Origin of the sequence: Burkholderia sp. BCC1638 (assembly GCF_902833195.1) — a bacterium.
Classification (GTDB): domain Bacteria; phylum Pseudomonadota; class Gammaproteobacteria; order Burkholderiales; family Burkholderiaceae; genus Burkholderia; species Burkholderia diffusa.
The window spans coordinates 280,213-335,538 of the sequence record NZ_CADFEC010000002.1 but is presented as its reverse complement, the minus strand read 5'-3'; the positions used below and the strand labels follow the sequence as shown (position 1 = coordinate 335,538).

Here is a 55,326-nt window from a genome sequence, read left to right as displayed (position 1 = left end):
ACCGACAGCCGGTGCGCCCAGTAGCCGAAGTTCGGGAACGACACGATGCATTCGCGTCCGACACGCGCGGTTTCGCGGAGGATCGCGGCCGTCTGGTGGATCGTCTGCAGCGTTTGCGACAGGATCGCGAAATCGAAGCTGTGATCCTCGAACAGGCGCAGGCCGTCCTCGAGGTTCTGCTGGATCACGTTGATCCCGTTCTTCGCGCTCGCGAGCACGCCGGCGTCGTTCAGTTCGATCCCGTAGCCGGACACGTCCAGTTCCTCGGACAAAAGCGACAGCAGCGAGCCGTCGCCGCAGCCGAGATCGAGCACGGTCGCGCGCGGTTCGACCCAGCGGGCGATCGCACGGAAGTCCGCGCGTGCGGACAGGGAGTTCAGCGCTTGCTGGTTCATGCACCCACCTCGTTGGCGATTCGTTCGTAATACGCGCGGAGCAGGTTGTGATAGCGCGCGTCGTCGAGCAGGAACGCGTCGTGGCCGTGCGGCGCGTCGATCTCCGCGTAGCTGACCGTGCGCTTGTTGTCGAGCAGCGCCTTCACGATCTCGCGCGACCGCGCGGGCGCGAAGCGCCAGTCGGTCGAGAAGCTCGCGATCAGGTACTTCGCCTGCGTGTGTGCGAGCGCGGCCGTCAGGTTGCCGTCGAACGCCTTCGCCGGGTCGAAGTAGTCGAGCGCGCGCGTGATCAGCAGGTAGGTGTTCGCGTCGAAGTAGTCGGCGAACTTGTCGCCCTGGTAGCGCAGGTACGACTCGACCTCGAATTCGACGTCGAAGCTGAAGTTGTACGCGTCGAGCGCGCCGTCCGCGCGGCGCAGCGCACGGCCGAATTTCTCGGCCATGTCGTCGTCGGAGAGATACGTGATGTGGCCGATCATCCGCGCGACGCGCAGGCCGCGCTTCGGCTTCACGCCGTGCGCGTAGTAGTCGCCGCCGTGGAAATCGGGATCGGACAGGATCGCCGAGCGCGCGACCTCGTTGAACGCGATGTTCTGCGCGGACAGCTTCGGCGTCGATGCGATGTCGATACAGTGGGCGACGCGGTCCGGATACATCAGGCTCCATGCGAGCGCCTGCATCCCGCCGAGGCTGCCGCCCATCACGGCGGCGAAGCGCTCGATGCCGAACGCGTCGGCGACGCGCGCCTGCGCATGCACCCAGTCCTCGACGGTGACGACCGGAAAGCGCGCGCCATACGGCTTGCCGGACGACGGATCGATGCTCATCGGGCCGGTCGAGCCGAAGCACGAGCCGAGGTTGTTCACGCCGATCACGAAGAAGCGGTTGGTGTCGAGCGGCTTGCCCGGGCCGACCATGTTGTCCCACCAGCCGGTGCTGCGCGGGTCGTCCGCATAGATGCCGGCGACGTGGTGCGACGCGTTGAGCGCGTGGCAGACGAGCACCGCGTTCGAGCGCGCGGCGTTGAGCTCACCGTACGTCTCGACGACGAGCTGATAGTTGCCGATCACGCTGCCGCTTTGCAAGCGCAGCGGTTCGGCGAAGTGCATGGTCTGTGGAGCGACGATGCCGATCGATTCCATTCGTTCCGCCTTATGACTGGGCGGCTAAACGGTGTCGGCGATGCGCGGAGGCGAAGGTGCGCGGCTGACGACCTCTTTAGCCGCATTTATAGTGAACCGCCGGGACGAAGACGCATCAAGGCCCTGGTCGGTTCGCGCGCCCGCAATCGAGTCAGCAAATCGGCGCGCTTCCGACCTGCCGCCAAGGAGGCGGCAGGTCGGAGGAGTATAGCGGAATTCCGCGGAGCGCGGATTTCGCGGGCCGGCTGCCCCGGCTACTGCAGGATCAGCCGCAAATGCGCATCGGCCTGTTCGCCGGGCGGCCTCTGGAACCCGCCTTTCGCGAACCGGTGCCACTTGCCGATCACGTAGCTGACGAGCAGGCTCGCGCGCGCGGCCGGATCGTAATCGGCCGGCAGCACGAACGGCGCGGCGCCATCGGGCGCCTGCGCCTCGGTACGCGCGACCCGCAGGCACTGCTTGACGGTCGCCTCGATCCGGTCGAGCAGCTGGTTCACGCGCTCGGTGAGCCGCTCGTCCTCGCCGACCAGCGCCTCGCCCGTCAGCACGCGCGTCATGCCCGGATTCTTCGCGGCGAAATTGAGCATCGTCAGCGCGATCGTGCGCGCCTGCTGCACGCCGTTCGGCTCCTTTGCGACGATCTGGTTGACGAGCCCGAACAGCGCCTGCTCGATGAACTCGATCAGGCCTTCGTACATCTTCGCCTTGCTCGTGAAATGCCGGTACAGCGCGGCTTCCGACACGTCGAGGCGGGCCGCGAGCGCAGCCGTCGTGATCTTTTCGGGCTTCGGCGCCTCGAGCATCGCGGCGAGCGTCTGCAGGATCATCACGCGGCGCTCGCCCGGCTTCGGGCGCGCGCGGGACGGTGTGGCCTGGTCTTCCGTTACGGCTTGGTCCTGCGGGTAAGTCGGCTGCATTTCTGTCGCCCCGATCGTGTGCCCAGTCGGAGCGATTTTAACGAACGAATGCGCTGGTCGACATATTGGGGGCGGCCGATGTTCGGCAGATGGCCCGGCAGGTGCCCGGTGATCCACACCGTGCCGATGCCGAGGCGCTTGTAGCGCTTCAGGTGGCTGCGGGTATCTTCGACGAGGATCGCGTCTTCGAACCGCGCATGCGCGGCGCGCAAAATCCGGCGCAGCATCGTGTGGTCGGGCTTTGCGCGCCATGTGCGACGGTCGCGCATGTGCTCGATCGCGATCACGCGCTCGAACAGCCGCTCGATGCGCAACTCGCGCAGCACCGCGCGCGCGTAGTTCTCGGGCGCGTTGGTCAGCACGAACTTGCGGCCCGGCAGCGCGGCGACGATGCGCGCGAGGCCGCGCTCGGCGCGCAGCATCGCGGGCAGGTCGGAAAACGTGTGGACGACGCGCAGGAAGTCGTGCGGATCGATCGGGTGATGGCGCGCGAGGCCGAGGAGCGCGGCGCCGTAGCGCTGCGTGTAGCCGGTGCGCAGCCGGTCGGCTTCGGCACGCCCGACGTGGAGCGTGTCGACGATGTACTGCGTCATCGCGCGGTTGATCTCCGGAAAGATCGCGTGCGATGCGTGATGGAGCGTGTTGTCGAGATCGAACAGCCAGACGGGCGCGCCGGCGCGCGGCCGGCTGCGGGAGATGCGCCGGCGTCGCAGCGACGCCGGCAGGTCGGGGCCGGTGGTTGTGCGGCGCGCGCTCAATGCGAGCGGATCATCGTGCCGAACGGCTGCTCGGTCAGGATTTCGAGCAGCACCGAGTGCTCGATGCGGCCGTCGACGATGTGCACCGACTTCACGCCGCTCTTCGCGGCGTCGAGCGCCGACGAGATCTTCGGCAGCATGCCGCCCGAGATCGTGCCGTCCGCGAACAGCGCGTCGATCTCGCGCGCCGACAGGTCGGTCAGCAGGTTGCCGTCCTTGTCCATCACGCCGGGGATGTTGGTCATCATCAGCAGCTTCTCGGCGTTCAGCACCGTCGCGAGCTTGCCCGCGACGAGGTCCGCGTTGATGTTGTACGACAGACCGTCCTCGCCGAAACCGATCGGCGAGATCACCGGGATGAACGCGTCGTCCTGCAGCGCCTTCACGACCGCCGGGTTGATCGCCTCGACTTCGCCGACCTGGCCGATGTCGATGTACTGGCCGGGGTTGTCGCGGTCCGGCATCAGCAGCTTGCGTGCGTGGATCAGGCCGCCGTCCTTGCCCGTCAGGCCCACCGCATGGCCGCCGAAGTGATTGATCAGCATCACGATGTCCTGCTGGACTTCGCCGCCCAGCACCCATTCGACGACTTCCATCGTCTCTTCGTCGGTCACGCGCATGCCCTGGATGAAGGTGCCGGCCTTGCCGATCTTCTTCAGCGCGTGATCGATCTGCGGACCGCCGCCGTGGACGATCACCGGATTGATGCCGACCAGTTTCAGCAGGATCACGTCGCGCGCGAAGCCTTGCTTGAGCCGCTCTTCCGTCATCGCGTTGCCGCCGTATTTGATCACCACGGTCTTGCCGTGGTAACGGCGGATGTACGGCAGCGCCTCGGCGAGGATTTCTGCCTTCAGCGTGGGGGCGATCTGCGAGAGGTCGATGGGCTCGGACATGGCGGCGGCTCTGGCTGGGAACGGTTGAAACAGGGCGAATTGTACAGGAGTGGCGCAGCGCAGCATCGGGTTTTTGGGCTGGCCGGACGGCCGATCGCGCGGGCCGGTCGCCACGCGCGGCGGCCCGCCGGCCATGGTGCCGGACCCCGCGCGGGGCCCCCGAGGCGGCGCCGTGGACAGCGCGACTCGACCCGCGTTGGCGGCCCGCATCGGCCGATCGGCCGACGTGCAAAATCCGCCCGCCGCGCTATGCTTGTCGCGTAGGGTGACGTTCATGCCCGCTTCCGCGTTTCCGCTATGACCGATACCGCCGCCGACGCCCGTTCGACTCCGCGCCGTGCGCGCTGCCCGCACTGCGGGCGCGGCTTCGACTGCGGCGCCCGCACGCAGCCGTTCGACTGCTGGTGCGCGTCGATGCCGACCCTGTCCGGCGGCGCGCCGCCGGCGCCCGGTACGCGCTGCCGCTGCCCGGAGTGCCTCGCCGACGAGATCGCCCAGCGTATGGCACGCGCGGCCGGCTGACGGCGCAGGCCCGTGCAATCCGGCTCGACGCCGGCTCGCCCGGTGCTCCGTCCGTCCTCACTGATCCGGCCCCCGGTAGAGGTGCCGGGCGCTAAACGGGTAAACTGCTCGGATGCAACGAATTACCACCACCGGGCGCGTCAACCTCAGTCACCTGTTCTGGCTGCGCAATCTCGCGATCATCGGCCAGCTCGTGACGATCGGCGTCGTGCAGACCTATTTCGGCGTGCATCTGCCGTTGCCGGCGATGCTGATGGTCATCGCGCTCGAAATCGTTTTCAACGCGCTGACCTGGGTGCGCGTGCTGCGCGCGCGGCCCGAGACCAATTTCGAACTGCTCGGCCAGCTGTGGGTCGACCTCGGCGCGTTGTCGGCACTGCTGTTCCTGTCGGGCGGCACGACCAACCCGTTCGTGTCGCTGTACCTGCCGTCGCTTGCGATCGCGGCGGCCGTGCTGCCGTGGCACCTGATGATCTGGCTCGCGGCGTTCGCGGTCGCGTGCTACGCGGCGCTCGGCTTCGATTCGGTGCCGCTCAACATGGACAATCCGGCGAACTTGTTCGACTACTACCGCACGGGGATGTGGGCGAACTTCATGGTCAGCGTCGGCCTGATCGCATGGTTCGTCGCGCGCATGTCGAACGCGTTGCGCCAGCGCGATGCGGCGCTCGGCGAAGCGCAGGCGCACCTGCTGCGCGACGAGCGGGCGGTCGCGCTCGGCGTGCAGGCCGCCACCGTCGCGCACGAGATGGGTACGCCGCTGTCGACGATCGCGATGCTCGCGGAGGAGCTGCGCGACGCGGCCCGCGCCGATCCGGGGCTCGCGCGCTACGAGGCCGACCTGAAGGTGCTGGAAGAACAGATGACGCTCTGCACGTCGGCGCTCGCGCGCCTGCGCAGCCGGGCGAGCGCGCCGGCGAGCCGCCAGCCGGTGGACGACTGGCTCGACACGTTCGTCGAGCACTGGCGCCTGCGGCATCCGCACGTGCAGTTCGAACTGCTCGGCGCGCGCCCGTCGGGCGTCGGGCTCGACGACACCGTCGCGGCCGGCCAGATCCTGACGATCCTGCTCGACAACGCCGCGCGGGCGAGCCCGCACCGCGTGACGCTGGCCGCGAAGCTCGCGCACCACGAGCGGGCTGCGGACCAGATCGAATTCGAGGTATGCGACGACGGCCCCGGTATTCCGGCCGCGTTGCGCGAATCGCTCGGCTCGATGCCGGTCGACAGCACGCAGGGCGGGCACGGGGTCGGCCTGTATCTTGCGTTCAGCGCGGCCGTGCGTCTCGGCGGCGAGATCGAGCTGTCCGATGTCACGCCGCGCGCGACGGGCGGCAACGGGCGCGCCGGTGGCGGCGCGAACGGGCACGCGGCAGCTGCGTCGGGCCAGCGCGCGACCGAACGAGCGGCGACCCCGCCGGACGGCCGCCCGGCCGGCACCCCCGGCCGCGGCACGCGCGCGGTGCTGCGCCTGCCGGTGGCGCGAATCGCGGTGCCGGCCGCCTCAACCAACACGTAGACGGAGAAACCACATGAGCGAGAACAATTTCCTGGTGATCGACGACAACGAGGTGTTCGCGGGCACGCTCGCGCGCGGCCTCGAGCGCCGCGGCTACGCGGTCCAGCAGGCGCACGACAAGGAGGCGGCGCTGCGGCTGGCGGCCGGCGGCAAGTTCCAGTTCATTACCGTCGACCTGCATCTCGGCGACGATTCGGGCCTGAGCCTGATCGCGCCGCTGTGCGACCTGCAGCCCGACGCGCGGATCCTCGTGCTGACCGGCTACGCGAGCATCGCGACCGCCGTGCAGGCGGTGAAGGAAGGTGCCGACAACTATCTGGCGAAGCCGGCGAACATCGAGTCGATCCTGGCCGCGCTGCAGACCAACGCGAGCGAAGTGCAGGCCGACGAGGCGCTCGAGAATCCGGTCGTGCTGTCGGTCGACCGGCTCGAATGGGAGCACATCCAGCGCGTGCTGGCGGAGAACAACAACAACATCTCGGCGACCGCGCGCGCGCTGAACATGCACCGCCGCACGCTGCAGCGCAAGCTCGCGAAGAAGCCGGTGCGGCAGTAAAGGGGCGCGGCGGCATCGGCCGGACGCACCAACGAAAACGGGCGGCCCGCCGGGCCGCCCGTTTCGCATTCGACGCCGCGCGCGTTACAGCACGTAGCGCGACAGGTCTTCGTCCTGCGACACTTCGCCGAGCGCGCGATCGACGTACTTCGCGTCGATCGTCACGCGCTCGCCGGCGTGGTTGCCGGCCGAGAACGACACTTCCTCGAGCAGCTTCTCGATCACCGTGTACAGCCGGCGCGCACCGATGTTCTCGGTCTTCTCGTTGACCGCGTACGCGATCTCGGCGAGGCGGCGGATGCCGTCTTCGGCGAACTCGAGCTGCACGTCTTCGGTGGCGAGCAGCGCCTGGTACTGCTTGACGAGGCTCGCGTCGGTCGCGACGAGGATCGCCTCGAAATCCTTCACCGACAGCGAGTCGAGCTCGACGCGAATCGGAAAGCGGCCCTGCAGTTCGGGAATCAGGTCGCTCGGCTTCGCGAGATGGAACGCGCCGCTCGCGATGAACAGGATGTGATCGGTCTTCACCATCCCGTACTTCGTGTTGACCGTCGTGCCCTCGACGAGCGGCAGCAGGTCGCGCTGCACGCCCTGGCGCGACACTTCGCCGCCGCTGCCTTCGTTGTTGCGCGACGTGATCTTGTCGATCTCGTCGAGGAACACGATGCCGTTCTGCTCGACGTTCTGCACGGCCTTCGTCTTCACTTCCTCGTCGTTGAGCATCTTCGCCGCTTCCTCGTCGGTCAGCAGCTTCAGCGCTTCCTTGATCTTCACCTTGCGGCGCTGCTTTTTGCCGCTGCCGAGGTTCGAGAACATCGAGCGGATCTGCTCGGTCATCTCTTCCATCCCCGGCGGCGCCATGATGTCCATGCCGGCCGACGGCTGCTCGAGGTCGAGCTCGACTTCCTTGTCGTCGAGCTGGCCTTCGCGCAGGCGCTTGCGGAAGGTCTGGCGCGTCGCGTTGTTGTCGTCGTTCGCGTTATCCGCGTTGCCGCCGAAGCCTACGGCGCGCGGTTGCGGCAGCAGGATGTCGAGGATGCGGTCTTCCGCCTGGTCGGTCGCCTTGCTGCGCACCTTCCGCATCTCGGATTCACGCGTCTGCTTGACCGAGATCTCGATCAGGTCGCGCACGATGCTGTCGACGTCGCGGCCGACGTAACCGACTTCGGTGAACTTGGTCGCTTCGATCTTGATGAACGGCGCGTCGGCGAGCTTCGCGAGGCGGCGCGCGATTTCGGTCTTGCCGACGCCCGTCGGCCCGATCATCAAAATGTTCTTCGGCGTGATTTCCTGGCGCAGCGGGTCGGCGACCTGCTGGCGGCGCCAGCGGTTGCGCAGCGCGACGGCCACCGCCTTCTTCGCCTTGTCCTGGCCGATGATGTGCTTGTCGAGTTCCGAGACGATCTCGGCAGGGGTCATGGTGCTCATGGTGCGGTCCTTACTCGATCGTTTCGATGATGCGGTTGTGGTTCGTGTAGATGCACATGTCGCCGGCGATCTCGAGCGATTTCTCGACGATCTCGCGCGGGGACAGCTCGGTGTTCTCCGCGAGCGCGCGGGCTGCGGCCTGCGCATAGGCGCCGCCCGAGCCGATCGCGCAGATGCCGCCTTCCGGGTCGAGCACGTCGCCGTTGCCGGTGATCACGAGCGTGGTGGTCGCATCGGCCGTGATCAGCATCGCCTCGAGGCGGCGCAGCATCCGGTCGGTGCGCCAGTCCTTCGCGAGCTCGACGGCCGCGCGGGTCAGGTTGCCCTGGTGCTTCTCGAGCTTCGCCTCGAAGCGATCGAGCAGCGAGAACGCATCGGCGGTGCCGCCCGCGAATCCGACCAGAACCTGGTTGTTGTAGATCCGCCGCACTTTCCGCGCGCCACCCTTCATGACGATGTTGCCGAGGGTTACCTGGCCGTCGCCGCCGAGCGCGACCTTGTCGCCGCGCCGGACCGAAACGATGGTCGTGCCGTGAAATTGCTCCATCTGCGTTCCTTGAGAAAAACGGGGAAGAGTCGGGCGGCGCGGGGCGCCGCCGCTTGAATCGCAGTGCGCCGGGGAGCGGCCCGGCGCGCGTCCGTTTCATTTTAGGGCGGGCGCCGGGATATCAAGAGGGGGAGGCAAATCGGCCGGTGGGCCGGGAACCGGTGCCGGAAAAACAAAAAGCGCGCGGCAGGCCGCGCGCTTCCGGGAAGCAGCGTGTCGGAGCGGAACGCCGCTCGATCAGTCGCCGAACAGCTTCTGGCGCAGCTCGCGGCGCTCTTGCGCCTCGAGCGACAGCGTGGCCGTCGGGCGCGCGAGCAGGCGCGGGATGCCGATCGGCTCGCCGGTTTCCTCGCACCAGCCGTAATCGCCGGAATCGATGCGGGCGAGCGACTGCTGAACCTTCTTGAGGAGCTTGCGTTCGCGATCGCGCGTGCGCAGCTCGAGCGCGTGCTCTTCCTCGATCGTCGCGCGGTCGGCGGGATCGGGGACGATCACCGTCTCGCGCAGGTTCTCGGTCGTCTGGCCTGCGTTCTTGAGGATGTCCGCCTGCAACTGTTCGAGCCGATTTTTGAAGAAGGCGAGCTGATCCTCATTCATGTAATCCTTGTCGCTCATCTTCAGGATTTCGGCTTCGGTCAAGAGTTTCTTCGTCATCTGCTTGCTTCTTCAATGTGCGGCAAATCAGGAGATAGTGCCTGCACTTTGGGATTACCCGCAACTGCGCTTGCAATCATTTGCGATTTGCCGCCGCGGGGCCGAAAGCCTCTGGAAAACCGGTTCTCAAATACCAGGATAGGCCTGGCGCGGAGTTGCGCGCGCTGCGAACCGGTGTGCTGCGCGGCACATTGCATCGGCCGCGGCCGAGAGGCGGATTGGCGATCCGGCGCGGTTGCGATGCCCGGAAAACTGGTTCAGCAAGAACCGGGCCTGTTTGTTGCCGTACTCCAGCGGGCACGTATTGTAACTGAATCGCAAGCGGGCGCCGTATCGGGTCGATCCCCGTCGGCTGCGCCAATATCTAGAAAATATAACGCGCAAATCGCGAAAAAGCGATGACGGCGAAACCCTGCCCGGAAAAGGCACCGCGCAAGCGCCGCGGCCGCCCCGGAAGGCGGCCGCATGGAAGGCGCGCAACGCCGGCCCGAAGGCTCAGGCGAGGCAGGCGTCGAGGCCGTCGGTGATCAGGTCCTGCGGCAAGTCGACGCCGATGAACACCATCTTGTTGGTCTTCTTCTCGACCGGCAGCCACTTCGCGGCGAGGTCGCTGCCCATCATCTGGTGCACGCCCTGGAACACGACCTTGCGGTCGACGCCCTTCATGTACAGCACGCCCTTGTAGCGCAGCATCCGTTCGCCGTAGATCTGCAGGATGCCGCCGAGGAAGTCTTCCAGCTTGTTCGGGTCGAACGGGCGGTCGTTGCGATACACGAACGACTTGATCTTGTCGTCGTGATGCGCGTGGTGGTGGCCGTGGTCGTGATCGTGCGCGCATTGACCGTGATCGTGGTCGCAATGCGCGTGATCGTGATCATGGTCGTGATCGTGGTGATGGTGCGCGTGGTCGTCCTCGGCGAGGAAGTCCGGGTCGATCTCGAGCTTCGCGTTCAGGTTGAAGCCGCGCAGGTCGAAGATTTCCTTGATGTCGGCATCGCCGAAGTTCACGATCTTGATCGTCGCCTTCGGGTTCATGTGCATCAGGCGGTGCTTGAGCGCCGCGACGGTCTGGTCGTCGACCAGGTCCGACTTCGTGACGAACAGGCGATCGGCGAAGCCGACCTGGCGCTGCACCACTTCGTGTTCGTCGAGTTGCGCGTCCGCATGCTTCGCGTCGACCAGCGTGATGACCGCGTCGAGCAGGAAATCGTCGGCGATCTCGCTGTCGATGAAGAAGGTCTGCGCGACGGGGCCCGGGTTCGCGAGGCCGGTGGTCTCGATCACGATGCGGTCGAAGTCGAGCTTGCCTTCGCGCTTCTTCGCGGCCAGATCGCCGAGCGCGCGCGCGAGGTCGCCGCGGATCGTGCAGCAGATGCAGCCGTTGCTCATCTGGATGATCTGCTCGTTCGTATCCTGGACGAGGATCTCGTTGTCGATGTTCTCTTCGCCGAACTCGTTCTCGATCACGGCGATCTTCATGCCGTGCTGTTCGTTCAGGATGCGCTTGAGCAGCGTCGTCTTGCCGCTGCCGAGGAAGCCGGTGAGGATGGTGACGGGAGTGGCCATGTCGGTCGCCTGTGGTTCGTGAATCGGGGTCAAAACCAGGATGTGTGCGTCGCGCCGTCGACTCGCGAGCCGGGGCGCACAACCATCCATTGAAACATACCTGTCAAGCCCTCGCCCGTCGTCCGGACGACAGGCTCGAGCGCGGAGCCGCCAGCGGGGCGGGCCGGCGGACGCGGGTGTGCGCGTAGATCGGGGCGGTCAGACGATTTGCAACAGCAGGCCCTTCAGATATTCGCCTTCCGGGAACGCGGCGAGCAGCGGATGATCGACGCCCGCGCCGAGCCGCTTCAGGATCCGCGCGTCGACCTTCGCGTCGGCGGCCGCGCCCGCGACGATCTTCTGGAACAGGTCCATGTCGATCGCGCCCGAGCACGAATACGTGAACAGCAGGCCGCCCGGGCGCAGCAGCCTGAAGCCGCTCAGGTTGATGTCCTTGTAGGCGCGTGATGCACGGTCGACGCTGTCGCGGGTCGGCGCGAACTTCGGCGGATCGAGCACGATCAGGTCGAAGCGCTCGCCTTCGTCGACGAGGCGGCGCAGCGTCTTGAACGCGTCCGCGTCGAGCCAGGTCGCGCGCCCGGCATCGAAGCCGTTCGCGACGACGTTCTGCTGCGCGAGCGCGAGCGCGTCTCCCGACGAGTCGATCGACACGACACGGTTCGCGCCGCCCTTGAGCGCCGCGAGCGAGAAGCCGCCCGTGTAGCAGAAGCAGTTGAGCACGTCGCGGCCGGCCGCGTATTGCGCGACGAGCGCGCGGTTGTCGCGCTGGTCGACGTAGAAGCCTGTCTTGTGGCCGTTCGGCACGTCGACGTGATAACGCACGCCGTTTTCGTTCGCGATCAGCGTCGCGGGCGGCGCGTCGCCGGCGAGCACGCCGGTCGTCTGCGCGAGCCCTTCCTTGTCGCGGATCGACACGTCCGAGCGTTCGTACACGTTCGGGCAGCCGGTCGCGCCGCTGAGCGCCGCGACGATCGCGTCCTTCCACGCCTCGACGCCCGCGGCCATGAACTGGCACACGAGCTGGCCGCGCGGCGCGGCGCCCGGCTCGGCCGTGTCCGCGACGTAGTAGTCGACGATCAGCCCCGGCAGCCCGTCGGCTTCGCCGAACACGAGCCGCACCGCGCCCGTGCCCGACACCATCGTCGTGCGGTGCGCGACCGCGCGCTGCACGCGGCGCTTGAAGAACGCGTGATCGATCGGCTCGTTCTCGTCGAAGCTCCACACGCGCACGCGGATCTGCGACTGCGGGCTGTACGCGCCGCGCGCGAGGAAGCGGCCGTCGTGCGCGCGCACGATCACGGTCGCGCCGGGCGCGGGCGTGCCGTCGACGCGGTCGATCGCATTGGCATAGATCCACGGATGCCGGCGCAGCAGCGATTTTTCCTTGGACGGTCTGAGTGTGACGGTTTGCATGATCGGATCGAAATGGGCCGCGGACGGCGCCGGCCGTGGCCGGCCGCCATGCGCGGCGGGGAGGGCGGGGGCGCGCGTCAGTCGCGCTTCTTCGCGCGCGGATGTGCGCTGTCGTAAATTTTCGCGAGATGCTGGAAGTCGAGCGACGTGTAGACCTGCGTCGCGGCGACGCTCGCGTGGCCCAGCAGTTCCTGCACCGCGCGCAGGTCGCCGCTCGACTGCAGCACGTGCGTCGCGAACGAATGGCGCAGCACGTGCGGGTGGACGTTGGCGGGGATGCCCGCTGCCAGCGCCGCGCGCTTCACGCGGTCGCGCACGACGCCCGGCGCCATCCGGTTGCCGCGCACGGACACGAACAGCGGATGCGGATCGTGCTTCACGAATTCGCCGCGCACCGCGAGCCACGCGTTCAGCGCCTCGATCGCCTTGCGGCCGACCGGCACCTTGCGTTCCTTGTTGCCCTTGCCGCGCACGGTGACTTCGGCTTCGGCGAGATCGAGCCAGCCGGCCGAGCGGTAGCCGTCCGCCTGCGTGTACATGACGTCGAGGCCGACCAGTTCGGCGAGGCGCAGCCCGGACGAATAGAACAGCTCGAGGATCGCGTGATCGCGGATGCCTTCGGTCGTGCCGGCGAGCGGCGCGTCCATCAATGCCGATGCGTCGTCGACCGACAGCGCCTTCGGCAGGGTCTTCGGTCGCTTCGGCGCACGCACCGCGGCGACGGGGTTCGCGGGCATCTCGATGCGCTGCGCGAGCCAGCGGTAGAACGCACGCCATGCGGACAGCCGGTGCGCGATCGAGCGCGCGGACAGCCCGCCCGCATGCGCGCGCGCGACCGCGCCGCGCATGTCGGCGGCCGTCAGCGCGTCGAGCGGGCGGCCGGCGGCGAGCTTCTTCAGTTCGTCGAGTTCGTGCGTGTATGCGCGCAGCGTGTGTTCCGACAGCTGCCTGACGTGCTTCAGGTTCGACAGGTAGGCGGCGATCGGATCGTCGGTCATGGGAGCGGGATCAGTGCGGCAGCAGGCGCGTGAGCGCGGCGCTCGCGAGCGTCGCGATCTGCGCGAGGAAGTCGGTCGCCATCCCGTCGTGGAAGCGGCGCGGATCGGGCGAGCCGAGCACCAGCAGGCCGAATGCGGGGGCGTCGGTGCCGCCGAGCGGCGCGCGCAGCGCGAGCAGCGCGACCGACGTGGCCGCGCCGTCGCCGGCCGGCGCGGCTTCAGCGCCTTCCGCCGCATTCACGGCCGGCGCCGCGAGCGCGGGCGCGAGCCACTGGGCGGCTTCGAATCCGGTGTTCGCGCCGCAGTACGGCGTCGACAGCCCGTTCGTGAACAGGCGCACTTCCTCGCCGACCTGGCGCGCGAAATCGGCTTGCGCGTAAGTGTCGGCGACGTCCCACACGCGCAGCGCGGTCTGCGGCACGTCGAACACGTCGGCGATGCCTTCGGCGATCGTGCGCGGCAGCGCGTACGGGTCGCGTTCCGCGATCACGCGCGCGGTCCAGCGGCTGAATTTCGCGGACAGGCTGTCGTTTTCGTGGCCGTAGCGCACGAGCTCGGCGAGCCGGCGCTCGAGATGCTTGTTCTTGTCGCGCAGCATCTCCATCTGCCGCTCCTGCAGCGAGATCGCGGCCTTGCCGTGCGGGTTCGCGAGACGGATCGTCGCGAGCAGTTCCGCGTGTTGCGCGAAGAATTCGGGATTGGCGAGCAGGTAGTCGGCGACTTCGCGATCGTTCATGTGGCTGGAGCGTTCAGTTATCAGGACGTTGAAGGGTCAGACGTTCAGGTCGATCTCGCCTTCGAACACGGTCGCGGCGGGCCCGGCCATCATCAGCGCGGCGGTTTCGTCGCGCGCGCCGTCCCAGCTGATCGTCAGCGTGCCGCCGTGCGTGTGCACGGTCACCGGCGAATCGAGCAGGCCGCGCCGGATGCCGGCCGCCACCGCCGCGCACGCACCGGTGCCGCACGCGAGCGTCTCGCCCGCGCCGCGCTCGTACACGCGCAGCTTCACTTCGTTGCGCGACACGATCTGCATGAAACCGGCATTCACGCGCTGCGGGAAGCGGGCGTGAAGCTCGATCAACGGGCCTTCGTCGAGCACCGGATACGCTTCGGCGTCGTCGACGACCTGCACCGCGTGCGGGTTGCCCATCGACACCGTCGAGATCCAGCGCGTGTGGCCGCCGACGTCGAGCGGCCACAGCGTGTCGTTGCCTTCGGTCCGGCCATCGAGCCCCGAGGCGTCGAACGGCACCTGCGCCGGCGCGAACACGGGCGCGCCCATGTCGACGACGACTTCGCCGTCGTCCTGCATCGTCAGCGTGATCAGGCCCTTCATCACTTGCACGCGCACGCTGCGCTTGTCGGTCAGGCCGCGGTCGCTGACGAACTTCACGAAGCAGCGTGCGCCGTTGCCGCAATGTTCGACTTCGCCACCGTCGCAATTGAAGATCCGGTACTTGAAGTCCGCGCCGTCGACGGTCGGTTTCTCGACGAGCAGCAACTGGTCGGCGCCGATGCCGAAGTGTCGGTTGGCGAGCGCGCGAACCTGCGCCTCGGTGAGCGGCGGCAGCGCGCGCGAATAGCCGTCGAGCACGACGAAGTCGTTACCCGCGCCGTGCATTTTGGTGAACGAGAGTTTCACTGGGTCCGGAATTCCATGGCGAACAGGGCGGTCGGCACGGCGGACGCGGCGTGCCGCCAGGGCGGGCGGCGTCGTTCGTCGTGCTGATCTCAACCGCAAATGATACATGCAGCCGACAGGGGCGTCCTGCGCGGGCGGGGCGTCATTCGGATGGCCGGGCGAGGAAAGCGGCGGGAGGGCGGATCCGTGGCTCGCGCAGCAGTCGGCCCACGATTTTCTGGCAGGCGCGCGCGAAAGGCGCGCCGAAGGCGGCACGGGTGCGGGCGCGCATCTGACGGGGCGCCCGCGGGTTCGGCTCAGTAGAGGCTCGGCTCGCCGGGCGGGCGCGTCTTGAAGCGCTTGTGCACCCAGTAATACTGCTCCGGCATCAGCGGAATCTGCTCCTCGAGGAATTCGTTCATCCGCCGCGCGTCGAGATCGTCGTCGCCGGTCGGGTAGTTGTCCCACGGCTTGAACACCTTCAGCCGGTATCCCTTGTAGTTCGGCAGCACCTCGCCGATGAACGGCACGACCTGCGCGCGGCCCGTCTTCGCGAGCCGGCCCACGGCCGTCAACGTGCACGCCGGCACGCCGAAGAAGGGTACGAACGTCGAATTGCGCAGACCGTAGTCCATGTCGGCGCCGAGCATCACCGGCTTGCGGTCGCGCAGCCAGCGCAGCACGACGCGCGCGCTGTCCGCGCGGCCGACCATCTCGGCGTCGAAACGCCCGCGGGCCTGCTTCGCCTCTTCCTCGAGCACGGCATTCGAGAACGGCTGGTACAGCGACCCGCAGCGGCGCTGCAGCGACCGGTTCAGCCAGATCGAGCCGGCCTCGATGCCGACGAAATGCAGGCCCAGGAACAGCGTCGGGGGCAGATCCGGATCGGTGAGATCGACCGCGCTGTCGACCTGGATCAGCTTCGCGAGCTTGCGCTCGGAGCCGAACCACTGGACGCTGCGCTCGACGTAGCTGCGGATCGCGTGGCGGAAGTGCTGGCCCGCCACTTCCTCGCGCCGTTCGTCGCTCCAGTCGGGGAAGCAGAGTTTCAGATTGGTATGTACGATGCGCTTTCGCCGGCTGGGAATCTGGTACAGCAGCCAGCCGAGGCCGTCGCCGAACCGTGCGGTCAAGCCGTACGGCAGCAGGGCGAGCAGCTTCAGCAAGCCGATGGCGAGGTGCGTGCCGAGGCGGCCTAGCATGCGGAATCTCCGTGGGGCCGGCTGGCCGGCACGTTGCGAACAGGGGGGTAGGACAGCGGACGATGCAGCACGGGTGGCGCTCTGTGACAATTCACGAAAGCCGCTATAATACGGGCTTCGCCGAGTTAACTGACAACTTGCGGGGCGAAGCCGGCTGGCGCGAAGCGCGCTGCCCGGTCCTGGTAATCCGCTAAAGCGTCGCCGCTTCAGGCCCAACGAAGCTGGCTACGTGAAACCAACCGTAACCACACAGGAGCCTGAAAAAGTGGCAAACGATTATCTCTTCACGTCCGAATCCGTCTCCGAAGGCCATCCGGACAAGGTCGCGGACCAAATCTCGGACGCGATTCTCGACGCCATCCTCGAGCAGGACAAATATTCGCGCGTTGCAGCCGAAACGCTGTGCAACACGGGTCTCGTCGTTCTGGCCGGTGAAATCACCACGACGGCCAACATCGACTACATCCAGATCGCGCGCGACACCATCAAGCGCATCGGCTACGACAACACCGACTACGGCATCGACTACAAGGGTTGCGCGGTGCTCGTCGCGTACGACAAGCAGTCGCCGGACATCGCGCAGGGCGTCGACCGTGCGCATGACGACAACCTCGATCAAGGCGCGGGCGACCAGGGCCTGATGTTCGGTTACGCATGCGATGAAACGCCGGAACTGATGCCGCTGCCGATCCACCTGTCGCACCGTCTCGTCGAGCGCCAGGCGAGCCTGCGCCGCGACGGCCGCCTGCAGTGGCTGCGCCCGGACGCGAAGTCGCAGGTGACGATCCGCTACGTCGACGGCAAGCCCGATTCGATCGACACCGTCGTGCTGTCGACGCAGCACGCACCGGACATCGAACTGCCGGCGCTGCGCGAAGCCGTGATCGAGGAAATCATCAAGCCGACGCTGCCGGCCGACCTGATCAAGGGCGACATCAAGTTCCTGGTGAACCCGACCGGCCGGTTCGTGATCGGCGGCCCGCAGGGCGACTGCGGTCTGACGGGCCGCAAGATCATCGTCGATACCTACGGCGGTGCCGCACCGCACGGCGGCGGCGCGTTCTCGGGCAAGGATCCGTCGAAGGTCGACCGTTCGGCAGCGTATGCCGGCCGTTACGTCGCGAAGAACATCGTCGCGGCAGGCCTCGCATCGCGCGCGCTGATCCAGGTGTCGTACGCGATCGGCGTCGCCGAGCCGACCTCGGTGATGGTCAACACGTTCGGCACGGGCCGCGTGTCGGATGCGGTGATCACGAAGCTCGTGCGCGAGCATTTCGACCTGCGTCCGAAGGGCATCATCAAGATGCTCGACCTGCTGCGCCCGATCTACGAGAAGACGGCAGCTTACGGCCACTTCGGCCGCGAAGAGCCGGAATTCTCGTGGGAAGCGACCGACAAGGCGCTCGCACTGGCCGAAGCGGCCGGCGTGGAGCCGACGGCACGCGTCGCGTAAGCGTCGTCCGCCCGAAACGAAAAACCCCGGCATGCCGGGGTTTTTTTATGCGCGTCGATCGCCGGCGGGATGACGGCGTCGCGGCGATCGTGGCGGGCGCTGCCCGCCGGCGCGGCTTCAGCGTGCGCTGAAGCCGAACCAGCCGTTGCTGGCCGCGAGGCGGCGCGGGCGGTTGATGCGGCGCTGCGGGCCCAGCGTGCGGCGCAGCGCGAGCGCGCGCAGCGACGACGGTTTCTGCAGCAGCGAGCGCAGGCCGGCGCGGCGTGCGAACGCCTGCGCGCTCATCATCGAGAAGAACGCGTGGAACCAGGCACGGATGCCGTCCAGCCGGCTGTGCGCGTGCGTGTGCTCGGCGAGCGCCTGCGTGCGTGCGCGATGATGGCGCAGCGGGCGGGCGGGAGCGGACGGCGCGACGCGTTTCGCAGTGCGGTTGAGACGGGAAGTCAGACGGAATGGCATGTGAACGATGCTTCGCTTGTATGAATGGCGCCCTTGAAAAGCGCACTGGTATGAACGGCCTCGGAAGGCGCAACGGATCTTAACGAAAGTCGTTGCGCGCCGCGCCCGCCAGAATTGACAGGCCGCGACAGGCTACAAGGGATTCATGACGTGCAAAAGTCGCGATAAACCCTTGTGCCGCAAGCGTGTGGCTGCATACCGCCTGTCGCTGAGGCTCGCGCCGCGCCGCACAGTTCCCTTGCGCCAGATCAAATCGACGATTGGCATGCCCCTGCGTACGACAATGGCGCTGTTCGCGGCATCCGGCGCCGATTTACAATCGTCACATTCACACGATAAACGTCTGGCATCCCATGTCGTCTCCATTGCAGTCGGAATCGATCCGCGCGCAAGTCGCGGAATTGCGCGAACGCGGTTTCGTCGTCGCGCGCGGCCTCGTCGACGAGGCGCAGTGTGCGGCGCTCAAGCAAATCGCGGTGCGCCAGTTGCAGGAAGCGGCGGAGCCGATCGAGTTCGAGGCGGATTTGCGCTACCCGGGCGCGCCCGAATCGAAGCATGCGCCGGGCGGGCATACGGTGCGGCGGCTGCTGGATGCCTACACGCGCGATCCGGCGTTCGCCGCGCGCGCGATCGCGCCCGAAATCGGCGCGTGGATGCGCGAGTACTTCGGCGAACAGCCGGTGCTGTCGCGCGCGCATCACAACTGCATGATGACGAAGCACCCCGCGTACGGCAGCCTGACGGGCTGGCATCGCGACTTCCGCTATTGGTCGTTCGAACGCGCGGACATGGTGTCGGTGTGGCTCGCGCTCGGTCCGGAAACGAATGAAAACGGTGCGCTCTGGCTGGTGCCGGGTTCGCATACGGCCGAATTCGGGCCGGAAGCGTTCGACGACGCGAAGTTCTTCCGCAGCGATCTGCCGGAAAACCGCAAGATGATCGACGCGGCAACCTGCCCGTCGCTCCAGACGGGCGACGTCGTGTTCTTCCACTGCAACACGCTGCATTCGGCGGGGCAGAACCGCTCCGACCAGGTGAAGTTCTCGCTCGTCTATACGTACCACGGCGTGAGCAACCGGCCGATGCCGGGCACGCGTTCGGCGGCGAAGCCGGAAGTGCAGTTCTAACGGCGGTTCGGGCGGCGGCGCAGCCGCGCCGGTTGTCCGATGCGGCGCTGCGGCCGCGCGGGCGGATGAACAAACGGGCGGCCTGGGCCGCCCGTTGCGTTTCGTGCAGCCCGCTCGTGCGATGCGGGCCGCCGGCGTGCGTCGCGCGGCCGCGCGATCAGCGCTTGTTGCCCGGCATCGCGAGGCCGATCAGGCCGATCAGCGATGCGACGGCGCCGCCGGCGATCAGCAGGATCGTCTTCGTGGCGGGCGAGCCGGTGAAGAAGCGCGACACGTTGTCGTTGATCGAATGGAACGACTGGCCGCCGAAATACAGCAGCACGACGCCGCCGACGAGCAGCGCAACCGAGATGACCCGGGACATACCAACCTCGCTGTAACGGTGATTCGAGACGCCGCAGTGTAGGCGACGCACGCGGTCGCGTCCATGGTCGTGCGCGCTTCGGCCACGTTCGATACCATAACCGTCGTACGTTTCCCTCGCCGCCGGCGCGCGATGTTCGCGCGCGGCGCGCGTCCCATCCCCGACGTCTTCACGGAACCGACTCATGGCCTACGAAGCAGCTTCCGAACGTTATGCCGACATGCAATACCGCACCTGCGGCAAATCCGGGCTCAAACTGCCCGCCCTGTCGCTCGGCCTGTGGCACAACTTTGGCGACTCGACGCCGATCGCGACGCAGCGCGACATCCTGCGCACCGCGTTCGACCTCGGCATCAATCACTTCGACCTCGCGAACAACTACGGGCCGCCGTACGGCAGCGCCGAAACCAACTTCGGCCGGCTGCTGAAGGAAGATTTCCGGCCATACCGTGACGAGCTACTGATCTCGACGAAGGCCGGCTGGGACATGTGGCCGGGGCCGTACGGCAGCGGCGGCGGGTCGCGCAAGTACGTGCTCGCGAGCCTCGACCAGAGCCTGCAGCGGATGGGGCTCGACTACGTCGACATCTTCTATTCGCACCGCTTCGACGCGCACACTCCGCTCGAGGAAACCGCCGGCGCACTCGCATCGGCCGTGCAGCAGGGCAAGGCGCTGTACATCGGCATTTCGTCGTACTCGGCCGCGAAGACGCGCGAGATGGCCGAACTGCTCGCGCAATACAAGGTGCCGCTGCTGATCCACCAGCCGTCATACAACATGCTGAACCGCTGGGTCGAGCAGGATCTGCTTGGCACGCTCGACGACATCGGCACGGGCAGCATCGCGTTCACGCCGCTCGCGCAGGGGCTGCTGACGTCGAAATACCTGAGCGGCGTGCCGGCCGATGCGCGCGTGAACAAGCCGGGCGGCGGCTCGCTGAAGCAGGATCACCTGAGCGCGGACAACCTCGAGCACGTGCGCAAGCTCAACGGCATCGCGGAGCGGCGCGGGCAGAGCCTCGCGCAGATGGCGCTCGCATGGGTGTTGCGCAATGGCCGCGTGACGTCCGCGCTGATCGGCGCGAGCCGTGCGGAGCAGGTGCGTGAAAACGTCGGCGCGCTGAAGAATCTCGAATTCTCGGCCGACGAGCTCGCGGAGATCGATCGCTACGCGACCGAGGGCGGCATCAATCTGTGGGAAAAACCGTCCACCGATCAGGCAATCTGATCGGCATCAAGGAAAGTCGATACGGGATGCGAATCATTGCATGCCGTATCGCTGTGCACGCACACAAGCGGTTACGTCGCCGCGATGCGGCGGCGTGACCGGCGCGCGCCAACGCGTCGCTAGAGCAGCGCGGGCAGGCCTTCGACGAGCAATACCGCCACGCCGACGCCGAGGATGACGCCGAGCACGCGCAGCAGGTTGTGACGGAATTCGGTTGCGCACGGCACCGCGCCGAGAAATAGCGCGCCGGCCAGCGCCATCGGAATCAACAGGATGAAGTCGCCGATCGTGAAGTAGGTCGTCATGCGTGTCTCCATAGCCGGCTGGAACAGGCGCACACGCGTCTTCCAGCCCCATGCCGGGCATTTCTCGTATTGGGCCGACCCCATTGCGAACGGGGCCGGCAGTTCGAGTATAGGCAACCTCGCTGCGTTTTTCGCTATCCGAACCATTAAAAGTATGCGGAAAACCCCGGGGATTCCGCACTTTTCCGGTAAGTCGGACGAATGCCTTGCACCATTCTTTCCCGCTCCTTTCGGTTCGCGCTGAAACGTCGGACATGTTCGATACGGGCCGTCGCACCCGCAGGCGCGGCGGCCCGTCCGTCTACGCGCGATCGGGTCGCGCGCGAACGGCCGGCGTGCGGAACACGAGCGCGAGCCCCGCGACGATCGCGCCCATGCCGGCGAGCGCGAGCGGTTCAGGCCGGTTGCCGAGCCAGACCGCGTCCATCAGCGTGGTGACGACGGGCACGAGATAGAACAGGCTCGTCACGTTGACGAGATCGCCGCGTTGCATCAACCGGTAGAACAGCAACTGCGCGATCACCGAGATCACGATACCGAGCCACAGCAGCGGGACGATGAACGCCCAGCCGACCTCGACCGAGATCGGCCGGAACGGCAGGATCGCCACGCACAGCGCGAGGCCGATCGCGTTCTGCAGCGGCAACACGTCGGCGGGCGCCGCGCGCACGCGCTTTTGCAGCAGCGAGCCGGCGGTCAGCGCGACGAGCGCCGTGAGCGCGCAGGCGACGCTTATGATCGGCAGGCCCGCACCGCCCACGCCGCGGCACACGACGAGCGCGAGACCGGCCAGCGACAGCCCGAGCCCCGCGACGCGCATCGGTTGCCAGCGCCGCTCGACGATCGCGAGCGTGAGGATCGGCTGCACGCCGAGGATCGTCGCCAGCACGCCCGGCGCGATCCCGCGCTCGAGCGCGAGCAGATAGAAGATCGAATAGCCGCCCATCATCAGCAGGCCGGTCAGCGCGGCCATGCGCCGCTCGCCGCGCGGCGGCAGCCAGCGTCCGCGCATGACGGCCGGCACGAGCAGCACGAGTGACGCGAGCGCGAAGCGTGCGGTGAGAAAGGCGAACGCGGATGCGTGACGCAGACCGAGTTCAGCGAAGATCGCGCCGCTGCTCCACAGCAAGACGAAGAGCGACGTTACGCCATGCGCGGCGAGCGCGCGTTTGAACGAAACCATGTGAATCCACCTGTCGAACGGATCGAAACATTCCACGTCGCGCGCGCGGGAACGCGCCGTGCGTCATGGCGCACGAACGGCCGCAAACGGGCGAAGGGAAAACGGAAACCGAAAGCCGGCTGGTCAGCCGACGCGTGCCGCCGGCGGGGGCGGCGCGGCGCCGACGAACGGCGGTGCGACAGGAGGAGGGAGGACCGACGGATGCGCGCACGCCTGCGGCCGCGAGTCGAACTGCGGCCGGGAATTTGCGAGAGCGGACGTGAGCGGTTGCATCGTGTCGAAATGCGCTTGAACGCGAATGAACGTCAAAGGTAACGCAGGGCGGCCGCCTGATGCAACCACGGCCGGCGGGAGGCCGGTGCCGTGCGTGTGGCCGGATTCGGCGGACGGTCACATTCGACAGGGTATGATGGGGGTATCCGCCCGTGCAAGCGCACGCGCGGCGCAGTGGTTGATTGGAGACATTCGACGAATTCGCGGCACTTCGCCTGCTTCTTCTTCTTTTCGCGCTTCGATAAACCGTGAACAATGGGATCACGCGCAACACCCCGACGAGGGCGGCGCGGATCGTGCATTTGCCGGCTCGCCAGCGAGCCGGGTTTCAAGTTTCAAGAGTGGGGAACCATCATGCATGTCGGGTCGATTGTCTGCACTACCCATATCGCGGTGCCCAAGGGCGCGCGCGGCATCGTTCAGCGTGTTCTGGGCGACATGGCCATGGTGACCTGGTACGCGGGCGTGCCGGGCGAGTCGAAGGAACTCAACACCGAGCCGTTCTTTCTCGAGGACCTGATCGACACCGGCGAATCCGTGCTGCCGGCCGGCGCCGCGATCCACTGAGCGCGCGTGCCGCACCGGACGCTCGTGTTTCGGCGCGGCTGACGGCACAATGCGGGGCATGAAAGACGTCACTTCCGCCCCCGCAGCTCCCGCCGGCCCGCCGTTCGCCGGCCTCACGCCCGAGTGCGTGCTCGACGCGCTCGACAGCGTGCTGATGCCGACCGGGCTGCGCACCGACGGGCGCCTGCTCGCCCTCAACAGCTACGAAAACCGCGTCTACCAGGTCGGCATCGAGGACGGCCCGCCCGTCGTCGCGAAGTTCTACCGGCCCGCGCGCTGGTCGGACGAAGCGATCCTGGAAGAGCACGCGTTCGTCGCCGAACTCGCCGCGCGCGAGATTCCGGCGGTGCCCGCGCGCGTTATCGACGGCCGCACGCTGCACGCGTTCGACGGCTTCCGCTTCTCGATCTTCGAGCGGCGCGGCGGCCGCGCGCCCGACCTCGACCGCAGCGACACGCTCGAATGGCTCGGCCGCTTCATCGGCCGGATTCACGCGGTCGGCGCGACGCAGCCGTATGTCGCGCGTCCCGTGCTCGACATCCGCACGTTCGGCTACGAGCCGCGCGACTATCTGCTCGCGCACGATTTCATTCCTGACGACGTACGGCCCGCCTACGAGACGGCGGTGACGCTCGCGCTGGAAGGCGTCGAGGCCGCGTTCGAGCGGGCGGGCGAGATCCGTCTGCTGCGCACGCATGGCGACTGTCATCCGAGCAACGTGCTATGGACCGATGCGGGCCCGCATTTCGTCGACTTCGACGACAGCCGGATGGCGCCCGCGGTCCAGGATCTGTGGCTGCTGCTGCCCGGCGATCGCGAAGGCGCGTCGCGCGCGCTCGCGGATTTGCTCGCCGGTTATGAGGACTTCTGCGAATTCGAGCCGCGTGAACTGCATCTGGTCGAAGCGCTGCGCACGCTGCGCTTGATCCACTACGCGGCATGGCTCGCACGCCGATGGGACGATCCGGCGTTTCCGGCCGCGTTCCCGTGGTTCAACACGCATCGCTATTGGGAAGCACGCGTGCTCGAACTGCGCGAGCAGATCGGCGCGATGCAGGAAGGGCCGCTCTGGCCCGTGTGACGGCGCGCGCGGCAACGTCGCCGCGCGACATGTTCGGGCGGACCGACGCGCAACGCGCGTGGCCCGCGCCGCTCAGAACTTCAACATCATCCGGATCACCGCGGCGAAGCGCTTGCCGTAAGGCGGCGCGATCAGCCCGCGGGTATTCAGGCGCGCCTGCGTGAGCACGGGCTTCATCTTCGAGAACGTCACGAAGCCGTCGTAGCCGTGATACGCGCCCATCCCGCTCGCGCCGACGCCGCCGAACGGCAAACTGCCGCACGCGATGTGCAGCAACGCATCGTTGACCGTCACGCCGCCGGAGATCGTTTCGCGCATCACGCGGTCGACCGTGCCGCCATCCTCATCGAACAGATACAGCGCGAGCGGTCGCGGGCGCGCGTTCACGTACGCGATCGCTTCGTCGAGCCGCTCGTACGGCACGAGCGGCAGCAGCGGCCCGAAGATCTCCTCCTGCATCAGCTGCGACGCGGCCGGCACGTGCGTGACCGCGCACGGCACGAAGCGGCGCGACGCGGGATCGGACGGCGCGTCCGATAGCGGATGCAGTTGCGCGCCGGCGGCCTGCGCGTCGGTCGCGAGCTGTTGCAGCCGGGCGTAATGGCGCGGCGACACGATCGTCGTGTAGTCGCCGTTGGTCGACAGGTCCGGATACAGCTTCGCGAAGCGCGCGCGTGCACGCTCGATGAACGCGGCTTCCATTCCGCGCGGCAGCAGCACGTAGTCGGGCGCGATGCAGGTCTGGCCCGCGTTCAGCGTCTTGCCGCCGATGATCGCGTCGACGGCCGCGTCGAAGCGTGCATTCGGGCCGACGATGGCCGGCGACTTGCCGCCGAGCTCGAGCGTGACCGGGGTGAGATTGTCGGCCGCGGCGCGCATCACGTGGCGGCCGACGTGCGTCGAGCCGGTGAACAGCAGATGATCGAACGGCAGCGCGCTGAACGCGGCGCCGACCTCCGCATCGCCGTTCACGACGGCGACGTGGTCGCGCGAGAAGGCCTTCGCGATCAGCTGTTCGAACAGCGCCGACGTGCGCGGCGTCAGTTCGGACATCTTGACGATCGCGCGGTTGCCGGCCGCGAGCGCGCAGATCAGCGGGCCGGCCGCGAGCAGGATCGGATAGTTCCACGGTACGACGATGCCGACCACGCCGAGCGGCTGCGGCAGCACCTTCGCGCGCGCCGGCCTCAGCCACTTGTTCATCGGCCTGCGGATCGGCTTCATCCAGCGCTTGCCGTGCCTGAGCGCGTCGTCGATCTCTTCCTTCGCCATCCAGATTTCCGACAGCAGCACTTCCTGCTTCGCGCGATGCCCGAAGTCGGCACTGATCGCATCGGCGAGCGCATCGGCGTGATCGATCAGCATCGTGCGCAGCGCGCGCAGGTGCTGCGCGCGGGTGTCCCACTCCGGGTACGGCGCGCGCAGGTAGGCCGCGCGCTGGTCGCGCAGCAGCGACGTCAAGGCATCGACCGACGGCAGCGCTTGCGGGGCCAGTTCGGGCAAATCGTTCTTCATGTCGTCTCCTCCAGTTGGGCGTGGCACGTCGGCCAGCAGTCAGGCCGCACGTGCCCGCTCGGCGAGCGTGGCGGGGCGGGTCGGGATGGCGCGCGTCGCGCGGCATGGGGCCGGATGCGAGGCACGGGCGAAAACAGGGTGCAGCGTGCGGCAAGCGTCGCATCCGCGCGACGGTGGTCGTGTCCGAAAACGGGATTGCACGGCGAGCGCGTACGGCCGGATGCGATATCCAACCGGTGTGCGATCGCGCGCGGCGGGCACTTGCCGGCGCACCGAAGCAGGGCAGTGCGATGCGCGCGGCGACGCACGCATCGGCAGGGCGTGCGGCTCATGCGACGAGCCGTCCAAACGGTCGGCGATACGTGGCGTCGTTCGATTTCGACCGGCCGCGCGCACGGTGTTGCACGTCACCGTCCGGGCATCCGTTTGAAATGAAATGCGGGCCGCGCGCGGTGCGTCCGGACAACCCGGTCGGCACGCGGCCTGCAGAACGTCGCGCTGCATCGTCGTCTCCCCAGTTTCGCGACGGCGCGGCTTCTGGCGGCCGATGCATCGCGTCGCATCAATCGATACATCTTAAATTTAGTTCACGCGGGCGTTTAGAGGAATCGCTCTTGAATCGGCGTGCCGCGCGCGCGACGGCCATTCCTACAATGCCCGAACATTACAAGCGGGAGCCGGCCGCGCCGGGCGCCGTTCATGACACGAAGGAGACGTGACATGCAATACGACTACATCATCGTCGGCGGAGGGTCGGGCGGTTCGAGCCTCGCCAGCCGCCTCGCCGATGCATGCCCCGACGCGACGATCGCGTTGATCGAGGCCGGCTCGCACACGGAGCGCAACCTGCTCGTCAACATGCCGGTGGGAATCGCGGCGCTCGTGCCGTTCAAGCTCGGCACGAATTACGGTTACGAGACGGTGCCGCAGCCGGGCCTCGGCGGCCGCCGAGGCTATCAGCCGCGCGGGCGCGGAATGGGCGGCTCGAGCGCGATCAACGCGATGATCTACACGCGCGGCCACCCGGGCGACTACGACGAATGGGCGCAACTCGGCGCGACGGGCTGGGGCTGGCAGGACGTGCTGCCGTATTTCCGCCGCGCGGAAGGCAACGCGCGCGGCGCCGATGCATGGCACGGCGCGGACGGCCCGCTGACGGTGTCCGATCTGCGCTTTCGCAATCCGTTCTCCGAACGATTCATCCAGGCGGCGCACGCGGCCGGCTATCCGCTCAACAACGACTTCAACGGCGCGACGCAGGAAGGCGTCGGCTTTTATCAGGTCACGCATCGCGACGGCTCGCGCTGCAGCGTCGCGCGTGCGTACATCTACGACCGCGACCGGCCGAACCTGCACGTGATCACCGATGCGACGGTGCTGCGCGTGGGCTTCGACGGCAAGCGCGCGGTCGGTGTCGTGGTGTCGCGCGACGGACGCGTCGAGACGCTCGGCGCACGCGCGGAAGTGATCCTGTCGGCCGGCGCGTTCAATTCGCCGCAACTGCTGATGTGCTCGGGGATCGGTCCGGCGGAACAGCTGCGACGGCACGGGATCGCCGTCGTGCAGGACGCGCCGGACGTCGGCACCAACCTGATCGACCACATCGACTTCATCATCAACACGCGCGTGACTTCGTCGGAGCTGGTCGGCGTCTGCCTGCGCGGGATCGCGAAGATGACGCCGGCGCTCGCGCGCTACTTTTCGAGCCGCACGGGGATGATGACGAGCAACGTCGCGGAGGCCGGCGGCTTCATCAAGAGCGACCCGTCGCTCGATCGTCCGGACCTGCAGCTGCATTTCTGCACGGCGCTCGTCGACGATCACAACCGCAAGATGCACTGGGGCTTCGGCTATTCGCTGCACGTGTGCGCGCTGCGCCCATTCAGCCGCGGCACGGTCGCGCTGGCGAGCGGCGATACGCGCGACGCACCGCTGATCGATCCGCGCTTCTTCAGCGATACGCGCGATCTCGACCTGCTCGTGCGCGGCGCGCAGGCGATGCGCCGGATCCTGTCGCAGGCGCCGCTCGCGTCGCAGGGCGGGCGCGAGCTGTACACGCGGGCGGATCAAAGCGAAGCCGAGTTGCGCGCGACGATCGTCGCGCATGCCGACACGATCTATCACCCGGTCGGCACCTGCCGGATGGGCTCGGATGCGCGCGCGGTCGTGGATCCGCAACTGCGCGTGCGGGGCGTCGAAGGGCTGCGGGTGGTGGATGCGTCGGTGATGCCGACGCTGATCGGCGGCAACACGAATGCGCCGTCGGTGATGATCGGCGAGCGCGCGGCGGACTTCATCGTCGCGACGCGCCGGGGCGGCGGCGTGCCGCGCAACGAGGCGGCCGCGGCGGCGCACGGCCGCTGAGCGGCGCGCACCGGCACGCGACCGACGCGATGCTCAGGCGAACGTATCGACGAGGCCCGCGCGGCTCACGGTTGCGCCGGCCGCTGCGGATTGCGCGGCGTCGACCGGTGCGTCGACGGCTGACGATCCGGCGCGCGCGCGCGGTGACGGCCGGCCGCCGGCGAAGCTTTGCTGCGGGTTCTGCTGCTGCGACGCGAAGCCGCCATCGCTGACGCTCGCGCTGCCCAGGCCGAGCCCGCCCGCTTCCATCGCTTCACGCAGTTTCGGCAGCGCGGCTTCCACCGCGTCGCGCACCTGCGCGTGCTGCGACACGAACAGCGCGTGCGCGTGGTTGTCCGCGACGCGCAGCACGACCTGCAGCGGGCCGAGGTCCGGCGGGTTCAGCGTCAGCTCGGCGCTCTGCTGGTGCGCATTCGACAGGAACACGACCTTCTGGCTCAGCGCATCGGTCCAGTCGGCGGTGCCGACGTGCGGCGCCAGCGCGTGTGCGTTGGCCGCGGCGATCGAGCTGGCGGCGGGCGATGCCTGGAGGTTCGCCTGTGCGGCTGCCGCAGCCGTCGCGGCGGCGGCGACCGTCGCGTCGACGGCCGGGCTGGCGGTTTCTTCGGCGGCCGCGAACGCATGCTGCGCAGCGGGTTGGGCCGTTGCGCCGGCCTGCAGCGCCGGCGCGGTGGCCTGCGCGGGCGCCTGCTGCGTCGCGAGCGCGCCTTTCGCGTCGGCGAGCGTGCGGTCGAAGGTCGGGACTTTCGGCGTCGGCTGTGCGGCGGTGGCCGATGCGGACGTCGCCGCCGCGGGCGCTGTCGCTGTCGCGGCCGTGCCCGACGCGGGCATCGCGATGGCGCCCGCGCCGCCGGTCAGCTTCTGGAGTGCCGCCTGCAGCGTGTCGCGACCCGACACCGGCACGGCAGGTTCGGCGGCCGCATCCTTGCTTGCGTGATTCGTCAGCGCGGCCGTCGCGTCGGGCTGGCCGGACACGGCCGTCGCTGTCGTGGCGGCGGCGGTGGCAGCGGTATCGGCATTGGCCGGCGCCGCGTCGTTCGCGCGCGCCTGCAGTTGCGCCTGCACGGCGGCTGCCGCGGCGAGCGCGGCAGCGTCGGGATTGAGTGTCGCGCTGGCGTCTTCGGTCGACGGGTCGTCGTCGCGGTCGGCGGACTTCGTGCCGGCGGCGGATGTCGACGACGCCTGTTTCGTCGAGGCGTCCGGCTTGTCGGCGGTTGCCGCGTCGTGCCGCGTGACGACGCTTTGCTTCAGCGTCTGCGCGAACGGCATGGCGGCCGGCCCGCTTGCGGCATCGTTGCCGGCGGACTTGGCGGAGGCGGACGAACCCGCGTCGCGGATCGCCTTGAGTGCGGTGCCGGCGGTGTCGAGCAGCACGCCGAGCAGGGGCAGGGGAGGCATGACGATTCTCTCGTTCGAAAGCGGTGAGCGGTTACGCCGAACGGGCCGCATCGGCCCGCATGCGCAGGATCTTCGCGGCGTGTTCGTCGGCGTCGCGCTGTTCGCGCTTCGCCGTACGCTGGGCTTCCTGCGCGACGCCGCGCGCCTGCAGGATTTCGTATGAACCGACGGTGCGTTTCTTCTGTTGCCAGTTGGGACGCGCCTCGTCGATGCGGACTTCGGCCGCGGCCAGCACGTTGCGCTGCTGCACGATTGCCGCGTCGAGCGTATCGATGAACGCCTGGAAGTTGCGCCAGTTGCCGGCCGGCATCCCGTGTTGCGCGGACTGCGCGAAGCGCGCGTGATACTCGTCGCGATAGCGCAGCAACGCATCGAGCTGGTCGGCGGCCGCGGTGCGGTCGCGCTGCGCGGTGCCGAGCTGCTTCGCGGCCGTGTCGAGATCTTCCTGCGCGCGGTCGAGCAGCAGTTGAAGGGGAAAGCCGTGTGCCATCGGGGTCAGCCTCCGTGTACGTCGAACAGCGCATCGAGCGCGCCGAGGCTCGACGCGAACGGCGCGCATTCGCGAAAGCCCTGCTGCAGGAACGATTCGATGCGCGGGTAGAGCGCGATCGCGCGGTCGAGCTGCGCGTCGCGGCCGGGCGCATAGGCGCCGACCGCGATCAGGTCGCGATTGCGCTGGTAGCGCGACAGCATCTGCTTGAACTGCCGCACGCGGTCGAGATGCGTTTCGTCGATCAGCGCGGTCATCGCGCGGCTGATCGACGCCTCGATGTCGATCGCCGGATAGTGGCCGGCTTCGGCGAGCGCGCGCGACAGCACGATGTGGCCGTCGAGGATCGCGCGCGCCGAATCGGCGATCGGGTCCTGCTGGTCGTCGCCTTCGGTCAGCACCGTGTAGAACGCGGTGATCGAGCCGCCGCCTTCGGGCCCGTTGCCGGTGCGCTCGACGAGCGCGGGCAGCTTCGCGAACACCGACGGCGGATAGCCCTTGGTCGCGGGCGGCTCGCCGATCGCGAGCGCGATCTCGCGCTGCGCCATCGCGTAGCGCGTCAGCGAATCCATCAGCAGCAGCACGTGCTTGCCCTGATCGCGGAAATACTCGGCGAGCGACGTTGCGTACGCGGCGCCCTGCATCCGCAGCAGCGGCGACACGTCGGCCGGCGCCGCGACGACGACGGAGCGCGCGAGCCCGTCCTCGCCGAGGATCTGTTCGATGAATTCCTTCACTTCGCGGCCGCGTTCGCCGATCAGTCCGATCACGATCACTTCCGCGCTGGTGTAGCGCGCCATCGTGCCGAGCAGCACCGACTTGCCGACGCCGGAGCCCGCGAACAGGCCCATCCGCTGCCCGCGGCCGACGGTGAGCAGCGCGTTGATCGCGCGCACGCCGACGTCGAGCACGTGGTGGATCGGCTCGCGATCGAGCGGGTTGATCGACGGCGCCGACAGCGGCGCGTCGACCTTCGACGCGAGCGGGCCGAGGCCGTCGAGCGGGCGGCCCGACGCGTCGACGACGCGCCCCAGCATTTCCCAGCCGACCGGCAGCCGTTTCGCGCCCGCGAGCGGATCGGCGACGGGCGCGGCCTCCCGCGGCCACACGCGCGCGCCGGGCAAGACGCCCGCGACGTCGGTGGTCGGCATCAGGAACAGGCGATCGCCGGCGAACCCGACGACTTCCGCTTCCGCATGCGGCAGCGTGCTGCCGGGCGGCAATTCGATCGTGCATTCGGCACCGACCGACAGGCGCAGGCCGATTGCCTCGAGCACGAGGCCCGCGGCGCGCGTGAGGCGCCCGCACGGCCGCAGCGGCAGCGCGCGGTGGCTGCGGGTCGCGAGGCCGTTCAGGTGCGTGCGCCAGTGCGCGAGATGCGGATTGTGCGGCGCGCGCGGCGTGTCGGCCGCGGCGTCCGTTGCGTGCGCCGGCGCGCCGTGCGCGGTGCCGTGCGGACTCTCGGGGCCGAACGACGCGAGCGCGAGTTCGCGCTCGAGCGGCGTCATTCCGTCGTACAGGATCGATTCGGGCGTGGGCGTCACCATGCGCTCACCTTGCCGATCGCGGCGGCGACGCGCTGCCAGCGGGTGGGCAGCGTCGCGTCGACTTCGCCCGTCGCGGCGTGCGCGCGGCAGCCGCCGCGCTCGATCGACGCGTCGGTGCGCACGTTCCAGCCGAGCGTATCGAGATCGTCCTGCAGATAGGCCTCGACGACGGGCAGGTCGGCCGGGTTCACCGCGAGATGCGGCGCGCCGGACAACGCCGGTTCGGCGGCGAGCACGTCGCGCACGGCCGCGACGAGCGCGGCGGGATCGTGCTTCACGTGCTGGCGCACGACCTGCTGCGCGATGTCGAGCGCGAGTTGCGCGAGGTCGGACGCGAGGTCGTGCTCGGCGCTCGACACGGCTTCGCGGAACGACGCGGCGAGCGCCGCGAGCTGCGCGGCCTGTTCGCGGGCTTCGGCCTGGCCGGCCTCGAAACCCTGCTCGCGGCCCTGCTCGAAACCGGCCTGATAACCCAGTGCCTGGCCTTCGACGTGACCGGCCGCGTGGCCTTCGGCGTGCGCGGCATCGCGCACGCGCTGCAGTTCCTCGGCGAGCGCGGCGGCGGCCGCAGCCGCGTCGTCGGGCGGCGGCGGGGGCGGCGGCGGATCGAACGACGCCATCTCCCACCGCTGGTACGCGGTGAGGGTGCCGGCGCGGTCGCGCGCGGAATCAGACATAGGCGTCTTCCGCCTTGCCGCCGATCACGATCTGACCGCTCTCGGCGAGGTTGCGCACGATCTGCAGGATGCGGCGCTGCTGCGTCTCGACTTCGGACACGCGCACCGGGCCGCGCGCGTCGAGATCCTCGGCGAGCAGTTCGGCCGCGCGTTGCGACATGTTCGCGAGGAATTTCTGGCGCAGCGCGGGCGGCGCGCCCTTCAGCGCGATGATCAGCGTTTCCGACTCGACTTCCTTCAGCACCATCTGGATCGCGCGATCCTCGAGGTCGAGCAGGTTCTCGAACACGAACATCTGGTCGACGATCTTCTGCGCGAGGTCGGCGTCGTACTGGCGCACGCTTTCGAGCACGCCTTCCTCATGATTGCTCGTCATGAAGTTCAGGATCTCGGCCGCGGTGCGGATGCCGCCCATCGGGCTGCGCTTCAGGTTGTCGCTGCCGGACAGCAGGCCCGTCAGCACGTCGTCGAGCTCGCGCAGCGCGGCCGGCTGGATGCCGTCGAGCGTCGCGATCCGCAGCAGCACGTCGTTGCGCAGGCGCTCGGTGAAGCACGACGCGATCTCGGACGCCTGGTCGCGATCGAGGTGCACGAGGATCGTCGCGATGATCTGCGGATGCTCGTTCTTGATCAGTTCCGCGACGGCGGCCGAGTCCATCCACTTCAGGCCCTCGATGCCGCTCGTGTCGCTGCCCTGCAGGATCCGGTCGATCAGCACGCCGGCCTTGTCCTCGCCGAGCGCCTTGGTCAGCACCGAGCGGATGTACTCGCTCGAATCGAGCGACAGCGCGGTGTGCTGCTCGGCTTCCTTCGCGAATTCGTGCAGCACGTCCTCGACCTGCTCGCGCGTGACGTTCTTCAGCGCGGCCATCGCGGCGCCGATCTTCTGCACCTCGCGCGGCGCGAGGAACTTGAATACTTCAGCGGCCTCTTCCTCGCCGATCGACATCAGCAGCAGCGCGCTCTTGGTCAGGCCTTCAGCGTTCATCGGACACCCAGTTCTTCACGACGGTGGCGACGATCTTCGGATCCTGGCGGGCGATCGTGCGCGCGTAGTCGAGGTTGCGTTCGTAGCGGTTCTTTTCGTTCTCGAAGCCGAGCAGCAGCGGATCGGGCTCGTCCGGCTGTTCCAGCGCGGGCAGGCCGTCGAGCGCGACCGGGTCCTCCGGCGCCGCGAGCGCCGGCGCGGCCGGCTCGGGCGGCGGGAACGCGCGGCGCATCGCCGGGCGTACGAACATGAAATAGAGCGCCGCCGCGGCCGCCGCGATGCCGAGCCACTTCGCGGCTTCCTTCGCCATCGCGATCATGTCCGGCTGGCGCCACCACGGCAGGTCGGCGTACGGATCGTTGACGGTCGAGAACGCGCTGTTCACGACGTTCACCGAGTCGCCGCGCTTCTCGTCGTAGCCCATCGCGTCCTTCACGAGCTGCTCGATCTGCGCGAGCTTCGCGGGCGGCAGCGGCTGCATCGTCACGTGGCCCTTCGCGTCGGCGACCGGCTGGTAGTTGACGACGACGGCCACCGACAGCCGCTTCACGTTGCCCATCGGCTGCTCGACGTGACGGATCGTCTTGTCGAGCTCGTAGTTGGTCGTCTGGTCCTTGCGGTCGCTGACGGGCGTCGACTGCGGCCCGTTCTGGCCGTTGCCGGCGACGATCGGCGCGGAGGCCGGCTGCGGCGGCGTGTTGGACAGCGCACCCGGCACGCCCGACGCGCCGCCCTGCGCGAGTTCGGTCGCGCTGCTGGTCTGCTGGCTGCGGATCGCGGTCTGCTGCGGCGAGCCGTTCGGGCCGTAGCTTTCCGAGGTCTGCTCGAGCTTCGAGAAATCGATGTCCGCGCTGACTTGCGAGCGCGCGTTGCCGGTGCCGAAGATCGGCGCGAGGATCGCGTCGATGCGCTTCTGCGTGTTGTGCTCGACCTGCTGCACGTACTTGAGCTGGCTCGCGTCGAGGCCAGTGGCCGATGCGGTCTGGGTCAGCAGGTTGCCGTCCTGGTCGACGATCGTGACATTCTTGGCCGGCATGTCGGGCACGCCGGACGACACCATCCGCGTGATCGCCTGCACCTGGCCCTCGTCGAGCACGCGGCCCGGGTAGAGATCGACGAATACCGACGCGCTCGGCGCTTCCTTGTCGCGCACGAATACCGACGGCTTCGGGATCGCGAGATGCACGCGCGCCGTCTTCACGGCGTTGATCGACTCGATCGTGCGTTGCAGCTCGCCTTCGAGCGCGCGCTGGTAGTTCACCTGCTCGGCGAACTGGCTGATGCCGAATTTCTGGTTGTCCATCAGCTCGAAGCCGACCGAGCCGCCCTTGGGCAGGCCCATCGCGGCGAGCTTCAGGCGCGTTTCGTGCACCTGGTTCGACGGCACGAGGATCGCGCCGCCGGCGTCGGCGAACTTGTAGGGAACGTTTGCCTGCTGGAGCGCGGTAATGATCGCGCCGCCGTCGCGGTCCGACAGGTTGCTGTACAACACGCGATAGTCGGGCGTGCGGCTCCACAGCACGAGCGCGGTGATCGCGGCGATGGCGAGCGCGACGGCGATCACGAACGGCAGTTTCGGGTTGCCCTTCATCCGCGTGATGCCGGGGATGCGTTCCGCGAAGCCGCCGAACCCGAAGTCCGCGCCGGCGCCGCCTGCTCCCGGCAACGCGGCGGCCGCGGTGGCGCCTGGCACCGGGCTGGCGAGGCCCGTGCGGGCGTCGGGGTTGATCAGCGAGTTGGCCTGCGAATCCATGCGTGGAATTTCTCCGGAGCGGGACGACTGAGCCGCTCGGACGAGCGGACGGACAATGACACGATGCGATTATCGGGACCGGGGCCCGACTCCGATCGACCGAAAAGAGCGGGGTTTCCCCCGTACTTTCGCGGCTTTGGCGCGCGCCGCGCTGCTATCCTTTTTCGCGATCCGGCATGGTGCGCATCGTGCGGCGCCGCCGGACCGCCCGGTGCGTCCGGGTCTCTTCTCTCATATGTCTGGGGACAGCATGGCTGCCAACGTCAGCGGAATCGGTTCGGTGTTGCAACAGATGCAGGCGATGGCCGCGCAGGCGAGCGGCGGCGTCGCGAGCCCGACGGCGGCGCTCGCCGGTTCGGGCGCGGCGACGGCCGGTACGTTCGCGAGCGCGATGAAGGCGTCGCTCGACAAGATCAGCGGCGACCAGAAGCACGCGCTCGGCGAGGCGCAGGCGTTCGAGGTCGGTGCGGCGAACGTGTCGCTGAACGACGTGATGGTCGACATGCAGAAGGCCAACATCGGTTTCCAGTTCGGGCTTCAGGTCCGCAACAAGCTCGTGAGCGCGTACAACGACATCATGCAGATGTCCGTGTGACGCGACCGGCAACCGGGGACGGCCAGCCGCCGACGGGCATCCGCGGGCGGCCGACCGGCGACGGGCCGTGCGCCTAAAGCTTTTCAATTCCCTTCCGATAACTCTGGAACAAGGCCGCGTCATGCATTGCACGGCGGCGGCTACCGCATAGCCAACGCATCACAAGGAGAAGCGCATGTTTTCCCCAGGACACGCTGGAGCCAATGCGTACGCGCGTGTCGGCGTCGAGACGGGGGTGATGGGCGCCTCCCCGCACCGGCTGATCGCGATGCTGTACCAGGGCGCGCGCCAGGCCATCGCGCTCGCGCGCATGCACCTGCAGCAGGGCAACGTGCCCGCACGCGGCGAAGCGATCGGCAAGGCGATCGGGATCGTCGAGAGCGGCCTGCAGGCGTCGCTGAACCGCGACGCGGGCGGCCAGATCGCCGGGCGCCTCGACGCGCTGTATACGTATATCGGCCGGCGCCTGCTGGAAGCCAACATGCATGCCAGCGACGCGATGCTGGTCGAGGTCGACGGGTTGCTCGCGACGCTCGAGGAAGCGTGGACGGGCATCGCTCCGGAAGTCGCGCGCATGGCCGCGCAACAGGCGGCGGGCGCGGCACGATGAATCTCAAGGCCGAATACTTCGCTCGCTACGAGGCGCTTGCGGCCGTGTCGGGCCGCATGCTGTCCGCGGCGCGCGGCGCGCAGTGGAGCGCGCTGCCGGAGTTGCAGGCCGAATTCCTGCGTCTCGTCGACGGGCTGAAGGAGGCCCATCCGGGCGTCGCGCTCGACCAGGCGGACCTCGGCCGCAAGCTCGAGCTGATTCGCCGCATCCTCGCCGACGACGCCGCGATCCGCGACCTCGCGAGCCCGGACGTCGCACGGCTGTCCGCGCTGTTCGAGGCGCGGCGCTCGACCCAGGTATTGACCGATCTCTACCGCGCTCGCGGGTAGTGCCCGTTTGCCGGGGCGGCGGTTGCCGCATGCCCGGCTTCGCAACGATGTCGCTGAGGTGAGCAGGCTCCGATCATGACCGGTATCGACTCCGTTGCGGCCGCCCTGCTGGCGAGTCGCCTCGACAGCCTGCTGACCGGCCCCGTGATGGCGCCCGCAGGCGGCGGCGCGACCGCGCAGGTCGGCACGCCGGGCGCCGGCGCGTCGTCGCCGTCTTCGGCCGGGGCCCCGCCGGCGCCGCCGCCGGCATCCGCGCAGACCGCGTTGTCCGATGTCGCGCTCGTGCTCGACGCGATTTCGCGCTCGGGCGGCGTCGCGACACCCGTGATCGCCGGGCGCACGCCGCTGCTGGCCGATCCCGCCGTGTTGCTGAGCACGGCGGCGGCCGTGCCGCCGGACGGGCAGCCGACCGCCGGTCCGGCTGCGTCCGCCGCCGCGCCTTCCACCGCAACGCCCGCGTCCGACGTCGCGGCCGCGCGCGCTGCGGCGGCCGCGCCGCCCGTCGCGGCGCTGCGTGCGGCGCTCGCGCAGGCCGTCAGCGAAAGCGGCCTCTTTTACGAATCCCATCTCGCGCAGTGGCTGGCCGGCCAGCGCCCGCTCGCCGCGCTGATGCGCGAACCGCAGGCGCGGCTCACGACCGCGCCGGTGCAGCCCGCCCCGGATGCCGCGCAGCACGACGCGCCCGACGTGCTCGACGAACTGCTCGCGCAGCGCCTGCCGCTGCCGACGGCGGCGCGAACCGCTACGCAGCCGGGCGCGCCCGCGTCGGGCGGTGCGGTGCCGCGCGAGCTTGCACAGAACGCGGCTGCCGCCGCTCGGCAAGGTGCGGCGTCGGCCACGGCCGCGACGACCGACCCGCTCGGCGATCGCCCGGACGCGCGCTGGACGCCCGCGCGCGCCGAACTCGCCGCCGCGTCGGCCGATCCGCAGACGCAGACGCCGGCTCCCGTGCATCCTGCCGCCGTGCCGATCGTCCGGCAGCAGCTCGATGCGCTCGCGACCGATCAGTTCCGCTGGGCAGGCGAGGCATGGCCCGGCGCGCGGCTCGACTGGACGATCGAGCCCGACGATCCGGGCGGCCACGCGTCGCGCGGCGGCGACGACGCAGGCGACGGGATCGCATGGCGCACGCGGCTGACGCTCACGTTGCCGTCGCTCGGCACGGTCGACGCGGAGCTGGTGCTGAACGGCGCGCAGCTCGTCGCGCGACTGCGTGCGAATTCGGCCGGCGCCGACCGGCTCACGCGGAACGAGGCCGCGCTACGGCAGCGGTTCGAGGGATCGGGGCTGCAGCTCGGCGGACTGTCGATTCGTGCGGTCGGCGACGAACCGGACGGCTTCGACCCGCTCGTCGCGCAGGCGGCCGCCGCCGCATATGCGCGCAGCGCGGCCGGCGGCACGCCGGGCGCCGACGACGAGGTGCCGCGATGAGCATGACGTCCCGCAAGCGCGCGGCCGCGCTCGTCTACGATCCGAAGGGAGGCGATACCGCGCCGCGCGTGGTCGCGAAGGGGTACGGCCTGCTCGCCGAGATGATCGTCGCCCGTGCGCGGGATGCCGGGCTGTACGTGCATACCGCGCCGGAGATGGTATCGCTGCTGATGCAGGTCGATCTCGACGACCGGATTCCGCCGCAGCTTTACCAGGCCGTCGCCGATTTGCTGGCATGGCTGTACGCGCTCGATCGAACCGAGCCCGGGCCGGGCGACGCCGCCCCGCATTTTCCGCTACCGCCGCTGCGCCGCTGAGCGTTCGCCGCGCCGTTTTTCTTGCGAAATGCCGTCCCGGACTTTCGCGATCATTTCACCGGCATTTCTCTTTTATCGACCTGGATCGGCGTGCAATCTGCGCGCTTCGTCGGTTATCGCCGGATTGTCTTGTCGGCCCGGCGTGCGCCGGCAGATTGAGCGGCTGCATCATTTGTGTAATGATATCCATTCTCATTTTCATGTTATCCGGGCGGCGCATGTTTTCCGTGCGCCGCCCGTTGCTTTGAACGAATGGACACTCTCGCGTGAACGCGCCCGAAACGATCGCCCCGCCGCAGGCGGGCAGGCCCATCGCGGGCGTCACCGTGCTGCATCCGGCCGCACGGCCCCTGAGCGACGCCGAACTGGCGGCGCGCCGCCAGCGCTCGCGGCGCGCGACCTTCATCAAATGGCTGCGCAAGGTGCATGGCTGGGTCGGGCTCTGGGGCGCGGTGCTCGGGCTGCTGTTCGGCGTGACGGGCGTGCTGCTCAACCACCGTGCGCCGCCGCTGAAGATCCCGACCGGCGAGCCGCAGGTCGAGCAGATGCAGATCGCATTGCCGGACCCGGCGCCGAAGTCGCCGGCCGCGATGACGAAGTGGCTGCAGCACGAACTGCGCTTCGACGGCCGGCCGGGCCGCGTGCGCAAGGAGCCCGCGCAGCCGGTCGCCTGGGGCGACAAGCGCGTGATGCAGCCGGAGCACTGGCAGATGGGCCTGTTCGGTCCGCACCAGAACCTGCAGGCCGAATACTGGGTCGGCAACGGCTACGTATCGGTGAAGCGCACCGGCAATACGTTCCTGACGACGCTGAACAACCTGCATCGCGGCGTCGGCATGAATCTCGGCTGGGTGCTGCTGATGGACACGATCGCGGGTTCGCTGATCCTGTTGTCGCTGACGGGCGTGCTGCTGTGGACGGAGCTGAACAAGCGCCGCACGGCCGGCGTCGTATTGGTGGTCGGCTCCGTCGCCGCGGCGCTCGCCGCGGGTCTCGCCTGACGTCACCCTCGACGCGCGCCGGTTTCCTGCCGGCGCGGCCATGCGCCGCGGAGGCGACCGGCCTCAGAGGCCGCAGGTCGCGCCGCGGTTTGCCGCGATCTCGCGGGCGGCCTTCGCGCCCTCGACCTGCAGGATCGTCGGCAGCGACACGTTGTTCTTCGCGGCCGTGATCTCGGCGAGGATCGAGATCGCGATTTCCGGCGGCGTGCGGCTGCCGATGTAGATGCCGGCCGGCCCGTGCAGCCGCGCCAGTTCCGCCTCGCTCAGGTCGAATTCGAGCAGCCGCTCGCGCCGGGCCGCGTTGTTGCGTCGCGAGCCGAGCGCGCCCACGTAGAACGCGGGCGTCTTCAGCGCCTCCATCAGCGCGAGATCGTCGAGCTTCGGGTCGTGCGTGAGCGCGATCACGGCCGAACGCGCGTCGAGCTTCATGTCGAGCACCGTGTCGTCGGGCATCGTGTGCACGACGCGCGTGCCCGTCACGTCCCACGCATCCGTGTACTCCTCGCGCGGATCGCAGACCGTCACCTGGTAATCGAGCCCGACCGCGATCTGGCACAGATAGCGCGACAACTGTCCCGCGCCGATCACGAGCATCCGGTAGCGCGGCCCGTGGATCGTCACGAGCCGGTCGCCGTCGAACGCGAGCCCGTCGGTCGCCTGCGCGGGCGACAGCGACGCGCGGCCGGTCGCGAGCGTCATCGTGCGCGTGACGAGGCGGCCGGCCTCGACTTCCGCGCACAGCGCGGCGATCCCGCTGTCGGGCGTGAGCGGCTCCAGCACGAGCTGGATCGTGCCGCCGCAGGGTAGCCCGAAGCGGTGCGCTTCCTCGGCCGTCACGCCGTACTTGACGGCTTCCGGGCGTGCATCGGCCGCGATGCCGCTTGCGTGCACGCGGGCGATCAGGTCGTCCTCGATGCAGCCGCCGGACACGGAGCCGACCACCAGGCCGTCCTCGCGCACCGCGAGCATCGCGCCTTCGGGGCGGGGCGATGAGCCCCACGTCTTCACGACCGTGACGAGCAGCACGCGGCGCCCTTCGTCGAGCCAGCGCGCGCTGGATTTCAGTACATCGAGATCGACGCTTTCCATCATCCTGTTCCTGTTGCCGGACGGCCCGCCGGGCCGGGCCGTCGTTCGATGGCCGGATTATGAACCGCTCGGCGCGCGCGCGCTGGCAGCGTGCAAATCGTGTGGGCAAATCCGGACGATCGGGCAAGAAATCGCGACGATCGGGCAGCGATCGCGCGCGTGCGGGGCGTGCGTGCGGGGCGCGGCGGCGCCGATGGCCGGGCCGGCTCCGGCGGGGATGAGGCGCGCACGGGGCCGGTGACGGCCCGGCGTGGCGTCGTGCCGCTGCGCGCGGCGTGCGCGCGCAGCGACGGCGGTCAATGTGCGTCGTGCTGACCGTGCGCGAGCTTCGAGTGATGCCGCGAATACAGGAAGTAGATCACGAGGCCGATCACGAGCCAGATGCCGAACGCGGCCCACGTGACGGGCTGCAGGTTCAGCATCAGGAACAGGCATGCGCCGACCGCGAGGATCGGCACCACCGGCACGCCCGGGCAGCGGAACGCGCGCGGCAGTTCCGGGTGCGTGCGGCGCAGCACCAGCACCGCGATCGACACCATCGAGAACGCGGCGAGCGTGCCGATGTTGATCAGCTCGGCGAGCACGTTGAGCGGCACGAGCGCGGCGATCAGCCCGAAGAACAGGCCGACGAGCCAGGTCGTCAGGAACGGCGTCGCATAGCGCGGATGCACGCGCGACAGCGCCGCCGGCAGCAGGCCGTCGCGCGACATCGCGAAGATGATCCGCGTCTGGCCGTAGCTCATCACGAGGATCACGGTCAGCATGCCGAGCACCGCGCCGAGATCGATGAAGCCCGCGACCCACTTCTCGCCGGCGATCTGCAGCGCATACGAGATCGGATGCGACACGTTCGCGTACTGCGCCGACGGCACGATGCCGGTCGCGACCGCCGCGACCGTCACGTACAGCACCGCGCAGACCGCGAGCGACGCGATGATGCCGATCGGCAGGTCGCGTTTCGGATTCTTCACTTCCTCGGCCGCCGACGATACGGCGTCGAAGCCGATGAACGCGAAGAACATCACGGCCGCTGCGCCGAACACGCCGTTCCAGCCGTGCGGCATGAACGGCTTCCAGTTCGCGGGCGTGACGTGGAAGACGCCGACCGCGATCACGAGCAGCACGACCGACACCTTGATGAACACCATGACGTTGTTGATGCGAGTCGACTCGCGGATGCCGATCGACAGCAGCGTCGTGATCACCAGCATCACGAGGAACGCCGGCAGGTTGAACCACGTGACGACACCCGGGATCGCGCCGGGCGCGGCCGTCAGCACGGTCGGCAGCGTGAGCCCGAAGCCCTGCAGCAGCGATTGCAGGTAGCCCGACCAGCCGACCGACACGGCCGACGCCGCGAGGCCGTATTCGAGCATCAGGTCCCAGCCGATGATCCAGGCGACGAGCTCGCCGAGCGTCGCGTACGAGTACGTGTAGATCGAGCCCGCGACCGGAATCGTCGACGCGAATTCGGCGTACGACAGCGCCGCGAGGCCGCACGCGATCGCGGCGATCACGAACGACAGCATCAGCGCGGGGCCGGCCTGCACGGCGCCCGTCCCGGTCAGCACGAAGATGCCGGTGCCGATGATCGCGCCGATGCCGAGGAAGGTGAGGTCGATGGCGCCGAGCGCTTTCTTGAGCCCGGCGCCGTGCGCGCCGGCGATCATGCGATCGACGTTTTTCTTGCGGAAGAAGGACATTGCGGATGAGTTTCCAGCGCGCGCGAGCGCGGCGGCGCCGAGTGAGTGAAAACCCGTAATTTTAGCCGATTTGGCGTGGAAGACCCGCTGCGGCGCAGCGCTGCGCTCGGGAATCGTCCGATAAAACAAGTGCTTGTGTGCGGCGTTCGGCGCGCCGGGGCCGGCGTGGAGCCGGCCGGGTGCAGCGAGGACGAAGAATCAGGCGCCCGACGCGGGCGCCATGTCGACGAGCCGGTTGCTCATCACGTAGAACGTCAGTTCCGCATTGTTCGACAGCCGCATCTTCTCGAGCAGCCGCGACCGGTACACGCTGACCGTCTTCACCGACAGAGACAGCGTGTTCGCGATGTCGGTGAGGCGCTTGCCCGATGCGAGCATGCAGAGCGTCTGGTATTCGCGGTCGGACAGCTTCTCGTGCGGCAGCGGTTCGTTCTCGAACGACACGTATTCGGCGAGCGCCTCGGCCATCGCCGGGCTCACGTACTTGCGGCCGGCCGCGACCTGCTGGATCGCGCCGATCATCTGCGCGGCATTCACCGTCTTCGACAGGTAGCCGGCCGCGCCGGCCTTCAGCGCGCGCACCGCGTACTGGTCCTCGCGGTACATCGAGAACATCAGCACCGGCGCGCCCGGCAGCTTGCGCTTGATGCGCTTGAGCACCTCGATGCCATTCGTGTCCGGCAACGAGATGTCGAGCAGGATCACGTCGAAGGCCTCGCGGTCGACGGCCGCCACCGCATCGCTGCCGGTCTCGGCCTCGGTCACGTTACGCGCGATGCCGCGGTCGATCAGCAAGTGGCGGATCCCTTGACGGACGATCGCGTGATCGTCGACGAGCAGGATGTTCAGGCTCATGACGGCCTCACGAAAGCGACGCGCGGCGCGCGGCCGCCGGCACCGCGAACAGCGAGTCCCACGCGAAGCGCGCGGTGACGCGCGTGCCGCGGCCCGCTTCCGGTGCGCTCGCGTCGAAGCTGCCGCCGAACGCCTCGCAGCGTGCGCGCATCCCGGCGAGGCCGTAGCCGGTGCGCCGGCCACGCGCGAAACCGGTCCCATCGTCGGTGACGATCAGGGACATATGCGAGTCGTCGGTGTCGATCTGCACGTCGACGGACGTCGCGCGCGCATGCTTCGCGACGTTCGACAGCGCTTCCTGCGCGACGCGGAAGATCGCGAGCGCGCCGGCGCCGCCGAGTTGCGTGAGCCGTGCGTCGGCCGCGCAGACGAAGCTCGTGCGCAGGCCGGTGCGGGCCGTGTGGCTGTTGACCCACGCCGACAGGGCGCCGACGACGCCGCCGTCGAGTGCCGGCGTGTCGCGCTCGTCGATCAGCCGGCGGTTGGCGTCGGTGGCGGAGTCGAGCGCCTGCTGCGCCAGCTCGAGCGCGCGCAGGCAGCCGTCCGGCGCATTGGCCGGCAGCCACGTTTGAACGTTTGCGAGCGCGAAACGTGCGGCGGTGAGTTCGGCGCCGAGTCCGTCATGCAGTTCGCCGGCGAGATGGCGGCGGGCCGCCTCGTCGGCAACCATCAGCTGGAGGGACAGCGCCGCGATCCGGGCGGCGGACGTGTCGCGTTGGGGCAGGGCTTCGGCCAGGGGCGCGGCCGCGTCGCAGCCGTGCACGAGCGGCTGCGACGGGAACGGGGCATGAGCGCCCGTGGGCGCGTTGAGCGACGTATCCATGACTCTCCCTGCTGTCAGAAAGCGGTTCAGACACCGGCTGGCTGCGTGGATCGGCTGCCGTTTCGATGACGGCAGCCGCCAGAGAATCGCCCCGTGCCGAGGTAACAAAAGTTACATCTTGTAACGTTTGAGTCCGACCCTCCAATGGTCGCCCGATCGGCGACCACGCGGGGCGAATAATATCTCAAAAATTTGGAAAACGTCATGCTGGGCGGACATTTAAGGGTAAATGTGAATAATCCGAGCGAAGCTGTTGTAGGAAAAACACTGACGCGAAAGCACACGGATCGCCCGTATCCAAATGTAACGATTTGACATGAAATGATCGTGGCTTGTTACGAATTCGCCAAGTAGGGACGAAAAAAAACCGGAGCTTTTGCTCCGGTTCTTGATGTGGCACAAATTCGGGGTTCGATCAGTCCACGAATGCGCGTTCGATCACGTAGTGACCCGGCGCGCTGTTCTTGCCTTCGACCAGGCCGGCTTGCTTCAGCAGGTCCGTCGTGTCCTTCAGCATCGCGGTGCTGCCGCACAGCATCACGCGGTCGTTTTCCGGCGAGAACGCCGGCACGCCGAGGTCCGTGAACAGCTTGCCCGTCGCGATCAGGTCGGTGATCCGGCCCTCGTTGTCGAACGCCTCGCGCGTGACCGTCGGGTAGTAGACGAGCTTTTCCTTGATGATGTCGCCGAGGTACTCGTGGCCCGGCAGGTCGTGCTTGATGTAGTCCATGTACGCCAGCTCGCCCTTCAGGCGGCAGGTGTGCGTCAGGATGACCTTGTCGAAGCGTTCGTAGATGTCCGGGTCGCGGATGATCGACATGAACGGTGCGAGGCCCGTGCCGGTCGACAGCATCCACAGCGTCTTGCCGGGCAGCAGGTTGTCGGCGACGAGCGTGCCGGTCGGCTTCTTGCCGATCAGCACCGAGTCGCCCACCTTCAGGTGCTGCAGGCGCGACGTCAGCGGGCCGTTCTGGACCTTGATGCTGAAGAATTCGAGGTGCTCTTCGTAGTTCGGGCTGACGATCGAGTAGGCACGCGCGAGCGGCTTACCGTCGACCTCGAGGCCGACCATCGTGAATTCGCCGTTGTTGAAGCGCAGGCTCGGCTCACGGGTGCAGGTGAAGCTGAAAAGCGTGTCGGTCCAGTGATGGACGGATTGGACGGTGGCGGTGTCGTATTTGCTCATGGCTTTGAAAACGGACGCGCGTAGCGGACGCGTGTAACGGGCCCAAAAACGGGCAAAAAAACCGAGTGCGTCGGCCCGATCGCGGATCGGCCGGCCGGCGCGTCGGACACGCGCCTTCTCGATGACAGACGATTGAGGAACTCGTTATTTTACCCTGCTTGGGGCAGATGCGGGCTTGACCCGCGCGGCCGCGCGGATTTGGCGCAACGAAATCTTGCAACCGGCTTTCAGTGTTCGGCCGCGAGCTTCACGCCCAGAGCGACGAGCGCGGTGCGGGGCACAGCGCGCCGCGCTACCGCGTCACTGCGGATCGAGGCGCAGCCGCGCGATATACGGCAGGTGATCCGACAGCCACGCGGTTTCGCCGGACGGCGCCTGCCATTCGAGCGGCGTCAGCCCGCGCACGAACATCTTGTCGAGCGCGAGCGCCGGGGAGAACGCCGGGAACGTGCGGCCCGACTGGCCGAGCAGCGTCGCGACCTCGGACAGCCCGATCTCGCCGAACAGCGCGACCGAATCGTTGCGCCAGTCGTTGAAGTCGCCGGCGAGCACGAGCGGGTCGTCGCCCGCGTTGCGCACGATCCAGTGCGCGATCCAGTGCATCTGGCGCAGCCGCGCCGCGCGCGTGAGCGCGAGGTGCGCGCACAGCAGCGTGACGGGCCGTGCGCCCGCGAGCGTCGCGCGCGCGACCAGCAGTCCGCGGCGCTCGAAGCGGTGCGCGGAGATGTCCCAGCGGCCGCCGAGGTCGAGCGGATGCGGCGACAGGATCGCGTTGCCGTGCCGCCACGACGGCTTGAACACGTTCGGTCCGAGCGCGATCTGCCAGTCGAGCGCCTGCGCGATCTCGGTGGCCTGGCAGTGCCAAACGTCGTCGACCGCGTCGTCCATCGGCGCGCCGAAGCCGGGGGCGAGCATCGGGCGCGGCATGCGGCGCGCCATCGCCTCCTGCAGGAAATACACGTCGGCGTGCGTCGACTGCATCCAGTTGCGCATCGCGTTCCATGCGGTGAAGCCGAGCGGCGAGCGGCCCTTGTGCAGGTTCCAGCTGACCGCGGTGATTTCGTCGGGCGCGGCGTGCGGTTCGGCGAACGGCAAGGACAGGGCGTCGGCGGACATGGCGCTCAGTCCTTCGCGACGTGCGCGCGCACGCGGTAGACGAGATGCGGGCGCTGCTCGACGAGCGTCCAGTCGGTCCATGCATCGCCGCCGACCGACAGCCCCGGATGGCTCGCGACGATCTGCCGCGGCGACGCGGGCAGGCACGGATCGCTGCGCGTCGCGTTTTCGTCGTCGAGGGTTTCCTGCACGTCGAGCGCGAGCGATACCGTGTGCGCGGCGTCGTCGACGGTGAGCGGCGCGACCGTCACCGAGCGCGAGCGCTCGGTCGGCACGACGCGCGCGGCATTGCCGCAGCCGACGGGCACGGCGGACGGATAGCGATGGGTGTCGGTACGGGATTGACCCACGGTGGTGCGTTGCTGGAACGTGTCGATCGTCTGACCGTCGCGCACCACCTGGATCTCCCACGCGACGACGGCTGGTGCGGGGCTCTGCGCATGGGCCGCGAGCGCGGCGCTCGCGAGCAGGACGGCCAGGCCGTGTTTCAGCATGAAACTTCTCCGGAAACGCGGGGTAGCGGGGAACGGACGCACATCTTACGCCCGATCGATTTGGACGGTGGTGTGACAGGACGCATCGCCGCAGGTTCGCAGCACGATCCGGTCCTGATCAAAAGGTAGGTACGCGTCACGCGTTTTCAAGCGAAAAAGCGCGCGAATTCGGCGACGCTCGCGCGCTCGGTGACGAGGCGGTTCTCGATCGCGTCCGGGTCGGCATGGCCGAGCGACATTCCGCAGACGAGCTGCTCGTTGGCCGGCATGCCGAGATGCTCGGCGACGATCCGGTGGAACGGCACGAACGCGGCCTGCGGGCAGGTGTCGAGGCCCCGTGCGCGCGCGGCCGTCATCACGCCCTGCAGGAACATGCCGCAGTCGAGCCATGCACCGTGCGTCATCACGCGGTCGAGCGTGAAGAACAGCGCGACCGGCGCATCGAAGAAGCGGAAGTTGCGCGCGTGCTGCGCGTGCATGCGGGCCTTTTCGTCGCGGCCGATGTTTAACAGACCATACAGGTCCCAGCCGACCTTGCGGCGCCGGTCGATATACGGCGACACCCATTCGCGCGGATAGTAGTCGTACTCGGCGACGTATTTCTCGTCGCGCGCCGGATCGTCGTACGCGGCGGTGAGCGCCACGGCGAGTGCGTCGCGGGTCGCGCCGGTTGCAACGTACACGCGCCACGGCTGGATGTTGGTGCCCGACGGCGCGCGGCTCGCGGCTTCGAGGATCGCCTCGAGCGTGTCGCGTGGCACGGGTGTCGGCAGGAACGCGCGAATCGCGCGGCGCGACTTGAGCGCGGCGTCGACGGCGTGGATCGCATCGGTGTCGACGCGCGGGACGGCAGCGGGGATGGACATCGGCAACCCTTCGAGACGAAGCGCACGGCGCCGCGCGGGCGCCGTGGCGAGGCCGGCGCGGCGGCCGGTGAACGTTCGATCATACGCCGCGCGGCGCCGCCCTGCAGCGCGCGCGCAGTGTTAGCAGCAGACCGGGACGGCTGCTTGCTTGCACGCCGATGCGGGATCGCTACACTGAAATCGTAAGGGTCTGATGGTCGTGTGACGGTAGCGGTAGCGAGGTTGGTATGACGACGGCGATGGTGAAACAGGAACTGGCGGTGGCGTCCTTCAGCACGGTGTACGACCTCGAGCAGGTCGAGACCGCGTTGAACGACCTGAACGAGAGCGCGAGCGACGCACTGCGCGCCACCTACGAGCGCATGCTCAAGACCGGCAATCTGCGCTTTTGCGTGAAGCCGAACCGGATGCCGTCGTTCGACGAACTCGGCGACGCGCTGCCCAATTTCACCGAGCCGCTCGACGACGTGCGTAAGCAGGTCGCGCTGTGCCTCGAGACGGACGACCGGCTCGAACTCATGCCGATCCTGCTGCTCGGGCCGCCCGGTATCGGCAAGACGCATTTCGCGAAGGCGCTCGCGCAGTTGCTCGGCACCGCGTATCACTACGTGCCGATGAGTTCGTTGACGGCCGGCTGGATCCTGTCGGGCGCGTCGTCGCAATGGAAGAACGCGAAGCCCGGCAAGGTGTTCGATGCGCTCGTCAACGGCAGCTATGCGAACCCGGTGATCGCGGTCGACGAGATCGACAAGGCCGGCAGCGACGCGCAATACGACCCGCTCGGCGCGCTGTACGCGTTGCTCGAACACGATACCGCGCGCGCGTTCGTCGACGAATTCGCCGAAGTGCCGATCGATGCGGGCAACGTGATCTGGGTCGCGACCGCGAACGATGCGCAGGCGATTCCGGAGCCGCTGCTGAACCGGATGAACGTGTACGAGATCGCGCCGCCGGACGCGGCCGGCGCGCGCCGGATCGCGCAGACGATCTACGACGAGATCCGCACGTCGCACGCGTGGGGGCGGCGCTTCCCCGACACGCTCGACGACGACGCACTCGACGTGCTGGCCGCGACGCCGCCGCGCACGATGCGCCGTGCGCTGCTGCATGCGTTCGGCGCCGCGCGGCTCGACGGCCGCGACGTGATCGCACCGTCCGACATCCGCGCCGACGAGGGCGCGGCGAAGCGCCGGCCGATCGGATTCTGAGCCGGCGGCGTGCGCTTCGCCGCGACCTGTACGCGTCGCGCCCAGCCGCGCCGCGCGACGCGTACGGGCCGATACGGATGCGTCCGGCAAGCATGCGAACCGGGACGTACAATTCCCTTCTCTCCCCTTGATGCGTAAGCAACGCGAAACGTCATGGAGCAGATGGATTGTGTGGTGATCGGCGCGGGTGTCGTCGGTCTTGCGATTGCGCGGGAACTGGCCGCGCGCGGGCGCGAAACCGTCGTGCTCGAGGCGGCCGACGCGATCGGCACGGGCACGAGCTCGCGCAACAGCGAGGTGATTCACGCGGGGCTTTACTACCCGCGCGGTTCGCTGAAAGCGATGTCGTGCGTGCACGGGCGCGACCTGTTGTACGAGTTCTGCGAGACCCGTCACGTGCCGCACCGGCGCGTCGGCAAGCTGCTCGTCGCGACGAGCGCCGCGCAGGTGAAGCAGTTGAAGGCGATCGCCGCGCGCGCGGCGGAAAACGGCGTGCTCGACCTGATGCCGCTCACGCGTGCCGAGGCGCAGACGCTCGAGCCCGCGCTCGAATGCGCGGAGGCACTGTTCTCGCCGAGCACCGGTATCGTCGACAGTCACCAGTTGATGCTCGCGCTGCTCGGCGACGCCGAGCGCGACGGCGCGATGTGCGCGCTGAAATCCCCGGTCGAGTCGATCGACGTGCTGCGCGGCGGCCGCTTCGTGGTGCGTACCGGCGGCGACGCGCCGACCGAAATCGAGGCCGCGTGCGTGATCAACAGCGCGGGCCTCGGCGCGCAGGCGCTCGCGCGCCGCACGCGCGGGCTCGATCCGCGCTGGGTGCCGCCGCTCTATCTCGCGCGCGGCAACTATTTCAGCCTGTCCGGGCGCGCGCCGTTCTCGCACCTCGTCTATCCGATGCCCGACCGCGCGGGGCTCGGCGTGCACCTGACGCTCGACCTGGCCGGACAGGCGCGTTTCGGCCCGGACGTCGAGTGGGTCGATGCGTTGCGCTACGAAGTCGATCCGGCGCGCGCACCGGCGTTCTACGCGTCGATCCGCACGTACTGGCCGGGGCTACCCGACGACGCGCTGCAGCCGGCCTACGCGGGAATCCGGCCGAAGCTCGCGGGGCCCGGCGAGCCGCCGGCCGACTTCATCGTGCAGGGCGCGGCGCAGCACGGCGTGCGCGGGCTCGTGAACCTGTTCGGCATCGAGTCGCCGGGGCTGACCGCGTCGCTCGCGCTCGCGCAGCGCGTCGGCGACATGACGTCACATGCGTGACGCACGCGGCCCGCATTCGTGCGGGCCGGCCGTGTGAAATCCCTTATTTCCGGCATTTCGGCGCGCACATTCATTCGCTTGAGCGTTATTCTGTCGAACGGCCGTCGCCAGAACGGCTTTCAAACCGATAACGTTGGAGCGAGTCCCCCATGAAAACATCCCGTCGGAGTTTCCTGATTACGAGCATTGGTGCCGTGTCCGCGCTGGCGCTGTCGCGCGAAGCGCTGGCCGACGCGCCGATGCTGTCGGAAACGGATCCGGCCGCGGTGGCGCTCGGCTACAAGGCCGATGCCACGAAGGTCGACAAGACGAAGTATCCGAAATACGCAGCAGGCCAGGATTGCGCGGCCTGCATGCTGTATCAGGGCAAGAAGGGCTCGGCCTCGGGCCCGTGCGGCGCATTCCCCGGCAAGCAGGTATCGGCGAAGGGCTGGTGCAGCGCATTCACGAAGATGGGCTGACGTCCGCGGCGGCATCGTGCGATGCCGCAATGTGGCGAAAACCGCAAAACGCCCGCCATCGGACGATGGCGGGCGTTTTTTATGCTTGAAAACGGTTCCGTCGCTTTCTACACTCGCTGCAAACCAGCGCGCCGCGGCCCCCCGTGCGCCGCGCCACCCGATGGCGAATTCACGAGGACGAGGCACGCATGGCGACGATTGCGAATTCAACGAAAACGGTCCGGCCCGAGCGTGCGCTGAACCGGCGGGCCGTCGCGGCGGCCGTGATCGGCAACGCGCTCGAGTGGTACGACTTCACGGTGTTCGGCTTCATGACCGTCGTGATCGCCGAACTGTTCTTTCCGACGACCAGCGAATACTCGTCGCTGCTGCTGACCACCGCGACGTTCGGCGTCGCGTTCTTCATGCGTCCGATCGGCGGCATCGTGTTCGGCCTGTACGCCGACCGCGCGGGCCGCAAGGCCGCGCTGTCGCTCGTGATCCTGCTGATGACGGCCGGCATCTTCCTGCTCGCGATCGCACCGCCCTATGCGGCGATCGGCATCGGCGGCCCGATCCTGATCGTGCTCGGCCGCCTGCTGCAGGGTTTCTCGGCGGGCGGCGAATTCGGCAGCGCGACCGCGCTCCTGATCGAAGCCGCGCCGTTCTCGAAACGCGGTTTCTACGGCAGCTGGCAGATGGCGAGCCAGGCGGCCGCGCTGCTGATCGGCGCGCTCGTCGGCGCGGCCGTCACGCGCGGGCTGTCACACGACGCGCTGCGCAGCTGGGGCTGGCGCGTGCCGTTCATCCTCGGGCTCATGATCGGCCCGATCGGCTTCTACATCCGCCGTCATCTCGCCGATTCCGAAGCATTCCTGCATGCGCAGCAAAGCGCACGTCGCGCGACGCTCGGCGAAGTGTTCACGCGCCATCCGCGCGAGGTGCTGTGCGGGCTCGGCTCGGTGATCGCGCTGACGGTGACGATCTACGTGCTGATCAGCTATCTGCCGACCTTCGCGGTGAAGCAGCTGAAGCTGCCGTATGCGGAATCGTTCTACGCGGTGATTGTCGGCAACCTGCTGCTGATGGTGCTGTCGCCGGTCGCGGGCGCGTGGTCGGACCGCATCGGCCGCAAGGGGCTGTCGCTTTGGTCGCTCGTGCTGACGCTCGCGTTGATGTATCCGTTGTTCGCGTGGCTCGACGCGGCGCCGAGCATCGGGCGGCTGATCGCGGTGCAGGCCGTGCTGTCGGTGACGCTCGCCGGCTACTACGGGCCGTTCGGCGCGATGATCGCCGAGCTGTTCCCGGCCAACGTGCGCTCGACGGGGCTGTCGATCGCGTACAACGTCGCGGTGATGCTGTTCGGCGGTTTCGGGCAGTTCATCGTCACGTGGCTGATCAAGGTGACGGGCACGCCGCTCGCGCCGACCTATTACGTGATGGCGGGGCTCGCGCTGTCGATCGTCGCGGTCGCGTTCGTGCCCGCGCGCAGCGCGGATCTCGACGCCCCGGCCTGACGGCCGCATTGCAGCGCGACCATCATTTCGAAATCCGCAACGATGCGGGCTTTGGCCCCGAAATCGGCGCGGCGATCGTTCGCGCCCGCGGACGAATTGTTTAGTTGTCGAAGGAAACACGCGCGGGATGAACGAATTCGCCGCTAGCGCGCGCAGACGCACTTTTTGCGTGCGCGAGACATCCGCAAAAACCCGCGTAAATGCGTCTAGAAGAGTTTTTTCTCCAGCTTGTTGCAAAATCGCTAGCTCAAGTAATATCCGCGTACCCGGCCCCAGGGGGGACCGGTTCCGATCTGGAGACCTGGAGGAAACATGGAATACAACCGTCTGTTGCACACCCTGCGTGTTACCGCCATTGCAGGCGTGGCAGCGGCATCGCTCGGCGTCGCGGGTTCTGCATTCGCACAGATCCCGAACAAAACGCTCGTCTACTGCTCAGAAGGCAGCCCGGCGGGTTTCGATTCCGCGCAATTCACGACTGGCGTCGATTTCACCGCCGCCACGTTCACCGTCTACAACCGCCTCGTCGAATTCGAGCGCGGCGGCACCAAGGTCGAGCCGGGCCTCGCCGAGAAGTGGGACGTCTCGTCCGACGGCAAGGTGTACACGTTCCACCTGCGCCATGGCGTGAAATTCCACACGACCGACTTCTTCAAGCCGACGCGTGAATTCAACGCGGACGACGTCGTGTTCTCGTTCGAGCGCATGCTCGATCCGAACCAGGCGTTCCGCAAGGCCTACCCGGTGTCGTTCCCGTACTTCACCGACATGGGCCTCGACAAGCTGATCACGAAGGTCGAGAAGGTCGATCCGTACACCGTAAAGTTCACGTTGGCCGAGCCGAACGCGCCGTTCATCCAGAACATGGCGATGGAATTCGCGTCGATCCTGTCGGCCGAATACGGCGATCAGCTGATGAAGGCAGGCAAGGCCGCCGACATCAACCAGAAGCCGGTCGGCACGGGCCCGTTCATCTTCCGCAGCTACACGAAGGACGCGACGATCCGTTTCGACGGGAATCCTGATTACTGGAAGAAGGGCGCTGTGAAGCTGTCGAAGCTGATCTTCTCGATCACACCCGACCCGGGCGTGCGCGTGCAGAAGATCAAGCGCAACGAATGCCAGGTGATGAGCTATCCGCGTCCGGCCGACATCGCGACGCTGAAGGCCGACTCGGGCATCGACATGCCGTCGCAGCCGGGCTTCAACCTCGGCTACCTCGCGTACAACGTCGAGCACAAGCCGGTCGACAAGCTCGAAGTGCGTCAGGCGCTCGACATGGCGATCAACAAGAAGGCGATCCTCGAATCCGTCTATCAGGGCGCGGGCCAGGCCGCCAGCGCACCGATGCCGCCGACCCAATGGTCGTACGACAAGAACCTGAAGATGGCGCCGAACGACACCGCGAAGGCGAAGGCGCTGCTCGCGAAGGCCGGCTATCCGAACGGTTTCGACATCACGCTGTGGGCGATGCCGGTGCAGCGCGCGTACAACCCGAACGCCCGCCTGATGGCCGAGATGATCCAGGCCGACTGGGCGAAGATCGGCGTGAAGGCGAAGATCGTCACGTACGAGTGGGGCGAGTACATCAAGCGCGCACACACGGGCGAGCAGGACACGATGCTGATCGGCTGGACGGGCGACAACGGCGACCCCGACAACTGGCTCGGCACGCTGCTCGGCTGCGAGGCGATCAAGGGCAACAACTTCTCGCACTGGTGCTACAAGCCGTTCGACGAGCTGATCCAGAAGGGTCGCACGACGACCGGCCAGGACGCGCGCACGAAGATCTACATGCAGGCCCAGCAGATCTTCGCGCAGCAACTGCCGTTCTCGCCGATCGCGAACTCGACGGTCTACCAGCCGGTGCGCAAGAACGTGGTCGACATGCGCATCGAGCCGCTCGGCTATGCGCGTTTCGACGGTGTCAGCGTGAAGTAACCGACCTGGCCTAAGCTGTCGTCATTGAGAAGACCGGCTTGAAATCATCCGGCGGCGAGGGGCCAAAAGCCCCTCGTCGCCGGTCGCACATTTCCCACAAGAAAATACGAGTCGCATCATGTTCACATTCGTGTTGCGCCGCGTGGGGATGGTGATCCCGACCTTCATCGGCATCACCATCCTGGCGTTTGCGCTGATTCACCTGATACCGGGCGACCCCATCGAAGTGATGATGGGCGAGCGCGGCGTCGATCCCGCGATGCATGCGGAGGCGATGAAACGCCTCGGGCTCGACCAGCCGCTGCCCCTGCAGTACGTCCACTACATCGGCCGGGCGCTGCATGGCGACCTCGGCACGTCGATCATCACCAACACCAGCGTCGCGGGCGAATTCTTCGCGCGCTTCCCGGCGACCGTCGAGCTGTCGCTGTGCGCGCTCGTGTTCGCGCTCGCCGTCGGGCTGCCGGCCGGCGTGATCGCCGCGCTGCGGCGCGGCTCGGTCGTCGATCACGGCGTGATGGGCACCGCGCTCACCGGCTATTCGATGCCGATCTTCTGGTGGGGGCTGATCCTCATCATGGTGTTTTCGTCGTACCTCGGCTGGACGCCCGTGTCCGGGCGCATCGCGGTCGAATACGACTTCCCGCATCCGACCGGCTTCATGCTGATCGACGCGCTGCTCGCGCCGGACGAAGGTTCGTTCAAGTCGGCGGTCAGCCACCTGATCCTGCCCGCGATCGTGCTCGGCACGATCCCGCTCGCGGTGATCGCGCGGATGACACGCTCGTCGATGCTCGAAGTGCTGCGCGAGGACTACATCCGCACCGCCCGTGCGAAGGGGCTGTCGCCCGCGCGCGTGGTCGTCGTGCATGCGCTGCGCAATGCGCTGATCCCCGTCGTCACGGTGATCGGCCTGCAGATCGGCACGCTGCTGGCCGGCGCCGTGCTGACCGAGACGCTCTTTTCGTGGCCCGGTGTCGGCAAGTGGCTGATCGATGCGATCGGCCGCCGCGACTATCCGGTCGTCCAGGGCGGCATCCTGCTGATCGCGACGCTCGTGATCGTCGTGAACCTGGTCGTCGACCTGCTGTACGGCGTGCTGAATCCGCGCATCCGCCACACGAGGTAATTCCATGAGCAATCTGCAAAACACCCTGCCGAGCGAATCCGCGCCGGCCGGCGGCCGTGCGCTCGCGCTGCGCGAGTTCTGGGCCAACTTCTCGCGCAACCGCGGCGCCGTCGGCGCCGGCATCGTCGTGCTGGTGCTGATCCTGATCGCGCTCCTCGCGCCGCTGATCGCGCCGCACAGCCCGGTCGAGCAATACCGCGACTACGTGAAGATCCCGCCCGCATGGCTCGCGGGCGGCAACTGGCAGTTCATCCTCGGCACCGACGAAGCGGGCCGCGACATCCTTTCGCGCCTGATGTTCGGCGCGCGCATGTCGTTCTGGATCGGCTTCGTGTCGGTCGTGCTCGCGCTGATCCCGGGCATCGTGCTCGGGCTGGTCGCCGCGTTCTTCCAGAAATGGGCCGACACGCCGGTGATGCGCATCATGGACGTGCTGCTCGCGCTGCCGTCGCTGCTGCTCGCGGTCGCGGTCGTCGCGATCATCGGCCCGGGCCTCACCAACACGAT

Annotated in this window: 55 protein-coding genes (2 of these 55 cut by a window edge); 22 read left to right on the top strand and 33 right to left on the bottom strand. The window is 68.1% G+C overall.

Features of this window, described 5'->3' with window-relative positions:
- The 5 genes from metW to argB all read right to left on the bottom strand — a co-directional run.
- Positions 1-395, bottom strand: partial view of a methionine biosynthesis protein MetW gene (gene metW / locus HWX22_RS03395; protein ID WP_044847830.1) — the 5' portion only. Its footprint begins 214 nt before the window's first position; the window shows 395 of its 609 coding nt (coding positions 1-395); its start codon is at positions 393-395; the stop codon falls past the left edge of the window.
- Positions 392-1,537, bottom strand: coding sequence for a homoserine O-acetyltransferase (locus tag HWX22_RS03390; RefSeq protein WP_059534960.1), 1,146 nt, complete (start codon positions 1,535-1,537; stop codon positions 392-394). The genes metW and HWX22_RS03390 overlap by 4 nt, the downstream gene beginning before the upstream one ends.
- Before the next feature lie 254 nt (positions 1,538-1,791).
- On the bottom strand, positions 1,792-2,454 hold the full coding sequence (slmA, locus tag HWX22_RS03385) for a nucleoid occlusion factor SlmA (RefSeq protein WP_059819946.1): 663 nt from the start codon (positions 2,452-2,454) through the stop codon (positions 1,792-1,794).
- Entirely contained in the window at positions 2,421-3,212 is a 792-nt protein-coding gene (locus HWX22_RS03380; RefSeq protein WP_059534963.1) for a pyrimidine 5'-nucleotidase, read from the bottom strand. The genes slmA and HWX22_RS03380 overlap by 34 nt, the downstream gene beginning before the upstream one ends.
- Positions 3,209-4,108 carry an acetylglutamate kinase gene (gene argB, locus HWX22_RS03375; RefSeq protein ID WP_059534964.1) on the bottom strand — a complete coding sequence of 300 codons (900 nt, stop codon included), beginning with the start codon at positions 4,106-4,108 and terminating at the stop codon, positions 3,209-3,211. The genes HWX22_RS03380 and argB overlap by 4 nt, the downstream gene beginning before the upstream one ends.
- A 297-nt stretch (positions 4,109-4,405) precedes the next feature.
- Between argB and HWX22_RS03370 the strand changes: the two genes are divergently transcribed.
- From HWX22_RS03370 to HWX22_RS03360, 3 genes are all read left to right on the top strand, one after another.
- Positions 4,406-4,630 carry a cysteine-rich CWC family protein gene (locus HWX22_RS03370; protein ID WP_059691929.1) on the top strand — a complete coding sequence of 75 codons (225 nt, stop codon included), beginning with the start codon at positions 4,406-4,408 and terminating at the stop codon, positions 4,628-4,630.
- A 112-nt stretch (positions 4,631-4,742) separates the two neighbouring features.
- Positions 4,743-6,149, top strand: a complete 1,407-nt coding sequence (locus HWX22_RS03365) for an ATP-binding protein (protein WP_059703134.1) — start codon at positions 4,743-4,745, stop codon at positions 6,147-6,149.
- A gap of 13 nt (positions 6,150-6,162) precedes the next feature.
- Complete coding sequence (locus HWX22_RS03360; RefSeq protein WP_044847841.1) at positions 6,163-6,705, top strand: response regulator transcription factor; 543 nt, start codon at positions 6,163-6,165, stop codon at positions 6,703-6,705.
- Positions 6,706-6,789: 84 nt separating this feature from the next.
- Here HWX22_RS03360 and hslU read toward each other — a convergent pair whose 3' ends face one another.
- The 9 genes from hslU to lpxL form a co-directional block, all read right to left on the bottom strand.
- Complete coding sequence (gene hslU / locus HWX22_RS03355) at positions 6,790-8,133, bottom strand: ATP-dependent protease ATPase subunit HslU (RefSeq protein WP_059703136.1); 1,344 nt, start codon at positions 8,131-8,133, stop codon at positions 6,790-6,792.
- Positions 8,134-8,143: 10 nt separating this feature from the next.
- Positions 8,144-8,680 carry an ATP-dependent protease subunit HslV gene (hslV, locus tag HWX22_RS03350; RefSeq protein WP_006760749.1) on the bottom strand — a complete coding sequence of 179 codons (537 nt, stop codon included), beginning with the start codon at positions 8,678-8,680 and terminating at the stop codon, positions 8,144-8,146.
- Between the two features lie 237 nt (positions 8,681-8,917).
- Complete coding sequence (gene dksA, locus HWX22_RS03345) at positions 8,918-9,334, bottom strand: RNA polymerase-binding protein DksA (RefSeq protein WP_006477498.1); 417 nt, start codon at positions 9,332-9,334, stop codon at positions 8,918-8,920.
- Between the two features lie 495 nt (positions 9,335-9,829).
- The gene (locus tag HWX22_RS03340) at positions 9,830-10,900 is read right to left on the bottom strand and encodes a GTP-binding protein (protein ID WP_059819945.1); all 1,071 of its coding nucleotides are present in this window, start codon (positions 10,898-10,900) and stop codon (positions 9,830-9,832) included.
- A gap of 198 nt (positions 10,901-11,098) precedes the next feature.
- Positions 11,099-12,313, bottom strand: a complete 1,215-nt coding sequence (locus tag HWX22_RS03335; protein WP_059819944.1) for a class I SAM-dependent rRNA methyltransferase — start codon at positions 12,311-12,313, stop codon at positions 11,099-11,101.
- A gap of 77 nt (positions 12,314-12,390) precedes the next feature.
- Positions 12,391-13,311, bottom strand: coding sequence for a tyrosine recombinase XerC (xerC, locus tag HWX22_RS03330; protein WP_059534976.1), 921 nt, complete (start codon positions 13,309-13,311; stop codon positions 12,391-12,393).
- A gap of 10 nt (positions 13,312-13,321) precedes the next feature.
- Positions 13,322-14,047 (bottom strand): DUF484 family protein, encoded by a 726-nt coding sequence (locus tag HWX22_RS03325; RefSeq protein ID WP_059534978.1) that lies wholly within the window; start codon positions 14,045-14,047, stop codon positions 13,322-13,324.
- Positions 14,048-14,083: 36 nt separating this feature from the next.
- Complete coding sequence (gene dapF, locus HWX22_RS03320; RefSeq protein ID WP_175911133.1) at positions 14,084-14,953, bottom strand: diaminopimelate epimerase; 870 nt, start codon at positions 14,951-14,953, stop codon at positions 14,084-14,086.
- Positions 14,954-15,249: 296 nt separating this feature from the next.
- A complete protein-coding gene (lpxL, locus tag HWX22_RS03315; RefSeq protein WP_059534982.1) occupies positions 15,250-16,134 on the bottom strand; it encodes a lauroyl acyltransferase LpxL in 885 nt (294 codons plus the stop codon).
- 265 nt (positions 16,135-16,399) lie between these two features.
- Here lpxL and metK point away from each other — a divergent pair, with 265 nt between their 5' ends.
- Positions 16,400-17,587: a methionine adenosyltransferase gene (gene metK / locus HWX22_RS03310; RefSeq protein WP_043184698.1), complete on the top strand. Its 1,188-nt coding sequence runs from the start codon at positions 16,400-16,402 to the stop codon at positions 17,585-17,587.
- A 117-nt stretch (positions 17,588-17,704) separates the two neighbouring features.
- Here metK and HWX22_RS03305 read toward each other — a convergent pair whose 3' ends face one another.
- A complete protein-coding gene (locus HWX22_RS03305) occupies positions 17,705-18,046 on the bottom strand; it encodes a hypothetical protein (protein ID WP_059819942.1) in 342 nt (113 codons plus the stop codon).
- Between the two features lie 353 nt (positions 18,047-18,399).
- On the opposite strand from HWX22_RS03305, the gene HWX22_RS03300 reads away from it, so the two are divergent.
- Positions 18,400-19,173: a phytanoyl-CoA dioxygenase family protein gene (locus tag HWX22_RS03300; protein WP_175915036.1), complete on the top strand. Its 774-nt coding sequence runs from the start codon at positions 18,400-18,402 to the stop codon at positions 19,171-19,173.
- A 157-nt stretch (positions 19,174-19,330) separates the two neighbouring features.
- On the opposite strand, the gene HWX22_RS03295 is transcribed toward HWX22_RS03300, so the two are convergent.
- The gene (locus tag HWX22_RS03295; RefSeq protein ID WP_059534988.1) at positions 19,331-19,537 is read right to left on the bottom strand and encodes a DUF3185 family protein; all 207 of its coding nucleotides are present in this window, start codon (positions 19,535-19,537) and stop codon (positions 19,331-19,333) included.
- Positions 19,538-19,721: 184 nt separating this feature from the next.
- Between HWX22_RS03295 and mgrA the strand changes: the two genes are divergently transcribed.
- Entirely contained in the window at positions 19,722-20,765 is a 1,044-nt protein-coding gene (gene mgrA, locus HWX22_RS03290; RefSeq protein WP_175915035.1) for an L-glyceraldehyde 3-phosphate reductase, read from the top strand.
- 119 nt (positions 20,766-20,884) lie between these two features.
- On the opposite strand, the gene HWX22_RS03285 is transcribed toward mgrA, so the two are convergent.
- Positions 20,885-21,070, bottom strand: a complete 186-nt coding sequence (locus HWX22_RS03285; RefSeq protein ID WP_014895742.1) for a hypothetical protein — start codon at positions 21,068-21,070, stop codon at positions 20,885-20,887.
- A gap of 301 nt (positions 21,071-21,371) precedes the next feature.
- The gene (locus HWX22_RS03280; protein WP_175915034.1) at positions 21,372-22,253 is read right to left on the bottom strand and encodes a DMT family transporter; all 882 of its coding nucleotides are present in this window, start codon (positions 22,251-22,253) and stop codon (positions 21,372-21,374) included.
- Positions 22,254-22,880: 627 nt separating this feature from the next.
- Here HWX22_RS03280 and HWX22_RS03275 point away from each other — a divergent pair.
- Positions 22,881-23,093, top strand: coding sequence for a hypothetical protein (locus HWX22_RS03275; RefSeq protein ID WP_011886311.1), 213 nt, complete (start codon positions 22,881-22,883; stop codon positions 23,091-23,093).
- A gap of 49 nt (positions 23,094-23,142) precedes the next feature.
- Positions 23,143-24,174, top strand: coding sequence for a serine/threonine protein kinase (locus HWX22_RS03270; RefSeq protein WP_175911126.1), 1,032 nt, complete (start codon positions 23,143-23,145; stop codon positions 24,172-24,174).
- 72 nt (positions 24,175-24,246) lie between these two features.
- Here HWX22_RS03270 and HWX22_RS03265 read toward each other — a convergent pair whose 3' ends face one another.
- The gene (locus HWX22_RS03265; RefSeq protein WP_175911124.1) at positions 24,247-25,689 is read right to left on the bottom strand and encodes a coniferyl aldehyde dehydrogenase; all 1,443 of its coding nucleotides are present in this window, start codon (positions 25,687-25,689) and stop codon (positions 24,247-24,249) included.
- Positions 25,690-26,409: 720 nt separating this feature from the next.
- Here HWX22_RS03265 and HWX22_RS03260 point away from each other — a divergent pair.
- The gene (locus tag HWX22_RS03260; protein ID WP_175915033.1) at positions 26,410-28,053 is read left to right on the top strand and encodes a GMC family oxidoreductase N-terminal domain-containing protein; all 1,644 of its coding nucleotides are present in this window, start codon (positions 26,410-26,412) and stop codon (positions 28,051-28,053) included.
- Positions 28,054-28,086: 33 nt separating this feature from the next.
- On the opposite strand, the gene HWX22_RS03255 is transcribed toward HWX22_RS03260, so the two are convergent.
- The 6 genes from HWX22_RS03255 to fliF are packed head-to-tail and all read right to left on the bottom strand — an operon-like array spanning position 28,087 to position 34,906.
- The gene (locus tag HWX22_RS03255; RefSeq protein ID WP_175915032.1) at positions 28,087-29,451 is read right to left on the bottom strand and encodes a flagellar hook-length control protein FliK; all 1,365 of its coding nucleotides are present in this window, start codon (positions 29,449-29,451) and stop codon (positions 28,087-28,089) included.
- Between the two features lie 31 nt (positions 29,452-29,482).
- Positions 29,483-29,941, bottom strand: coding sequence for a flagellar export protein FliJ (gene fliJ, locus HWX22_RS03250; RefSeq protein WP_059607431.1), 459 nt, complete (start codon positions 29,939-29,941; stop codon positions 29,483-29,485).
- A 5-nt stretch (positions 29,942-29,946) separates the two neighbouring features.
- A complete protein-coding gene (fliI, locus tag HWX22_RS03245; protein ID WP_175910502.1) occupies positions 29,947-31,488 on the bottom strand; it encodes a flagellar protein export ATPase FliI in 1,542 nt (513 codons plus the stop codon).
- Positions 31,482-32,165, bottom strand: a complete 684-nt coding sequence (fliH, locus tag HWX22_RS03240) for a flagellar assembly protein FliH (protein ID WP_059819933.1) — start codon at positions 32,163-32,165, stop codon at positions 31,482-31,484. Before fliH ends, fliI begins: the two co-directional genes overlap by 7 nt.
- Complete coding sequence (fliG, locus tag HWX22_RS03235) at positions 32,158-33,153, bottom strand: flagellar motor switch protein FliG (protein WP_059535009.1); 996 nt, start codon at positions 33,151-33,153, stop codon at positions 32,158-32,160. The genes fliH and fliG overlap by 8 nt, the downstream gene beginning before the upstream one ends.
- Complete coding sequence (gene fliF, locus HWX22_RS03230) at positions 33,143-34,906, bottom strand: flagellar basal-body MS-ring/collar protein FliF (RefSeq protein ID WP_059819932.1); 1,764 nt, start codon at positions 34,904-34,906, stop codon at positions 33,143-33,145. The genes fliG and fliF overlap by 11 nt, the downstream gene beginning before the upstream one ends.
- A 250-nt stretch (positions 34,907-35,156) precedes the next feature.
- On the opposite strand from fliF, the gene fliE reads away from it, so the two are divergent.
- From fliE to HWX22_RS03200, 6 genes are all read left to right on the top strand, one after another.
- Positions 35,157-35,501: a flagellar hook-basal body complex protein FliE gene (gene fliE / locus HWX22_RS03225; protein ID WP_059448462.1), complete on the top strand. Its 345-nt coding sequence runs from the start codon at positions 35,157-35,159 to the stop codon at positions 35,499-35,501.
- Between the two features lie 175 nt (positions 35,502-35,676).
- Positions 35,677-36,111: a flagellar export chaperone FliS gene (gene fliS, locus HWX22_RS03220; RefSeq protein ID WP_059819931.1), complete on the top strand. Its 435-nt coding sequence runs from the start codon at positions 35,677-35,679 to the stop codon at positions 36,109-36,111.
- On the top strand, positions 36,108-36,440 hold the full coding sequence (locus tag HWX22_RS03215) for a flagellar protein FliT (RefSeq protein ID WP_175910504.1): 333 nt from the start codon (positions 36,108-36,110) through the stop codon (positions 36,438-36,440). The genes fliS and HWX22_RS03215 overlap by 4 nt, the downstream gene beginning before the upstream one ends.
- Before the next feature lie 75 nt (positions 36,441-36,515).
- Complete coding sequence (locus HWX22_RS03210) at positions 36,516-37,871, top strand: flagellar hook-length control protein FliK (RefSeq protein WP_175915031.1); 1,356 nt, start codon at positions 36,516-36,518, stop codon at positions 37,869-37,871.
- Entirely contained in the window at positions 37,868-38,188 is a 321-nt protein-coding gene (locus tag HWX22_RS03205; RefSeq protein ID WP_059535017.1) for an EscU/YscU/HrcU family type III secretion system export apparatus switch protein, read from the top strand. Before HWX22_RS03210 ends, HWX22_RS03205 begins: the two co-directional genes overlap by 4 nt.
- A 266-nt stretch (positions 38,189-38,454) precedes the next feature.
- Positions 38,455-39,189 carry a PepSY-associated TM helix domain-containing protein gene (locus HWX22_RS03200; RefSeq protein WP_175915030.1) on the top strand — a complete coding sequence of 245 codons (735 nt, stop codon included), beginning with the start codon at positions 38,455-38,457 and terminating at the stop codon, positions 39,187-39,189.
- A gap of 63 nt (positions 39,190-39,252) precedes the next feature.
- On the opposite strand, the gene HWX22_RS03195 is transcribed toward HWX22_RS03200, so the two are convergent.
- From HWX22_RS03195 to HWX22_RS03160, 8 genes are all read right to left on the bottom strand, one after another.
- Positions 39,253-40,278 carry an XdhC family protein gene (locus HWX22_RS03195; RefSeq protein ID WP_175915029.1) on the bottom strand — a complete coding sequence of 342 codons (1,026 nt, stop codon included), beginning with the start codon at positions 40,276-40,278 and terminating at the stop codon, positions 39,253-39,255.
- Between the two features lie 296 nt (positions 40,279-40,574).
- Positions 40,575-41,981, bottom strand: coding sequence for an amino acid permease (locus tag HWX22_RS03190; protein ID WP_175910510.1), 1,407 nt, complete (start codon positions 41,979-41,981; stop codon positions 40,575-40,577).
- Between the two features lie 198 nt (positions 41,982-42,179).
- Positions 42,180-42,836 carry a response regulator transcription factor RqpR gene (gene rqpR, locus HWX22_RS03185; protein ID WP_059468587.1) on the bottom strand — a complete coding sequence of 219 codons (657 nt, stop codon included), beginning with the start codon at positions 42,834-42,836 and terminating at the stop codon, positions 42,180-42,182.
- 7 nt (positions 42,837-42,843) lie between these two features.
- Positions 42,844-43,659: a quorum system sensor histidine kinase RqpS gene (rqpS, locus tag HWX22_RS03180; protein WP_175915028.1), complete on the bottom strand. Its 816-nt coding sequence runs from the start codon at positions 43,657-43,659 to the stop codon at positions 42,844-42,846.
- 415 nt (positions 43,660-44,074) lie between these two features.
- Positions 44,075-44,845 carry a ferredoxin--NADP reductase gene (locus HWX22_RS03175; protein ID WP_059535031.1) on the bottom strand — a complete coding sequence of 257 codons (771 nt, stop codon included), beginning with the start codon at positions 44,843-44,845 and terminating at the stop codon, positions 44,075-44,077.
- A 300-nt stretch (positions 44,846-45,145) separates the two neighbouring features.
- The gene (locus HWX22_RS03170) at positions 45,146-45,961 is read right to left on the bottom strand and encodes an endonuclease/exonuclease/phosphatase family protein (protein WP_059448471.1); all 816 of its coding nucleotides are present in this window, start codon (positions 45,959-45,961) and stop codon (positions 45,146-45,148) included.
- A 5-nt stretch (positions 45,962-45,966) separates the two neighbouring features.
- On the bottom strand, positions 45,967-46,455 hold the full coding sequence (locus HWX22_RS03165) for a hypothetical protein (protein WP_059819924.1): 489 nt from the start codon (positions 46,453-46,455) through the stop codon (positions 45,967-45,969).
- Between the two features lie 146 nt (positions 46,456-46,601).
- On the bottom strand, positions 46,602-47,321 hold the full coding sequence (locus HWX22_RS03160; RefSeq protein WP_175915027.1) for a nitroreductase: 720 nt from the start codon (positions 47,319-47,321) through the stop codon (positions 46,602-46,604).
- Positions 47,322-47,548: 227 nt separating this feature from the next.
- Here HWX22_RS03160 and HWX22_RS03155 point away from each other — a divergent pair, with 227 nt between their 5' ends.
- From HWX22_RS03155 to HWX22_RS03125, 7 genes are all read left to right on the top strand, one after another.
- Complete coding sequence (locus tag HWX22_RS03155) at positions 47,549-48,529, top strand: AAA family ATPase (protein ID WP_057924566.1); 981 nt, start codon at positions 47,549-47,551, stop codon at positions 48,527-48,529.
- 153 nt (positions 48,530-48,682) lie between these two features.
- Entirely contained in the window at positions 48,683-49,792 is a 1,110-nt protein-coding gene (locus HWX22_RS03150) for an NAD(P)/FAD-dependent oxidoreductase (RefSeq protein WP_059691950.1), read from the top strand.
- A 149-nt stretch (positions 49,793-49,941) separates the two neighbouring features.
- Positions 49,942-50,253 (top strand): high-potential iron-sulfur protein, encoded by a 312-nt coding sequence (locus tag HWX22_RS03145; RefSeq protein WP_059535040.1) that lies wholly within the window; start codon positions 49,942-49,944, stop codon positions 50,251-50,253.
- Positions 50,254-50,441: 188 nt separating this feature from the next.
- A complete protein-coding gene (locus HWX22_RS03140) occupies positions 50,442-51,749 on the top strand; it encodes an MFS transporter (RefSeq protein WP_059703177.1) in 1,308 nt (435 codons plus the stop codon).
- 312 nt (positions 51,750-52,061) lie between these two features.
- Positions 52,062-53,690: an ABC transporter substrate-binding protein gene (locus HWX22_RS03135; protein WP_059535044.1), complete on the top strand. Its 1,629-nt coding sequence runs from the start codon at positions 52,062-52,064 to the stop codon at positions 53,688-53,690.
- A gap of 118 nt (positions 53,691-53,808) precedes the next feature.
- On the top strand, positions 53,809-54,819 hold the full coding sequence (locus tag HWX22_RS03130) for an ABC transporter permease subunit (protein WP_059691952.1): 1,011 nt from the start codon (positions 53,809-53,811) through the stop codon (positions 54,817-54,819).
- Between the two features lie 4 nt (positions 54,820-54,823).
- Positions 54,824-55,326, top strand: the 5' portion of a protein-coding gene (locus HWX22_RS03125; protein WP_175915026.1) for an ABC transporter permease subunit. The gene runs 415 nt beyond the window's last position; only the first 503 of its 918 coding nucleotides appear in the window; it begins with the start codon at positions 54,824-54,826; its stop codon lies off the right edge, out of view.

What these genes read in the sequence shown, in the direction of transcription:
- fliE (WP_059448462.1), top strand. Translation starts at nt 35,157, where the DNA reads ATGGCTGCCAACGTCAGCGGAATCGGTTCGGTGTTGCAACAGATGCAG.
- HWX22_RS03325 (WP_059534978.1), bottom strand. Translation starts at nt 14,047, where the DNA reads ATGAACGATCGCGAAGTCGCCGACTACCTGCTCGCCAATCCCGAATTC.
- HWX22_RS03340 (WP_059819945.1), bottom strand. Translation starts at nt 10,900, where the DNA reads ATGGCCACTCCCGTCACCATCCTCACCGGCTTCCTCGGCAGCGGCAAG.
- fliH (WP_059819933.1), bottom strand. Translation starts at nt 32,165, where the DNA reads ATGTCTGATTCCGCGCGCGACCGCGCCGGCACCCTCACCGCGTACCAG.
- HWX22_RS03210 (WP_175915031.1), top strand. Translation starts at nt 36,516, where the DNA reads ATGACCGGTATCGACTCCGTTGCGGCCGCCCTGCTGGCGAGTCGCCTC.
- rqpS (WP_175915028.1), bottom strand. Translation starts at nt 43,659, where the DNA reads ATGGATACGTCGCTCAACGCGCCCACGGGCGCTCATGCCCCGTTCCCG.
- HWX22_RS03285 (WP_014895742.1), bottom strand. Translation starts at nt 21,070, where the DNA reads ATGACGACCTACTTCACGATCGGCGACTTCATCCTGTTGATTCCGATG.
- HWX22_RS03205 (WP_059535017.1), top strand. Translation starts at nt 37,868, where the DNA reads ATGAGCATGACGTCCCGCAAGCGCGCGGCCGCGCTCGTCTACGATCCG.
- HWX22_RS03260 (WP_175915033.1), top strand. Translation starts at nt 26,410, where the DNA reads ATGCAATACGACTACATCATCGTCGGCGGAGGGTCGGGCGGTTCGAGC.
- slmA (WP_059819946.1), bottom strand. Translation starts at nt 2,454, where the DNA reads ATGCAGCCGACTTACCCGCAGGACCAAGCCGTAACGGAAGACCAGGCC.
- hslU (WP_059703136.1), bottom strand. Translation starts at nt 8,133, where the DNA reads ATGAGCACCATGACCCCTGCCGAGATCGTCTCGGAACTCGACAAGCAC.
- HWX22_RS03195 (WP_175915029.1), bottom strand. Translation starts at nt 40,278, where the DNA reads ATGGAAAGCGTCGATCTCGATGTACTGAAATCCAGCGCGCGCTGGCTC.
- HWX22_RS03295 (WP_059534988.1), bottom strand. Translation starts at nt 19,537, where the DNA reads ATGTCCCGGGTCATCTCGGTTGCGCTGCTCGTCGGCGGCGTCGTGCTG.
- HWX22_RS03360 (WP_044847841.1), top strand. Translation starts at nt 6,163, where the DNA reads ATGAGCGAGAACAATTTCCTGGTGATCGACGACAACGAGGTGTTCGCG.
- HWX22_RS03130 (WP_059691952.1), top strand. Translation starts at nt 53,809, where the DNA reads ATGTTCACATTCGTGTTGCGCCGCGTGGGGATGGTGATCCCGACCTTC.
- HWX22_RS03140 (WP_059703177.1), top strand. Translation starts at nt 50,442, where the DNA reads ATGGCGACGATTGCGAATTCAACGAAAACGGTCCGGCCCGAGCGTGCG.
- HWX22_RS03145 (WP_059535040.1), top strand. Translation starts at nt 49,942, where the DNA reads ATGAAAACATCCCGTCGGAGTTTCCTGATTACGAGCATTGGTGCCGTG.
- HWX22_RS03275 (WP_011886311.1), top strand. Translation starts at nt 22,881, where the DNA reads ATGCATGTCGGGTCGATTGTCTGCACTACCCATATCGCGGTGCCCAAG.
- fliI (WP_175910502.1), bottom strand. Translation starts at nt 31,488, where the DNA reads ATGGTGACGCCCACGCCCGAATCGATCCTGTACGACGGAATGACGCCG.
- HWX22_RS03280 (WP_175915034.1), bottom strand. Translation starts at nt 22,253, where the DNA reads ATGGTTTCGTTCAAACGCGCGCTCGCCGCGCATGGCGTAACGTCGCTC.
- HWX22_RS03190 (WP_175910510.1), bottom strand. Translation starts at nt 41,981, where the DNA reads ATGTCCTTCTTCCGCAAGAAAAACGTCGATCGCATGATCGCCGGCGCG.
- HWX22_RS03365 (WP_059703134.1), top strand. Translation starts at nt 4,743, where the DNA reads ATGCAACGAATTACCACCACCGGGCGCGTCAACCTCAGTCACCTGTTC.
- fliJ (WP_059607431.1), bottom strand. Translation starts at nt 29,941, where the DNA reads ATGGCACACGGCTTTCCCCTTCAACTGCTGCTCGACCGCGCGCAGGAA.
- xerC (WP_059534976.1), bottom strand. Translation starts at nt 13,311, where the DNA reads ATGACCGACGATCCGATCGCCGCCTACCTGTCGAACCTGAAGCACGTC.
- HWX22_RS03270 (WP_175911126.1), top strand. Translation starts at nt 23,143, where the DNA reads ATGCGGGGCATGAAAGACGTCACTTCCGCCCCCGCAGCTCCCGCCGGC.
- dksA (WP_006477498.1), bottom strand. Translation starts at nt 9,334, where the DNA reads ATGACGAAGAAACTCTTGACCGAAGCCGAAATCCTGAAGATGAGCGAC.
- mgrA (WP_175915035.1), top strand. Translation starts at nt 19,722, where the DNA reads ATGGCCTACGAAGCAGCTTCCGAACGTTATGCCGACATGCAATACCGC.
- HWX22_RS03160 (WP_175915027.1), bottom strand. Translation starts at nt 47,321, where the DNA reads ATGTCCATCCCCGCTGCCGTCCCGCGCGTCGACACCGATGCGATCCAC.
- HWX22_RS03305 (WP_059819942.1), bottom strand. Translation starts at nt 18,046, where the DNA reads ATGCCATTCCGTCTGACTTCCCGTCTCAACCGCACTGCGAAACGCGTC.
- HWX22_RS03175 (WP_059535031.1), bottom strand. Translation starts at nt 44,845, where the DNA reads ATGAGCAAATACGACACCGCCACCGTCCAATCCGTCCATCACTGGACC.
- HWX22_RS03300 (WP_175915036.1), top strand. Translation starts at nt 18,400, where the DNA reads ATGTCGTCTCCATTGCAGTCGGAATCGATCCGCGCGCAAGTCGCGGAA.
- HWX22_RS03165 (WP_059819924.1), bottom strand. Translation starts at nt 46,455, where the DNA reads ATGCTGAAACACGGCCTGGCCGTCCTGCTCGCGAGCGCCGCGCTCGCG.
- HWX22_RS03135 (WP_059535044.1), top strand. Translation starts at nt 52,062, where the DNA reads ATGGAATACAACCGTCTGTTGCACACCCTGCGTGTTACCGCCATTGCA.
- HWX22_RS03255 (WP_175915032.1), bottom strand. Translation starts at nt 29,451, where the DNA reads ATGCCTCCCCTGCCCCTGCTCGGCGTGCTGCTCGACACCGCCGGCACC.
- fliG (WP_059535009.1), bottom strand. Translation starts at nt 33,153, where the DNA reads ATGAACGCTGAAGGCCTGACCAAGAGCGCGCTGCTGCTGATGTCGATC.
- fliS (WP_059819931.1), top strand. Translation starts at nt 35,677, where the DNA reads ATGTTTTCCCCAGGACACGCTGGAGCCAATGCGTACGCGCGTGTCGGC.
- HWX22_RS03335 (WP_059819944.1), bottom strand. Translation starts at nt 12,313, where the DNA reads ATGCAAACCGTCACACTCAGACCGTCCAAGGAAAAATCGCTGCTGCGC.
- argB (WP_059534964.1), bottom strand. Translation starts at nt 4,108, where the DNA reads ATGTCCGAGCCCATCGACCTCTCGCAGATCGCCCCCACGCTGAAGGCA.
- HWX22_RS03150 (WP_059691950.1), top strand. Translation starts at nt 48,683, where the DNA reads ATGGAGCAGATGGATTGTGTGGTGATCGGCGCGGGTGTCGTCGGTCTT.
- fliF (WP_059819932.1), bottom strand. Translation starts at nt 34,906, where the DNA reads ATGGATTCGCAGGCCAACTCGCTGATCAACCCCGACGCCCGCACGGGC.
- lpxL (WP_059534982.1), bottom strand. Translation starts at nt 16,134, where the DNA reads ATGCTAGGCCGCCTCGGCACGCACCTCGCCATCGGCTTGCTGAAGCTG.
- HWX22_RS03155 (WP_057924566.1), top strand. Translation starts at nt 47,549, where the DNA reads ATGACGACGGCGATGGTGAAACAGGAACTGGCGGTGGCGTCCTTCAGC.
- HWX22_RS03215 (WP_175910504.1), top strand. Translation starts at nt 36,108, where the DNA reads ATGAATCTCAAGGCCGAATACTTCGCTCGCTACGAGGCGCTTGCGGCC.
- HWX22_RS03170 (WP_059448471.1), bottom strand. Translation starts at nt 45,961, where the DNA reads ATGTCCGCCGACGCCCTGTCCTTGCCGTTCGCCGAACCGCACGCCGCG.
- HWX22_RS03265 (WP_175911124.1), bottom strand. Translation starts at nt 25,689, where the DNA reads ATGAAGAACGATTTGCCCGAACTGGCCCCGCAAGCGCTGCCGTCGGTC.
- HWX22_RS03370 (WP_059691929.1), top strand. Translation starts at nt 4,406, where the DNA reads ATGACCGATACCGCCGCCGACGCCCGTTCGACTCCGCGCCGTGCGCGC.
- rqpR (WP_059468587.1), bottom strand. Translation starts at nt 42,836, where the DNA reads ATGAGCCTGAACATCCTGCTCGTCGACGATCACGCGATCGTCCGTCAA.
- HWX22_RS03390 (WP_059534960.1), bottom strand. Translation starts at nt 1,537, where the DNA reads ATGGAATCGATCGGCATCGTCGCTCCACAGACCATGCACTTCGCCGAA.
- hslV (WP_006760749.1), bottom strand. Translation starts at nt 8,680, where the DNA reads ATGGAGCAATTTCACGGCACGACCATCGTTTCGGTCCGGCGCGGCGAC.